Origin of the sequence: Micromonospora sp. NPDC047187 (assembly GCF_040643355.1) — a bacterium.
Classification (GTDB): domain Bacteria; phylum Actinomycetota; class Actinomycetes; order Mycobacteriales; family Micromonosporaceae; genus Micromonospora; species Micromonospora salmantinae.
In genome coordinates this window covers 1-55,592 of sequence record NZ_JBEYUF010000034.1, presented here as the reverse complement: position 1 = coordinate 55,592, position 55,592 = coordinate 1, and the positions used below count along the sequence as shown (strand labels likewise).

The 55,592-nt window shown below is 71.3% G+C and carries 53 protein-coding genes and 2 pseudogenes; 25 read left to right on the top strand and 30 right to left on the bottom strand.

The genetic code is table 11. The features are described 5' to 3' along the window. Positions 1-18: 18 nt before the first annotated feature. Positions 19-237: pseudogene (locus ABZ794_RS31465) on the top strand (serine hydrolase); the annotation flags it as partial. 4 nt (positions 238-241) lie between these two features. On the opposite strand, the gene ABZ794_RS31460 reads toward ABZ794_RS31465, so the two are convergent. Continuing rightward, the gene (locus ABZ794_RS31460; RefSeq protein WP_210784269.1) at positions 242-808 is read right to left on the bottom strand and encodes a dihydrofolate reductase family protein; all 567 of its coding nucleotides are present in this window, start codon (positions 806-808) and stop codon (positions 242-244) included. Positions 809-949: 141 nt separating this feature from the next. Here ABZ794_RS31460 and ABZ794_RS31455 point away from each other — a divergent pair, with 141 nt between their 5' ends. Next, on the top strand, positions 950-1,624 hold the full coding sequence (locus tag ABZ794_RS31455) for a helix-turn-helix domain-containing protein (RefSeq protein ID WP_357518992.1): 675 nt from the start codon (positions 950-952) through the stop codon (positions 1,622-1,624). A 105-nt stretch (positions 1,625-1,729) separates the two neighbouring features. Here ABZ794_RS31455 and ABZ794_RS31450 read toward each other — a convergent pair whose 3' ends face one another. Next, on the bottom strand, positions 1,730-2,644 hold the full coding sequence (locus ABZ794_RS31450; RefSeq protein ID WP_357518990.1) for an SDR family NAD(P)-dependent oxidoreductase: 915 nt from the start codon (positions 2,642-2,644) through the stop codon (positions 1,730-1,732). A 100-nt stretch (positions 2,645-2,744) separates the two neighbouring features. On the opposite strand from ABZ794_RS31450, the gene ABZ794_RS31445 reads away from it, so the two are divergent. Next, on the top strand, positions 2,745-3,410 hold the full coding sequence (locus ABZ794_RS31445; protein WP_210784263.1) for a TetR/AcrR family transcriptional regulator: 666 nt from the start codon (positions 2,745-2,747) through the stop codon (positions 3,408-3,410). Positions 3,411-3,487: 77 nt separating this feature from the next. On the opposite strand, the gene ABZ794_RS31440 is transcribed toward ABZ794_RS31445, so the two are convergent. Continuing rightward, complete coding sequence (locus ABZ794_RS31440; protein ID WP_357518988.1) at positions 3,488-4,492, bottom strand: hypothetical protein; 1,005 nt, start codon at positions 4,490-4,492, stop codon at positions 3,488-3,490. Positions 4,493-4,608: 116 nt separating this feature from the next. After that, positions 4,609-4,743, bottom strand: a complete 135-nt coding sequence (locus tag ABZ794_RS31435) for a hypothetical protein (RefSeq protein ID WP_357518986.1) — start codon at positions 4,741-4,743, stop codon at positions 4,609-4,611. 21 nt (positions 4,744-4,764) lie between these two features. Here ABZ794_RS31435 and ABZ794_RS31430 point away from each other — a divergent pair, with 21 nt between their 5' ends. Next, on the top strand, positions 4,765-5,838 hold the full coding sequence (locus ABZ794_RS31430) for a glycoside hydrolase family 43 protein (RefSeq protein WP_357518984.1): 1,074 nt from the start codon (positions 4,765-4,767) through the stop codon (positions 5,836-5,838). Positions 5,839-5,940: 102 nt separating this feature from the next. Here the strand turns inward: ABZ794_RS31430 and ABZ794_RS31425 are convergent, their stop codons facing one another. Continuing rightward, entirely contained in the window at positions 5,941-6,273 is a 333-nt protein-coding gene (locus ABZ794_RS31425; protein WP_210784257.1) for a hypothetical protein, read from the bottom strand. Between the two features lie 155 nt (positions 6,274-6,428). Here ABZ794_RS31425 and ABZ794_RS31420 point away from each other — a divergent pair, with 155 nt between their 5' ends. The 5 genes from ABZ794_RS31420 to ABZ794_RS31400 all read left to right on the top strand — a co-directional run bounded on the left by ABZ794_RS31420 (position 6,429) and on the right by ABZ794_RS31400 (position 9,306). Next, positions 6,429-6,806 carry a DUF2089 domain-containing protein gene (locus tag ABZ794_RS31420; RefSeq protein WP_357518981.1) on the top strand — a complete coding sequence of 126 codons (378 nt, stop codon included), beginning with the start codon at positions 6,429-6,431 and terminating at the stop codon, positions 6,804-6,806. A 74-nt stretch (positions 6,807-6,880) separates the two neighbouring features. After that, a complete protein-coding gene (locus ABZ794_RS31415; RefSeq protein WP_238689683.1) occupies positions 6,881-7,063 on the top strand; it encodes a hypothetical protein in 183 nt (60 codons plus the stop codon). Positions 7,064-7,074: 11 nt separating this feature from the next. Continuing rightward, complete coding sequence (locus tag ABZ794_RS31410; protein ID WP_210784252.1) at positions 7,075-7,497, top strand: hypothetical protein; 423 nt, start codon at positions 7,075-7,077, stop codon at positions 7,495-7,497. Positions 7,498-7,888: 391 nt separating this feature from the next. Beyond that, on the top strand, positions 7,889-8,356 hold the full coding sequence (locus ABZ794_RS31405; protein WP_357518979.1) for a peptidase inhibitor family I36 protein: 468 nt from the start codon (positions 7,889-7,891) through the stop codon (positions 8,354-8,356). Positions 8,357-8,553: 197 nt separating this feature from the next. Next, entirely contained in the window at positions 8,554-9,306 is a 753-nt protein-coding gene (locus ABZ794_RS31400; protein WP_357518977.1) for a hypothetical protein, read from the top strand. Between the two features lie 78 nt (positions 9,307-9,384). Here ABZ794_RS31400 and ABZ794_RS31395 read toward each other — a convergent pair whose 3' ends face one another. Then, complete coding sequence (locus ABZ794_RS31395; protein WP_357518975.1) at positions 9,385-9,726, bottom strand: GlsB/YeaQ/YmgE family stress response membrane protein; 342 nt, start codon at positions 9,724-9,726, stop codon at positions 9,385-9,387. A gap of 419 nt (positions 9,727-10,145) precedes the next feature. Between ABZ794_RS31395 and ABZ794_RS31390 the strand changes: the two genes are divergently transcribed. Further along, complete coding sequence (locus ABZ794_RS31390; RefSeq protein ID WP_357518973.1) at positions 10,146-10,517, top strand: hypothetical protein; 372 nt, start codon at positions 10,146-10,148, stop codon at positions 10,515-10,517. Between the two features lie 172 nt (positions 10,518-10,689). Here ABZ794_RS31390 and ABZ794_RS31385 read toward each other — a convergent pair. Continuing rightward, a pseudogene (locus tag ABZ794_RS31385) lies at positions 10,690-11,019 on the bottom strand (2-thiouracil desulfurase family protein). Between the two features lie 190 nt (positions 11,020-11,209). Here ABZ794_RS31385 and ABZ794_RS31380 point away from each other — a divergent pair. Then, complete coding sequence (locus ABZ794_RS31380; protein WP_357518971.1) at positions 11,210-11,839, top strand: VOC family protein; 630 nt, start codon at positions 11,210-11,212, stop codon at positions 11,837-11,839. Positions 11,840-12,337: 498 nt separating this feature from the next. After that, complete coding sequence (locus ABZ794_RS31375) at positions 12,338-13,129, top strand: SDR family oxidoreductase (protein WP_357518969.1); 792 nt, start codon at positions 12,338-12,340, stop codon at positions 13,127-13,129. A gap of 465 nt (positions 13,130-13,594) precedes the next feature. Here the strand turns inward: ABZ794_RS31375 and ABZ794_RS31370 are convergent, their stop codons facing one another. The 7 genes from ABZ794_RS31370 to glgX form a co-directional block, all read right to left on the bottom strand. After that, positions 13,595-14,680 carry a helix-turn-helix transcriptional regulator gene (locus ABZ794_RS31370; protein ID WP_357518967.1) on the bottom strand — a complete coding sequence of 362 codons (1,086 nt, stop codon included), beginning with the start codon at positions 14,678-14,680 and terminating at the stop codon, positions 13,595-13,597. Beyond that, positions 14,667-14,828: a hypothetical protein gene (locus ABZ794_RS31365; protein ID WP_210784242.1), complete on the bottom strand. Its 162-nt coding sequence runs from the start codon at positions 14,826-14,828 to the stop codon at positions 14,667-14,669. The genes ABZ794_RS31370 and ABZ794_RS31365 overlap by 14 nt, the downstream gene beginning before the upstream one ends. A gap of 126 nt (positions 14,829-14,954) precedes the next feature. Further along, on the bottom strand, positions 14,955-16,139 hold the full coding sequence (locus ABZ794_RS31360) for a helix-turn-helix domain-containing protein (protein WP_357519004.1): 1,185 nt from the start codon (positions 16,137-16,139) through the stop codon (positions 14,955-14,957). A gap of 558 nt (positions 16,140-16,697) precedes the next feature. Continuing rightward, positions 16,698-17,879, bottom strand: a complete 1,182-nt coding sequence (locus ABZ794_RS31355) for a helix-turn-helix domain-containing protein (protein ID WP_357518964.1) — start codon at positions 17,877-17,879, stop codon at positions 16,698-16,700. A gap of 476 nt (positions 17,880-18,355) precedes the next feature. Next, a complete protein-coding gene (gene treZ, locus ABZ794_RS31350) occupies positions 18,356-20,080 on the bottom strand; it encodes a malto-oligosyltrehalose trehalohydrolase (RefSeq protein ID WP_357518962.1) in 1,725 nt (574 codons plus the stop codon). After that, positions 20,080-22,383 carry a malto-oligosyltrehalose synthase gene (gene treY, locus ABZ794_RS31345; protein WP_357518960.1) on the bottom strand — a complete coding sequence of 768 codons (2,304 nt, stop codon included), beginning with the start codon at positions 22,381-22,383 and terminating at the stop codon, positions 20,080-20,082. The genes treZ and treY overlap by 1 nt, the downstream gene beginning before the upstream one ends. Before the next feature lies 1 nt (position 22,384). Beyond that, on the bottom strand, positions 22,385-24,502 hold the full coding sequence (gene glgX, locus ABZ794_RS31340) for a glycogen debranching protein GlgX (RefSeq protein ID WP_357518958.1): 2,118 nt from the start codon (positions 24,500-24,502) through the stop codon (positions 22,385-22,387). Positions 24,503-24,982: 480 nt separating this feature from the next. Here glgX and ABZ794_RS31335 point away from each other — a divergent pair, with 480 nt between their 5' ends. Together ABZ794_RS31335 and ABZ794_RS31330 are read left to right on the top strand one after the other, a co-directional pair. Then, positions 24,983-26,254: a glycosyltransferase family 4 protein gene (locus tag ABZ794_RS31335; protein ID WP_357519002.1), complete on the top strand. Its 1,272-nt coding sequence runs from the start codon at positions 24,983-24,985 to the stop codon at positions 26,252-26,254. A gap of 135 nt (positions 26,255-26,389) precedes the next feature. Continuing rightward, positions 26,390-27,034, top strand: a complete 645-nt coding sequence (locus tag ABZ794_RS31330; RefSeq protein ID WP_210784227.1) for a maleylpyruvate isomerase N-terminal domain-containing protein — start codon at positions 26,390-26,392, stop codon at positions 27,032-27,034. A 115-nt stretch (positions 27,035-27,149) separates the two neighbouring features. Here the strand turns inward: ABZ794_RS31330 and ABZ794_RS31325 are convergent, their stop codons facing one another. The 4 genes from ABZ794_RS31325 to ABZ794_RS31310 form a co-directional block, all read right to left on the bottom strand. Beyond that, positions 27,150-28,433 (bottom strand): citrate synthase, encoded by a 1,284-nt coding sequence (locus ABZ794_RS31325; RefSeq protein WP_357518956.1) that lies wholly within the window; start codon positions 28,431-28,433, stop codon positions 27,150-27,152. A gap of 186 nt (positions 28,434-28,619) precedes the next feature. Further along, positions 28,620-30,611 carry a sulfatase-like hydrolase/transferase gene (locus ABZ794_RS31320; protein ID WP_247669486.1) on the bottom strand — a complete coding sequence of 664 codons (1,992 nt, stop codon included), beginning with the start codon at positions 30,609-30,611 and terminating at the stop codon, positions 28,620-28,622. 55 nt (positions 30,612-30,666) lie between these two features. Continuing rightward, positions 30,667-32,097, bottom strand: a complete 1,431-nt coding sequence (locus ABZ794_RS31315) for a methyltransferase domain-containing protein (protein ID WP_210784223.1) — start codon at positions 32,095-32,097, stop codon at positions 30,667-30,669. Between the two features lie 17 nt (positions 32,098-32,114). Next, on the bottom strand, positions 32,115-32,264 hold the full coding sequence (locus ABZ794_RS31310) for a hypothetical protein (RefSeq protein WP_165947858.1): 150 nt from the start codon (positions 32,262-32,264) through the stop codon (positions 32,115-32,117). Between the two features lie 201 nt (positions 32,265-32,465). Between ABZ794_RS31310 and ABZ794_RS31305 the strand changes: the two genes are divergently transcribed. Beyond that, positions 32,466-33,314 (top strand): arginase family protein, encoded by an 849-nt coding sequence (locus ABZ794_RS31305; RefSeq protein ID WP_238689728.1) that lies wholly within the window; start codon positions 32,466-32,468, stop codon positions 33,312-33,314. 4 nt (positions 33,315-33,318) lie between these two features. On the opposite strand, the gene ABZ794_RS31300 is transcribed toward ABZ794_RS31305, so the two are convergent. Then, positions 33,319-35,160: a glycoside hydrolase family 15 protein gene (locus ABZ794_RS31300; RefSeq protein ID WP_210787432.1), complete on the bottom strand. Its 1,842-nt coding sequence runs from the start codon at positions 35,158-35,160 to the stop codon at positions 33,319-33,321. Positions 35,161-35,228: 68 nt separating this feature from the next. Between ABZ794_RS31300 and ABZ794_RS31295 the strand changes: the two genes are divergently transcribed. Genes ABZ794_RS31295 through ABZ794_RS31285 form a run of 3 tightly spaced genes read left to right on the top strand, consistent with a single transcriptional unit; the run spans position 35,229 to position 38,001 of the window. Then, positions 35,229-36,446, top strand: a complete 1,218-nt coding sequence (locus ABZ794_RS31295) for a D-arabinono-1,4-lactone oxidase (protein ID WP_210787431.1) — start codon at positions 35,229-35,231, stop codon at positions 36,444-36,446. Then, on the top strand, positions 36,443-36,817 hold the full coding sequence (locus tag ABZ794_RS31290; RefSeq protein ID WP_112680675.1) for a sensory rhodopsin transducer: 375 nt from the start codon (positions 36,443-36,445) through the stop codon (positions 36,815-36,817). The genes ABZ794_RS31295 and ABZ794_RS31290 overlap by 4 nt, the downstream gene beginning before the upstream one ends. A 47-nt stretch (positions 36,818-36,864) precedes the next feature. Next, positions 36,865-38,001, top strand: a complete 1,137-nt coding sequence (locus ABZ794_RS31285; RefSeq protein ID WP_210787430.1) for an FUSC family protein — start codon at positions 36,865-36,867, stop codon at positions 37,999-38,001. Positions 38,002-38,013: 12 nt separating this feature from the next. On the opposite strand, the gene ABZ794_RS31280 is transcribed toward ABZ794_RS31285, so the two are convergent. The 5 genes from ABZ794_RS31280 to ABZ794_RS31260 form a co-directional block, all read right to left on the bottom strand. Next, positions 38,014-39,276 (bottom strand): dolichyl-phosphate beta-glucosyltransferase, encoded by a 1,263-nt coding sequence (locus ABZ794_RS31280; RefSeq protein WP_210787429.1) that lies wholly within the window; start codon positions 39,274-39,276, stop codon positions 38,014-38,016. Further along, complete coding sequence (locus ABZ794_RS31275; protein WP_357518952.1) at positions 39,273-41,501, bottom strand: glycosyltransferase family 39 protein; 2,229 nt, start codon at positions 41,499-41,501, stop codon at positions 39,273-39,275. Before ABZ794_RS31275 ends, ABZ794_RS31280 begins: the two co-directional genes overlap by 4 nt. A gap of 44 nt (positions 41,502-41,545) precedes the next feature. Further along, positions 41,546-43,051, bottom strand: a complete 1,506-nt coding sequence (locus ABZ794_RS31270; RefSeq protein ID WP_357518950.1) for a HAMP domain-containing sensor histidine kinase — start codon at positions 43,049-43,051, stop codon at positions 41,546-41,548. Further along, positions 43,029-43,775: a response regulator transcription factor gene (locus tag ABZ794_RS31265; RefSeq protein WP_112587604.1), complete on the bottom strand. Its 747-nt coding sequence runs from the start codon at positions 43,773-43,775 to the stop codon at positions 43,029-43,031. Before ABZ794_RS31265 ends, ABZ794_RS31270 begins: the two co-directional genes overlap by 23 nt. Before the next feature lie 113 nt (positions 43,776-43,888). Beyond that, positions 43,889-44,119, bottom strand: a complete 231-nt coding sequence (locus tag ABZ794_RS31260) for a hypothetical protein (RefSeq protein WP_091408172.1) — start codon at positions 44,117-44,119, stop codon at positions 43,889-43,891. A 200-nt stretch (positions 44,120-44,319) separates the two neighbouring features. Between ABZ794_RS31260 and ABZ794_RS31255 the strand changes: the two genes are divergently transcribed. From ABZ794_RS31255 to ABZ794_RS31245, 3 genes are all read left to right on the top strand, one after another. Next, complete coding sequence (locus ABZ794_RS31255) at positions 44,320-45,267, top strand: serine/threonine-protein kinase (protein WP_357518947.1); 948 nt, start codon at positions 44,320-44,322, stop codon at positions 45,265-45,267. Positions 45,268-45,337: 70 nt separating this feature from the next. After that, on the top strand, positions 45,338-45,763 hold the full coding sequence (locus ABZ794_RS31250) for an OsmC family protein (RefSeq protein ID WP_357518945.1): 426 nt from the start codon (positions 45,338-45,340) through the stop codon (positions 45,761-45,763). 405 nt (positions 45,764-46,168) lie between these two features. Continuing rightward, on the top strand, positions 46,169-47,017 hold the full coding sequence (locus tag ABZ794_RS31245) for a hypothetical protein (RefSeq protein ID WP_357518944.1): 849 nt from the start codon (positions 46,169-46,171) through the stop codon (positions 47,015-47,017). A gap of 24 nt (positions 47,018-47,041) precedes the next feature. On the opposite strand, the gene ABZ794_RS31240 is transcribed toward ABZ794_RS31245, so the two are convergent. The 5 genes from ABZ794_RS31240 to ABZ794_RS31220 form a co-directional block, all read right to left on the bottom strand. Beyond that, positions 47,042-47,569 carry an ATPase gene (locus ABZ794_RS31240; protein WP_357518942.1) on the bottom strand — a complete coding sequence of 176 codons (528 nt, stop codon included), beginning with the start codon at positions 47,567-47,569 and terminating at the stop codon, positions 47,042-47,044. A 114-nt stretch (positions 47,570-47,683) separates the two neighbouring features. Next, positions 47,684-48,130: a response regulator gene (locus tag ABZ794_RS31235; protein WP_357518940.1), complete on the bottom strand. Its 447-nt coding sequence runs from the start codon at positions 48,128-48,130 to the stop codon at positions 47,684-47,686. Between the two features lie 84 nt (positions 48,131-48,214). After that, a complete protein-coding gene (locus ABZ794_RS31230) occupies positions 48,215-48,562 on the bottom strand; it encodes an STAS domain-containing protein (RefSeq protein ID WP_238689659.1) in 348 nt (115 codons plus the stop codon). Between the two features lie 117 nt (positions 48,563-48,679). Continuing rightward, positions 48,680-49,717 carry a cobalamin-dependent protein gene (locus ABZ794_RS31225; protein ID WP_357518938.1) on the bottom strand — a complete coding sequence of 346 codons (1,038 nt, stop codon included), beginning with the start codon at positions 49,715-49,717 and terminating at the stop codon, positions 48,680-48,682. Continuing rightward, entirely contained in the window at positions 49,714-51,471 is a 1,758-nt protein-coding gene (locus tag ABZ794_RS31220) for a PP2C family protein-serine/threonine phosphatase (protein WP_357518936.1), read from the bottom strand. Before ABZ794_RS31220 ends, ABZ794_RS31225 begins: the two co-directional genes overlap by 4 nt. A gap of 213 nt (positions 51,472-51,684) precedes the next feature. Between ABZ794_RS31220 and ABZ794_RS31215 the strand changes: the two genes are divergently transcribed. Then, positions 51,685-52,020 (top strand): STAS domain-containing protein, encoded by a 336-nt coding sequence (locus ABZ794_RS31215; RefSeq protein ID WP_357518934.1) that lies wholly within the window; start codon positions 51,685-51,687, stop codon positions 52,018-52,020. A 76-nt stretch (positions 52,021-52,096) separates the two neighbouring features. On the opposite strand, the gene ABZ794_RS31210 is transcribed toward ABZ794_RS31215, so the two are convergent. Beyond that, the gene (locus ABZ794_RS31210) at positions 52,097-52,411 is read right to left on the bottom strand and encodes a hypothetical protein (RefSeq protein WP_091408152.1); all 315 of its coding nucleotides are present in this window, start codon (positions 52,409-52,411) and stop codon (positions 52,097-52,099) included. A 201-nt stretch (positions 52,412-52,612) separates the two neighbouring features. On the opposite strand from ABZ794_RS31210, the gene ABZ794_RS31205 reads away from it, so the two are divergent. The 3 genes from ABZ794_RS31205 to ABZ794_RS31195 form a co-directional block, all read left to right on the top strand. Further along, a complete protein-coding gene (locus ABZ794_RS31205; protein ID WP_210785143.1) occupies positions 52,613-53,590 on the top strand; it encodes a DUF2267 domain-containing protein in 978 nt (325 codons plus the stop codon). Positions 53,591-53,693: 103 nt separating this feature from the next. After that, on the top strand, positions 53,694-54,488 hold the full coding sequence (locus tag ABZ794_RS31200) for a fused MFS/spermidine synthase (RefSeq protein WP_357518932.1): 795 nt from the start codon (positions 53,694-53,696) through the stop codon (positions 54,486-54,488). A gap of 58 nt (positions 54,489-54,546) precedes the next feature. Then, a partial coding sequence (locus ABZ794_RS31195; protein ID WP_357518930.1) for an AI-2E family transporter occupies positions 54,547-55,592 on the top strand: 1,046 nt, incomplete at its 3' end.

Below are 55,592 nucleotides of genomic sequence, written 5' to 3'. Positions count from 1 at the left end.
TTCGGTCCGACGGCTGCCGGCGCGGCGCTGGTCCACGCCGGGGTGCCGGCCGGCTGGGTGGTCGGGGACAAGACCGGGACCGGCGGGTACGGCACCCGCAACGACATCGCGGTGATCTGGCCGCCCGACCGGGCCCCGATCGTGCTCGCCGTGCTGTCCAGCCGCGACACGAAGGACGTCACCCCCGACGACGCCCTCATCGCCCAGGCCACCCGGGTGGTCGTCGCCCACCTGTGAGCACCTAGGCGGGGTGGTATTTCACCAGGACGACTCCGGAGGCGAAGGGTTCGGCGGACACCAGCTCCAGTCGTGCCGGCGGCTGACCACCGTCGAACAGCGCCCTGCCTCGACGAAGGAACACGGGGTGCACCAAGAGGTGCAGCTCGTCGATGAGCCGGAGATCGGCGAGGGATCGGATCACTGTGAGACTGCCGTAGACCACGATGTCGCCACCGGGCTCACGCTTGAGGTCGGTGATCCCGTCGGCGTCGAGGCGAGAGAGTCGCCGGGTGTTCGCCCAGGTGGCGGTGTTTCCCGAGGCGGAAACGACGATCTTCTCCAACGTGTCGAGGCGTTGGGCGTACCCCCGCACGGCGTCCGGCTGGTCGGGGTTCTGCGCGGTCGACGGCCAGTGGCCGGCGAAGTCGGCGTGCGTGATCCGGCCCAGCATCAGGCTGCCGGCGTTGTCCACCAGGGCCCGCTCGTATTTTTGCAGGTGGTCGTCGACCAGCAGCCAGTCCATCTCGTCGTCGGGGCCGGCGACGAACCCGTCCACCGTGATCCACATCGACACGACAATCTTGCGCAAGTCGTCCTCGCCCTCATGGTGTGGTGAGCCCCGGGGTCCAGCTTCACGTCACTTCGGCAGGCTCATGTGAGCCACGCTAGGGGTCCAACTCCTAAAGAACAAGTGATACTCCTAAATGAGGATCCAGGTAGGGTGGACGCCATGAGCGGCATGCGCAGTTACGGAGATCCGTGCGGTGTCGCGCGTGGACTGGACATCATCGGGGAACGATGGGCGCTGCTGGTGGTACGCGACCTTCTGCTCGGCCCCCGGCGGTTCAACGACCTGCTCGGCGGCCTACCCGGGGTGAGCCCCAACGTGCTGAGCCAGCGACTGCGCCAGTTGACCGAGCACGGCGTGGTGCGGCGGCGGGACCTGGGCCCGCCGACGCGGGTCCACCTTTACGAGCTGACCGAATGGGGCCGCGACCTGGAGCCGGTCCTCCTTCAGTTCGGACGCTGGGGAAGCCAGTCCCCCCAACTTCCCGACGGCCCCCTCGGCGTCGACTCCCTGCTGCTCAGCATCAAGGCCGCGTTCGACCCGGCGCGCGCGCCGGCACTCGCCGGCAGCTACGCGTTCCACATCGACTCCAACACGTACCTCGCCGACGTCGCCGGCGGGACGGTGCAGCTCCGGCGCGGCACGGCGTCCGACCCCGATGCGGCGCTCACCACCGACATCGACACCCTTCGGGCCGTCTGCGGGCAGGAGATCACCATGGCGGCGGCGACGGAGTCGGGCGCCCTGCGGTTCAGCGGCGGCGAGGAGGCCAGGCGGCGCCTCACCGACCTGCTCCTGGCCCCGTTCACACCCGCACCCCAGCCCGCCACGCCCTGACTCCCACCCGCCCAGCCCGCCACGCCTCGGTGCCCAACCGCCCCGGCCGAGTCGATCATGGAGTTGTGATGGGCCACAAAAGCCGCGGTCCCGCCCTTGGCACGGTCACGCCGTGGCGGCTACCCGGCCCACCGGGAACCGCACGCCAGTGAGGTCCTCCGAGACGGCCCAGAGGCGTTGCTGCACGCTCACGTCGTACGAGTCGGGGCTGGAAGTGACAAGCCTCGGGTAGCCGCGCGCCTCGGCCAGGCCGTCGGGGCCGTAGTACTGCCCGCCGAGGACGGACGGGTCGGTGGCGGCCCGCAGGGTGGGCAGCGCGCCCGCCGTCGCGGGCTGGGTGATCACCGGGGCGATCCAGGTGAGCGGTCGGCGGACGACCGCCGGGACGTTGCGGGGCAGTTCGGTGTTGGAGATGCCGGGGTGTGCGGCCACCGCGACGGTGGTGCCGTGCGCGGCGAGCCGGCGCTGCAGCTCGTAGGTGAACATCAGGTTGGCGAGCTTCGACTGGCCGTAGGCGGCGACCCGGCCGTAGGAACGGTCCCACTGCAGGTCGTCGAAGTGGATGGCGCCGCGGATGCGGTGGCCGTTGCTGCTGACAATGACCACCCGGGAGCCGGGCACGGGCAGCAGCAGGTCGAGCAGCAGGCCGGTGAGCGCGAAGTGGCCCAGGTGGTTGGTGCCGAACTGCAGCTCGAAGCCGTCGCGGGTGGTCTGCCTCGGGACGTACATCACGCCGGCGTTGTTGATCAGCAGGTCGATCCGTGGGTGGGTGGCGCGCAGGCCGGCCGCGGCGGCGCGCACCGATTCCAGCGAGGCCAGATCCAGTTCCCGTACGGAGAGGTCGCCGTTGATCCGGGCGGCGGCCAGCCTGCCCTTCTCCGTGTCGCGCACGGCCAGCACTACCGATGCCCCGCGTTCGGCGAGTCGCCGTGCCGTCTCGAAGCCCAGCCCGGTGTTGGCGCCGGTGACCACTGCGACCCGGCCGTCCTGGCGCGGAATCTGCTGCTCGGTCCACTTCATGCCATGCTCCTTATGTACCGCCGGTAACTTATGCCAGAACGGTAAGGTACCGCCGGTACACTGTCAAGGGACCGCCGGTACCTAAGCTAGGGTTGGCGTCATGACGTTCCAGCGGGCGCGCAGCGAGGAGCAGCGTGAGGTCCGGCGCCGGGCCATCCTGGAGACGACCTCGGCGATGCTCGACGAGATGCCGGTGGCCGAGGTGACCCTGAACGAGCTGAGCCGGCGGGTCGGCCTGGCAAAGACGGCGGTGCTGCGCTATTTCGAGTCCCGCGAGGCGATCCTGCTCGACCTGCTGGACGACCGGACGACGACCTGGCTGGCCGAGCTGGAGCAGGAGCTGGCCCACGGTGTCGACCTGAGCGGGCCGGCGATGGAACGGGCGGAGCAGGTGGCGGACGTGCTCAGCCGGTCGCTCGCCGCCCAGACGGTGCTCTGTGATCTCTTCGGCGCGCAGGGCGGCGTGCTCGAGCACAACGTCTCGGTCGAGGTGGCCCGCCGGCACAAGCGGGCCGCACTGGGCAAGCTCGCGGTGATGGCCGACCTCGTCCGGCGGCACCTGCCCGAGGTCGGCGACAACGCCGAACTGTTCTGCCTGAACACCTTGATCATGGGTGGCGCACTGTCCGCCTACACCTCGCCGCCGCCGAGCCTGCTCGCCGTCTACGAATCCGAGCCGGCGCTCGCGGTCCACCACGTCGACCTACGCACAGCCCTGCGGCTCGCCATCGTCACATCGCTCGTGGGCATCCTGCCGCGCTCCTAGCCTTTATCGAGCATGACCGTCACGCCTTGCCCGGCCTCGATTCCGGACGCGGCTGCGTGCCGAACGGCGACACCGTGTCAGGCCGTTGTCATTCCTCGGGTGGCCAGCTCGCTGAGCGACGCGACGCCGTTGTCGCCGAGCGCCGCCCGAGCCGCTGCGGGCTTGCCCAGCTCGAACACCTCGACGAGGAGCGTCGGCGATCCGGACCGGCGGCGGATCCCGTCGACCTCCTGCCGGTCAGGGTTGAACGGCAACGTCGGCCACTGGTTGGCGGTCACCTGCCAGTCGGACGAGACGGCCGCCACCAGGCCGTCCAGCAGGGTCGCGTAATCCTGCGGGCTGATCGCCCGACCCAACCCGTACCGTTCGCGCAGAGCGAGAATCTGGGGCGTGGGCTTCTTGGAGGAGTAGCTGTCGTTGATTCCGAGCCACCAGTGGGCGAAGTACGTGCCCTGGTAGCCCTGGGCAAGGTAGCGCGACCCGTCGTGGTGCACCTCGATGATGAAGTTGTGCACCTGCGGGAACTGGCAGTCGAGCAGCAGGACGGTAGCGGTGCTGACCGGCTTGACGAACAGCGCCTTCTTGAGCGCGTCGCCGCCGCCAGTCCCGTAGGTCTCGCTGGACACGCGGGCCAGCTTTCCGCCTGCGGCGTGCAACTTCTCGCGAATCTGGAACGCCGCCATCCCGCAGTTCGCCCACCTGCGGCTCTCGTCGCGCAACGCGATCTGCGGGTCGCCGGTCTTGCCCGTACTCCCCACCGCCGCCTTGAGCTTGACCAACTCGTCGTCGTCGACGGCCTGCTCACGACGCCGCTGGCTGTTGTCGGTGGTGAGCGCGGCCTCGCGCTGCGCGTAACTGGTCGCGGCGGTGATGGCTTCGGCCCACGTACCGAAGCTCTGGCCTGGCTTGAGCGCGCTCTCCGACCAGTTCACCAGGGCACCGACCACCTCTCCCCGACGGTCGGTGGGCAGGAGGGGTTCGATCCTGGTCAGGATGTCGCCGCACGCCTTCTCGTCGGTTTCCAGGTTGGGGATCTGACCGTTCGGTGGGTAGGCGTCCTTCTCCTCCGCGATGACCAGCATCCGCGCCCCTCCATTGTCCTCTGTGTACCGGTCGCCCTCATGGCGAACCGGCTTCCAGATTGGACCCTGCGTGAGCGGACGGACACCCAACGTCGGACTTCCGTCGGATCGCGGTTTCACCGCTCGCCACAGGCATGCATCACGCCCAGCAGGCGTGGACGGGGCTGTTGGCGGCCGAAGATCCGGGCGCGGCAGCGCCCCCACAGCTCCTGCTCTAATCTATGGGTGTCGATTTTTTCCTCCAGCTCCATTCGAGGAGAGGACTCCCGATCGTGAATGTCGGTAGCCGAACCCTTCCGCGACTCCTCTCCGTCCTGCTGGCCGTCGTGCTCGCCACCGGCCTGTCCCCGCTCGGCGCCGGGCCGGCGGCGGCCGGGCAGACCGGCCTGCGAGCCGCCGATCCCAGCGTGATCCGCGTCGGCGGCACCTACATCTCCGTCCAGTCGGTCAACGGCGGGATCGCCGTTCGGCAGGCGGCCTCTCCCGACGCGCTGGCCGCCGCACCCGCGCGGCAGGTCTGGACGGACAGCCGCAACCTCGGTGAGGTCTGGGCCCCGGAGATCGTCACCGATGGCGGCCGCTACTACATCTACTTCTCGGCCGGGCGCGGCACCGCCCACCGCATGTACGCGATCCACTCGGCGTCACCGGCCAGCGGCTACACGGCCGAGCGGCAGCTCGCGCTGCCCGACGGCAGGTGGGCCATCGACGGCAGCCTGTTCACCTTCAACGGGCAGCGGTGGTTCGTCTGGTCGGGCTGGGCCGGGGACACCAACGTCGAGCAGAACATCTACCTCAGCCGGATGAGCGACCCGCTCACCCCGACCGGTGGCCGGCACGTCATCTCCCAGCCCCGCGAGAGCTGGGAGCGCGTGGTCGGCAACCCGTTCATCAACGAGTCCCCCGAGGCGATCAGGGACCCCAACGGGCAGCTCCACATCGTCTACTCCGCCAACGGCAGTTGGAGCGACCAGTACTGCCTCGCCGACCTGCGGCTGCGCGCCGGCGGCGACCCGACGTACGTGTGGGACTGGTACAAGTCGAACGGCTGCCTGTTCGGCTCGAACCGGGCCACCATGATGGCCGGCTGGGATCCGACCCTGCACGTGAACGGGCCTGGCCACCACAGCTTCGTGCTGCTCAACGGTGACATCGCCACCAGCCCACCCGCCGGGCCGAGGTTCCCACTGATGTACCACGGGGTGCCCAAGGGCACCGCGTACTCCTGGGCGAACCGCTACTGGTACACCGGCACCTTCTGCTGGTGGGGCAACACCACCTACCGCCGCGCCAACGTGCCCGGCCCGACGGCCGACACCGGGTTCAGCATCAAGTTCTTCGAGTGATCCGGACGTGCATCCTGTCCCTACGTCAGTGACGTCGGCGTGTCCAAAAGCAGGGACACCGCGACGTCCGTAAAGGCGAGTGGATCGTGGGCGGCGCGCGTGTCAGCTGGGCGGCGGCGGACACTCCAGGACGGCGATCGAGTTCCCCGCGAACAGCCCCAGGTGCGGGTGCCCGGAGAAGATCTGGACCGCCTCGTCGTGCGAGCCCGCTTCCACGACGGCGTAGGCGATCAGGGCGTCGGTGAAGTCCTCGACACCTCGCGCCGTGACCCGCTTCTTGGCGTGCAAGGGAGCGCCGGGGTCGACGATGGCGTTCGCGTTGGCCTGCGCCCATGACGCCCACGCGTTCATGAACTCGGTCTGCTGCTGCTCGGTGAGGTCGGCCTTGTCGGCCTCGTCAGCCGCGCCGTTGAAGAGCGCCAAAAACCTACCCATCCCGGCATCTTAGTGGCGGCCCGCGCAGGCAGCCGGGTCACGATCACGATCCCGCTGGGCGCCCGGCGAGCAGCACCCTTCGACCGCAGCGCGACCTTAAGAAAGTTAAGGTCAACTTCTTGGAACTTGAGGATTCTTAAGGTACAACTTTAGGTATGACAGAACAGGCGATGGACTGGCAGGACCTGACCAGCCTGACGCGGGGGCAGCCGTTCGTCGTCGAGCGGGTGCGCCTGGCGAGCAACGGCGTGGCGATCGAGGGCGAGTTCGAGCCGCCGCAACTGGCTCAGCTCAACGTCGATGATCAGGTCTTCGTCACGGCGTTCGTGCGCTGCCACGGTTCGATCAAGGAGATGGAACGCATCTTCGGGGTGAGCTACCCGACGATCAAGTCACGACTCAACCGGATCACCCAGATGCTCGACTTCGTCGAGATCGACCCTGCGCCCTCGCGAGCCGACATCATCGACCGGTTGCGCCGCGGTGAGATCACCGCGCAGGAGGCGCTGGCCGAGCTGGAGGGCCGGACGTGATGCCGCAGTTGGTGACCGTCAAGGTAAACCGCCCGGACCGCCGGCCCGTCCGCGTCTGGGTTCCGGTGCTCCCCGTGGCGCTCGTGCTCTTCCCGGTCGTGGTCCTGGTCGTGTTGGCGGCGATCGTGGCCTGCGTCGTGTTCCGCATCGGTGTGGTGCGGGCACTCGGCGCCGCTTGGCGTGTCATCTCGGCGCTGCCCGGCGCCCGCTTCGACATCGAGCAGGGCCGCACGGCCGTGTTCGTGGCTATCCGATAGGAGAGGTTCGAATGACCGAACAACGCAAGGATATCCTCGACATGCTGGCCGCCGGCAAGATCACCGCCGAGGAGGCGGAGCAGCTCATCGCCGCACTCGAACGGGACCAGGCACCGGCGACGGTGAGTCACGACGCCCGACCGAAGGGCAAGGTGAAGTACCTGCGGGTGGTGGTGGACGCCACCGACAACGGCGAGCCGTCGCGGGTCAACGTGCGGGTGCCACTGCAACTGCTGCGCGCTGGTGTACGGCTGGCGGCGCTGATCCCGCCGCAGGCCCTGGTCAAGGCCAACGCCTCACTCAGCGAGTCGGGTGTGCCGATCGACCTGACGCAGCTCAAGCCCGAGCAGTTGGAGGCGCTCGTGGAGCACCTCGACGAGGTGACAGTGGAGGTGGACTCCCCCGATGCCACAGTGCGGGTCTTCTGCGAGTAGGCGCCGTCCGACGGGACGGGCCCTCGAGAGGGTGCTGGAACACCCTCCCGAGGCTGCGCCCGCCGCAGCAGAGCACAGGTGAACTGCCAGCCTGAAGTTTAGCTACTCACCAGCGAACCAGCGGAGGGACCACTCGGACGGGTGGTCCCTCCGCGCCGTCCCCAACGCCCGCCCACCGACCATCCCCGCGCGGGCGCACCTGGGCGCCCCTCACCGAACCCGGGCGGCCCCTCAGTGGCAACCCGGAAAGCGCCGGACAGGGTCGAGATTCGAGCTGGTTCGAATGTCTCGGCTGCGCCGCTATCCCCGGGGTTGACTGACGCCGTCCACACCGGTGCCACCAGCACAAATCACTCAGCTCCGGCGGAAGATCCCCCAGCTAAGGAGACTCATGAAGCGACAAATCCTGGCGTTCTTCGGTGCGTTGGCGCTGGCGGCCGGCGGGCTCCTGGCCGTGGCCAGCCCGGCCCAGGCGGCGACGTCGCGCAACGGCGTGTGCGAGAGCGGCGAACTGTGCATGTGGCAGCACCCCGACCTACGCGGCGGTCGCTACGACACCCTCTCGACCACTGCGGACTTCAAGCAATGGTCGTTCGTGGCTGCCTGCACCTCGGACTGCCTGCTGCACGACAACGTCAGCTCGCTGCGCAACTACGACCCGGTGAATGCCGTCCGCCTCTTCGAGCACGAGAACTACCGGGGCCTCTACTTCTGGCGTCAGAAGGCCAACAGCGGCCAGTCGGACGAGGCCCTGAACCTCACGCTGGACCGGGACCAGAGCGGGAACCACTGGGACGACCGATTCAGCTCGTTCTGCTTTGTCTGGGCCGGCCAGCCGCAGACCCGCTGCCGCCCATAGGACCGCATCGAGGGGCTCGCGTCGGCCGCGAAACAGCGGGCAACGCGGGCCCCTCCAGCCTGAGCGAGGTCTCCATGCCCATGATCCGTAGCCAATTCGCGGCCCTGGTCCTGGCCTGCCTGAGCGTCGCTGCCGGGGCCGCCTGTGAACCGAGCGGGCCCGCGCAGCGGCCCGCAGGGCCATCACCCGTGGCGACCATGAGCCTTCCGTTGGATCGGCTGTTCCCGTCCGGGGACGAGGACCTGCTTCTCCAGCGGGCCGAGGCGAAGCTGGTCGTGGCCTGCATGCGTCGGCTCGGCATCTCCTACCGGCCGCCGGAACCGCACCACACCGACCCGGCCGCCACGCGCGACGGGTTGTACGGGCTGGTGGAGCACGACCAGGCGCAGCGCCTCGGCTACCGCCCCGCACCTGGCGGTGAGGTGGCTGAGGGCAAGCCTGCACCGCCTCCGGAAAGGACGGCGTTGGCGCTGAGCGGCACCCGGTTCGGCGCCGACGGACCCGAGCCGGCCGGCGGCCGGATCCCTGCGGGCGGCTGCCTCGGCGAGGCGAACCGGCGATTGACCGAGGGCGCGCCACCGGTCGGCGAGACGCTCCTGTACGACCTGGCCCTGCGGGCCGGCCAACAGGCAGAGCAGGACGCGCGCGTTCAGGCCGGGTTCCGGGCCTGGTCGACGTGCATGGCCGGCAAGGGGTTCGCCTACGCCGACCCGTGGCAGGCCAACGACGACCCACGGTGGAGCACCGACCATCCCAGCGACGTGGAGCGCCGGACCGCGGTGGCCGACGTAGCGTGCAAGGACCGCACGGATCTCGTGACGATCTGGCAAGCCACGATGGTCGAGCACCAGCGGCGCACGATCGCGAGCCGCTCAGGCGACATCGAACGCTACGAACAGGCCAAGAGCGCCCGGCTCGCCAACGGCCGACGCGCGCTGGCGACGAGTTGAGACAAGCCGCGACCGGCGGGTAGGTCGGTCAGAGCGCACGTTGCGGCCCACCTGGATGGCTCGCCCACTCCCGCCCGTTCAGCTCTTGGCCTGGCTGCGGCGGGCCCGCCGACGGGGCTTCTCGTCGCCGCCGGCAAGCCGGGTGAAGGTAAGCATGTTCGCCAGCGCCACGGCGATGATCGCGACGCCGACCTGGATCGCGAGCACGACCCAGTCCCAGCGCAGCACCCACACCTTCACCCCGGCTCCGTCGTCGATATCAAGCGCCCTGGCGACCACGGTGCCCAGCACCGCCGAGCCGACGCCGATGACGAACGTGGCGAAGAAACCGATCCGCTGTCTCCCCGGCAGGATGAGTCGGCCGAGCAGGCCCACGAGGGCACCGATGAGCACCGCGCCGAGATAACCAGTTACCAGCATCGCCGAATCTCCCCTCCAGCAGTGCCCAGGTACATGCCCGAATCTCACGTTCCCGGAAACCCCGCTCGATCGCGGTTTGATTCAGGGCTTGCGGGCGGCTGGTCGCTCGCGCGGGGCCAGCGCGCACAGCACGCCTCTGATCAGGGCTGCGGACATGTCCCCTCGATCCACTTCGCTGGCGGATCTGTCACACGTGAATGAAGGACGTACATGGCCCGCCCCTACAGTCCCGGACCGAAGCAGTTCGTCTTCGCTGTCGGTGATGGCAACGATCAACACGTCTCGGTGGGCGACCCCAGGAGGCCTACGTAGCGTTCTCTGCGCTCTTCCGGGGTGTGATCTCCCGGATCAAGGATGCGGACCAACCTCGGTCGGAACACCTCCGGGTCGACAGGGCCAACCACTACCTTCCGAGCGCGATGCTGTTCTTCGAGAACGGATATGCCGGCCTCGACCACTCCGGACAGTGGTTCTCCGACCTCTCCGACCTCTCCGACCTCGACGCATCGCCGGAGGCCCGCGGTGCCGCCCGCGCCGCCACGATCACGGCGGAGGCAGCGGCGATCGAAGAAGTCGGCCGGATCTGGGCAGATTCGGGCAGCGTCGACCTGAGCGACAAGCACTACGTCTTCTTCGCCTCGCACGATGTCGACGTTGACCGAGCCGAACTTCTCCAGTTGATCGAATTCCTCGGCCTCGAACGGGTCGACGCCCCGGCCGAGGCCGCCGGGGGCGAAGTCTGGGTACGCACCGACCCACGCCTCGACGTCGAATGTGCACGGTGGTCGTGAAAGATGAGAGACAGCTTCCGGACCTGTGGCCGACTTACCGACCGCTGACGGCGCTGGACTCGCTACCCGGTGCAGCGCTCCGACTTCTCCAGGCCAGCGAGCATCGCCGCGGCTTGCGCAAGCTGCCCCTCGTGGAACACCGGTATGCCGTGACGTAGCAGTTCCTCTGTGGCTACTCCCGTCCGGGTACGGTACGGCCGGTGAACGAGCCGTCGTAGATCACGCTACTGCCGCAGGTTGGGCTGCCGTAGACAAGGATCGCGAGCGCGACGCCTGCCTCTACCAACCGATCCAGTGCTCGTCGAGCGGCGAGCCTAAACAGGTTGGCTACGTCTGCGCCGGTGGCTTATTCAACCCGCGCGGAACCCGCGAGAACGCCCCCCGCACTCCCGCCTATTATCTCGGCGGGCGGGCGAGGAATGGGAAATCCCACCGCGACCTCCGGACAGAACCGCACGAGGCGTCCTTCGGCCGACCAGCGGTCCCAGATCAGCGAGTTCACCGGCACATATGTCGCGTTGTAACGCAGCGCCCGCCCCTGCAAGCATCCGCTGACAAGCACCTGCAGCACGGGCCGAACCGTAACCTGCTGAGAAGCTGACTCACTATGAGTGCGTTACGCCGATGGCGGGGGCGCAGGGGACGCGAGCGGGCGCAGGCCATCGCGCGCCGCCGATGTTAGGTTCGCTGCCATGACTGGGCAGATCACGGCCGCGCAGTTCCACGCGGCCGACGGTGTCGAGGACTGGCGCTGCCTCTACCATCTGGTCTCGGCCTACTTCCCGACCGACTCGCTGTCCACGGCCGTCGCGCTCGTCGATGAGGTTGGCCGACTAACCGACGAGGCCCAGCAGCAACACCTCATCGTCGACCTGCGCGGCACCGGCGTCACGGTGAGCCTGACTCGGCGCGACATCGCGTTGGCCCGGCGCATCTCGGCCGCCGCCAAGGAGCTGGGCCTCTCCGCCGACCCGACCGCCGTACAACTCATCAACGTCACCCTTGACGCACTCGCCGGCGCGGACGTGCTGCCGTTCTGGCAGGCGCTGCTCGGCTATCGGCAGATCGGCGACGACTACCTGTTCGATCCGTCGCGCCGCGGCCCGGGCTTCGGTTTGCAACCGTCGGACGAGGCGCGCCCACAGCGCAACCGCATGCACCTCGACATAGCCGTCCCGCACGATCAGGCAGAGGCCCGCATCGCCGCCGCCCTGGCCGCCGGCGGCCACCTGGTCTCCGACGCGCACGCACCCATGTGGTGGGTCCTGGCCGACGCCGAGGGCAACGAGGCGTGCGTCGCCACCTGGGTCGGCCGCGCATAGCAGGGACGGCGACCTTTCAGCTCGTGAGCCCGACCAGCGTGGCGAGTCGCGCCACGCCGGCCGGCGGCGGCCATCGCCCGGTCGGCGGCCAGCCAGGCTAGGTCGGCCTCGCCGAGCTTCACCAGCAGCGACGAGGTGATCCTGGGCGATGGCGGAGGAGCGGATGATCGATCCGGCCAAACCAGCGTCGTTCACAACGGCTCCGACCCACAATGTGGAGTGCGGAGGCGGTATCCGTGGCCGCCATGCGGAGCGCCCGGTTGTGGGTGGGTCATCACCGCGGACCGGTACGAAAGACCCAGGAACCCCGAGGCGGGACGTTCCTCGCAGGTGGATCAATTGGCCGTGGCCGCGGGTACCAACGGTCCGACCACACCAGCGTCAGCCACTCATGCGGTGCTGATCAGATGCTCATCGGTCTGCGGCAAGGTCGAGAGGAGCGCCTGCCGACTTGCGGCAGGTGCACCGGTCGACGACCACTCACTAGGAGAACAGCACGTGGACCTGCAGCTCAGCGGCAAGACCGCATTCATCAGCGGATCCAGTCAAGGCATCGGTTACGCAACCGCGAAGGCCCTGGCCGGCGAGGGCGTCGACGTGGTCCTCAACGGCCGCGACCCGGCAAAGCTGGCCGAGGCAGTCGAAGTGTTGCGCCAGGAGGCGCCCCGCGTATCCGTCACTGGTATCCAAGCCGACTTCTCGATTGCCGATGACGTCGACAGGCTGTGCGACGAACTGCCCAGCGTTGACATTCTCATCAACAACGTCGGGCTCTTTGAGCTCAAACCTTTCGAACTCATTTCCGACGAGGAATGGCGGCTCTACTTCGAGGTGAACGTGCTCAGCGGGGTCCGGCTTGCGCGGCACCTCATGCCGGCAATGCTCGATCGGGGGTGGGGCCGGATCGTGTTCGTGAGCAGCGAGTCGGGCGTCAACATCCCCGCCGATATGCTCCACTACGGCACGTCCAAGACGGCGATGCTCGCAGTGGGTAACGGCCTGGCGAAGCTTACGAAGGGCACTGCGGTGACCGTTAACTCGGTGCTGGGCGGCCCCACATATTCCGCCGGCGTCGCCGAAACGGTCAAGTCGCTGGCCGATGCCCAATCCCTGCTGGAGGACGACCTGAAAGTGGCGATCATCGGCGCCAACCAGACCTCCCTGCTGGGGCGCTTCATCGAACCAAGTGAGATCGCAAACACCGTGACCTTCCTCGCCAGTCCCGCCGCGTCCGCAATCAACGGATCGGCGGTACGCGTCGATGGGGGCGTGCTGACAACGATTCTGTGAGTCCGCGGCGGGATTAACCCGCCGAGGCCTGTACCGGTGGCAGGTCGTGGGATCACCGGGGCGGGCCCGCAGTAGGCGAGGTGGCCGGGGCGGCGAAGCTGCTTCCATCGCCGGTGGAGCAGGACCCGGGCTGTGGTCCTGACCGCGATGTCGGGCATCGGGGTCAGGACCGCGCATCAGCGCATCATCAGGATCCGCCTTCCGGTAAGAGGATGCGCATCAAGCATGGTGATGGCCTCGGTGCCCGTTGGCGGGATAATCACAAGCACGGCCTGTGAGAGTGCGGTCGCGCAGCCGTCCAGTCAGCGGGTGAGGCCGACCAACGTCGCCAGTCGCACCACGCCGGCCGGCGCCGGCTGCGCGCGGGCAACATCGGCGATCACGGTACGCGCCAGAGGCCGACACCGGACCTCGGCCGGCGCGACACTGTCCGCGTCCACCAGGGCCCGCGCGGCCCCGCACAGGTCACCCACCTGCAGGTGCGCCCGAGCGACGTCCACCAGGTACGCGCCCCGACACTCGGCCGGCAACCGCCGCCACGCCTCCCGCCGCACCACTGTCGAATGCCTTTGGAGTGCCTCGACGGCTTGACCCCGTTGCGCCGCCACCAGCACCCGCGCCATCTCGACGGCGATTAGCCCGAAGCTGGTCCGGTGCACATCGTCGTACCCCCTCAGCCCGGCGGCGACCCCCGCGTGCCCGATCGATCAGCTCGTCGGCGCGGCGGGTGTCGCCGCAGCCGGCGGCGGCGAGGGCGGCCTGGAGCAGCAGCGCCCCACCCACGGCCCACTCCCCCGCCGACCGCTGCCGGGCCGGCTCACCCTCGCTTCGTTGATCATGAGGTTGACGGGCGCTTTGATCTCCCCGAACCCCGCCAACCCCATGATCAGCCAGGTGGGAAGGGGCCGGGAGAATGCGGTTCGCGGCGGGGAGCAGCGCGGCCAGGGCCAGGTGGTTGCGGTCCTGTGCGCGGAGCGCTTGGCCTACCGAGATGGCCGCCGTTGCCGCCAGGATCGGGTCGTCGCCGGCGGCGGACATCGCCCGGTCGGCGGCCAGCCAGCCGAGGTCGGCCTCGCCGAGCTTCACCAGCAGCGACGAAGTGATCCAGTACGCCTGCATCAGCAGCTCTGGTGTCTGCACACCCTGGACGGCGTCCAGTAGGCCCGGCAAGATTCGCACCAACTGCCCGTAGTGCGCGTGCTGGTAGCTCAACCAGGCGTAGCCGACCTGCCTCCTTACTTCTGCTTTCGTCTGCTCTTGGGCCTGCGGGGTGTCGTAGCGGGCGAGCGCGGCTCGGATGTCGTCCACCCCGTCCGGGGTGCCCGCCCGGGTGCTGGGCTGCTGGCCGAGCAGCACCTCCGGGTCGACGCGCAGGACGTGGGCCAACTCCTGGATCACCGAGTACCGGTCCAGGGCGCGCACGCCCCGCTCCACCTTGTCCACCCAACTCTTCGACCTGCGCAGCCGGTCCGCAAGCATCTGCTGCGTCATCGACCGCCGCACCCGCCAGCGGGCCACCCGGCGGCCGATCGGGACGTCATCGTTGGTCACGCCGCCACCGCCGGTCCGGGACCGCGCGGGTCGTGTCCTCCACGGGTACGCGCTCCGCCTCGGCCTGGACCAGGAGGCGCTGTTTGGCGGCCTCCCGCTCGGCCGCCTCACCCGTGTTCTCCGGAGCGTTGTCGTCCTGACCGCTCATCCCCGCCTCCTCCGGTCGAGGCCCGGGAGGCTCACTATCAACCGCTACCGTCCCAGGCCATCAGGACGTGCTCACGCCCCAAAACCGGACACTAGGGCAGATTGGTGACGGGGCGATTACTGGCAGTTATGCGGCCAGGGTGATACCGATACGGCTGGCGAGCAGGCGCAGGTCGTCGGGGATAGCTCGGCGCTGGGCGCGCTGCGCCAGGGTCACCACGGCATCGCGGGCCAGCGGGTTGATGGCAAACGGGATCGGCGCGGCCCGCTCGGCACGGATGAATGCGGCGAGGGCCTCGGAGTCCCGACGACCGCCGTCCGCCAGCGCTCGCCCGATGTCGAGCCAGTACGACAGTTGGCGATTCGACGCCTTGAGCACCTGCGGGCGGATCGTCTGGGACAGCTCGATTATCTTGCCGTACTCGCCCTGCTCAGCCGCGATGGACATCTTCCAGAGACCCACATTGGTTGGCCCGAAGCAGCAGCCGTTGAAGCCCCCACCGTCCGCCGGATCTCCCAGACTCGCAGCCTCCCGTGCCGCCTCGGCGAGGTGGTCGCGGGAAATGTCCGGGCGAGCGTCCACGGTCGAGGCGAGCGCTGCCATGAGGTGGAGCTGACCAAGCATCTGCCGCACCCGAACATCGGCGGCGTCTCCCTGAAGCTCCACCAGCGAGCGGTCACTGACTCTGGCTGCCAAGCGCGCGGACTCGATCGGCAGGCTCTGCGCGTAGATGAACCGGGATGCGCCGATCCACGCTCGATCTTCGACGTCCTCAGCAGCCGATACGGATATCCGGGAGGCGTTGAGGGCCAGGTGGCGATAGCCGAGGTGCCGAAGACAGGTGGAGGCTAGGTAAGCAACCTGAGCGAGCGCGGCCCCGCCCACGGCAGCGGCTTCGAGAAGCAGGTTCGGGAGCATGCGAGCCATCGCCGGGTAGTTGCACGCATTGCGGAGCTGATCAGCGCGGGAGATCTCGGCGGCCAGGCGTTCCGTTGTGTAGGTCGACGCACGGCGCTCGCCGTCCTCGATCTCGATCAGGGCCGACCAGATCGCCGGGACACACTCGGCGGCGCTCTCGCGGGCCGGATCGCCGGACTCGGTGCCCTGGCCGAGCAGGTCGGCCACCGTGACCTGGAGCGCGGCAGCAAGAGCGACCAGTGTGGAGCGGCGGTCGACTGTCTTACGACCCGATTCGACTTGCGACACGTACGACTGGGTGACGCCCGCGAGGCCAGCGAGAACGGCCTGCGTCATCCCGCCCCGGCGCATCCGCCAGTACCGAATCCTGGCACCAATGGTGTCCGGCTTCATCACCATGCCTACGCCCACCCTCAGGTAGAGGACTGGATTGCGGCGTCGGAGTGCTGCGCCCGCATGGTTGGACGCTACACCCCGCAGAGCGCCACATCAGTGAAGCTCGACGTCGTCCGGGCGGGTCTGGCACCTTCCGTGGTCAGCGCGCTTCCGAGCCTCGATCGGCAATGATGGGCGGCATCGCCGGGCGGATGAAAGTGAAGACGCGCAACGACCCACCTGGGGAGGCAAGGTGACTCAGCGCTCGCAGCACCTGCGGGGCCGGTGCCCCGTCTGTAAACGCACCGTAGCCCTCACCGCTGACGGAAGAGTTGCGCGGCACAACGGCACCATTCGTGCCTACGCCCCGCCTGAGGAGTGCCCCGGGGGTGGACAGCGTGCGGAAGCCGCGAGGTCATGAGCACAAGCACGGCCCGGCGTAGATGCCAAGTCAATCTGGACATGCGCCTCGCTGGTGCAATTAAGCATGACGGCGACCACGTCCGTCCGGACGGGACATTCAGCTCCGAAGCCGAATGTCAGGGCAGAACCGCTCGAAGGCTCGACAACTTCCAGTCATGCGGCCAGGTTGATGCCGATGCGGCCGGCGAACAGACGCAGCTCGTCGGGGATGGCTCGGCGCTGGGCGCGCTGGGCCAGGGTCACCACGGCATCGCGGGCGAGAGGATTGATCGCGAACGGTACCGGCGCGGCCCGTTCGGCTCGGACGAATGCGGCCAGCGCCTCAACGTCTCGGCGACCGCCGTCCGCAAGGGCTCGACCTAGGTCGAGCCAGTAGGACTGCTGGCGGATCGACGCTGCAAGCACCTGCGGTCGGACCGTCCGGGACAGCTCAATGACCCGACCGGAATCGCCCTGCTCGGCCGCAATGGACATCTCCCAAAGCCCGACGTTGGTTGGGCCGAACCCACAGCCGTTGAAGCCGGCCCCGTCGACGGGATCCCCGAGTGTTGCCGCCTCGCGCGCTGCCTCGGCAAGGTGATCGCGAGCCACATCCAATCGTCCGCTGACCGTCGATGTCAGTGCGGCCGAGAGGTGGAGCTGTCCGAGCATCTGTCGCACCCGTTCGTCGGCGGCGTCAGCTTGCAGCTCGGTCAGTGACCGGTCGGCGGCACGGGCCGCGACCGGTGCGGATTCGATCGGCAGGCTTTGCGCATAGGCGAAGCGGGAGGCCGCGATCCATGCTGGGTCTTCGGCGACCGACCCGGCGAACCGGGCGGCGTTGAGGGCCAAGTGGCGGTAGCCGAGGTTCCGCAGGCAGGTGGCGGCTTGGTAGGCGACCTGGACGAGCAGGCTGCCGCCCACGGCGGCGGCTTCGAGCAGGAGGCTGGGCAGCATACGAGCCATCGCCGGGTAGTTGCAGGAGGTGCGAAGCTGCTCGGCGCGGGCGATCTCGGCCGTCAGGCGTTCCGTTGTGTAGGTCGACGCACGGCGCTCGCCGTCCTCGATCTCGATCAGGGCCGACCAGATCGCCGGGACACACTCGGCGGCGCTCTCGCGGGCCGGATCGCCGGACTCGGTGCCCTGGCCGAGCAGGTCGGCCACCGTGACCTGGAGCGCGGCAGCGAGAGCCACCAGAGTCGAGCGACGGTCGATGGTCTTGCGACCCGACTCGATCTGCGACACGTAGGACTGAGTGACGCCAGCGAGCCCAGCAAGGACGGCTTGAGTCATACCGCCACGGTGCATCCGCCAGTACCGGATCCTGGCACCGATGGTGTCCGGCTTCGTCACCATGCCTTCGCCACCCTCCAGGTGAGGACCAGGACAGCGGCGACGCCGTGCTGCCCCGCAGGTTTGGACGGTACACCGAAAGAGCGCGTCCTAGTGACGACGCTGAGTGCCCCGAGAACCGTCGCGACGGGTCTGGCCGTTCATCGACGCCCGTTCGAAGCACGCACGCTGGAAGATGCGCCGCCCGTCATCCGTCAATATGTCGACGGCCATGATTTCCCGACGGCACGCGAGAGTGCCGGCCAAGCAGGCGGCCATCGCGCCGTCCGCTGCAAGAGTCTATGCGGCGGCGCCGGCTCGGAACTGACGACGTCGGCACACCTTGCCGGAGGGCGGCCGTGCACCTATCCCGCTTCCCGCCAAGCGGTGAGCACGTTGAAAGGCGCCGGTCGTCACCTTCGCTCATCGACGGATCCCACCGCGGGCCACCACACCGCGCGCCTGGACGCGACCGAGATGGCTGTTGAGCACCCGCTCCCTCAGAGCGCCACGATCGCCGCAGTCTCTGCCGGCAACTGGATGCGGTCCCGCATCACGGTGACGCCCTCCCCCGTAGCCAGCAGCACCCGCCGAGCCACCCCAGGCAGCGACACCCCTTGCCCCCGCCCAGCCAAGTTCGCCACCACAAGCGTGTCCCCCCGCCGCATCACCAGGAACTGGTCCCCATGCTGCACAGAGACAGCGTTCAACCGAGGATCCGAGAGATCAGGAAGAGACCGACGCAAGGAGATCAACCGCTGGTAAAACGCCAGCATCGAAGCATGCTCAGGCTTGTCCAGCTCCGCCCAGTCCAACCGCGACCGCACGAACGTCTCCGGGTCCTGCGGATCGGGCACGTCCCCTTCCGGCCACCCGTGCGCGGCGAACTCCCGCCGCCGTCCCGTCCGCACCGCGGAGGCCAACTCCGGCTCCGGATGCGAGGTGAAGAACTGCCACGGCGTAGAGGCAGCCCACTCCTCCCCCATGAACAGCATGGGAGTGAACGGCGCCGTCAACAGCAACGTAGCCCCAACGCGGAGCAGCGACGGCGACAGAGAAGCAGAGATCCGATCCCCGGTAGCCCGGTTCCCAATCTGGTCATGGTTCTGCAGGTAGGCCACGAACCGGTGCCCCGGCACCCGAGGATCAACAGGCCGCCCGTGATGACGGTTCCGGAAGCTCGACCAGGTCCCCGCGTGGAAGAACCCGCCGGTCAGCACATCAGACAACGTCTCCAGGGAACCGAAGTCCCCGTAGTACCCCTGCCGCTCCCCCGTCAGCAGCGTGTGCAGCGCGTGGTGGGCGTCGTCGTTCCACTGGGCGTGCAGACCGAACCCGCCAGCCTCGCGCGGGGTGATGACCCGCGGGTCGTTGAGGTCGGATTCGGCGATGAGCGACAACGGCCGACCCAGGTGCGTCGACAGCGACTCGACGGAAACCGCCAGCTCTTCCAGGATGGGAACGGCCCGCGAGTCGTGCAGGGCGTGCACGGCGTCCAGGCGCAGCCCGTCGACGTGGTAGTCGCGCAGCCACATGAGCACGCTGTCGATGATGTAGCGGCGTACCTCGTCGGAGTGCGGGCCGTCCAGGTTGATCGAGCGACCCCAACTGTTGCTCTGCTCGGCGAGGTAGGGCCCGAACCGCGGCGCGTAGGCCCCGGAGGGCCCGAAATGGTTGTAGACAACGTCGAGGATCACCCCCAGACCGCGAGCGTGGGCGGCGTCGACGAACCGTTTCAGGCCGTCGGGGCCGCCGTAGGGCTCGTGTGGGGCGTACCAGCAGACGCCGTCGTACCCCCAGTTGTGTTCGCCGTTGAAGGCGTTGACCGGGAGCAGCTCGATCAGGTCGACGCCCAGGGACACCAAGTGGTCGAGGCGGTCGATGGCCGCGTCGAAGGTGCCTTCCGGGGTGAAGGTGCCGATGTGCAGCTCGTAGAGGATGCTTCCGGGCAGTTGCCGGCCGGTCCACGCGCTGTCGGACCACGCGAAGTCGGCGTGGTCGTAGCGGCGGCTCGGCCCGTGCACTCCCGCAGGCTGCCACGGTGACCGGGGGTCGGGCAGTGGGGTTTCGTCGTCGTTCAGCAGAAAGGAGTAGTCGAGGCCGGCGTCGGGCACCTCGACCCGCCACCACCCGTCGGTGGAGGCGCGCATCTCGTGGTCGGTGTCGTCGGCCAGGCGCAGCCGCACCCGCTCGGCGTCTGGCGCCCACACGCTGAATTCGGTCATCACGCAGCCTCCACGGAAGCGGTGGAAGGAGTGAGCAGAGCCACGGGATAGTCGGCCAGAAGGTCGTCCAGGGGGGTCTCCCCGCCACTGTAGACCCGGCCGGTGAACAGGTCCTTCATCTCGTGAACGGGAAGTGACAGAGCTGTGTCACACCACCCACCGGCGCGCGCCAGGCCCAGCGGCAGCCGGGTCGCCACGGCGATCGCGCCGCCCCTGTCGAAGGCCACCACGTGCCGGCCCACCCGCCCGTGCGCGGGCACCGGTCGGTAGGTGGTGAACAGCTCCGGGTGCGCCCGCCGCAGCCGCAGGGTCCGCGAGACGACGAGCAGCTTCGCCGCTCCGTCGGTGTCGATCGGGGGACGCCAGCCGCCGTCGATGCGTGCCAGCAGCTCTCGGCGTACGTCGAAGTCGACCGGGCGGCGGTTGTCCGGGTCGACGAGGGAGTTGTCCCACAGCTCGGTGCCCTGGTAGGTGTCCGGCACCCCGGGCATGGTGAGTTGGATCAGCTTCTGCCCGAGCGAGTTGCACCAGCCGGCCGGGGCGATGGCGGCGGCGAGTTCGGTCAGCTCGTCGTGCAGGCTCGGGTCGTCGTACATCTGGTCGACCACCGCGTGCACTGCCTGCTCGAAGGCCGGGTCGGGGTCCGCCCAACTGGTCGAGGCCCCGGCCTCCCTGGCGGCCTTCTCGACGTACGCGTGCAGCCGTTCCCGCTCGATCGGCCACGCGCCGACGGCGGTCTGCCAGAGCAGGTGGGCGAAGGCCGGGTCGGGCAGCGGCGCGTACTCCATCCAGGTCTTGACCTGCTCGGCCCAGCGGCCCGGCAGTTCGCTGAGCACGGCGAGGCGGGCGCGGACGTCCTCGCCGCGTTTGGTGTCGTGGGTGGAGAGGGTGGTCATGCTGGCCGGCCAACGGACCTGTTGGGCGGCGGCGAAGCGGTGGAACTCCGCCGGCGGCACCCCGAAGTGGGCGGGGTTGTCGCCGACCTCGTTGAGCGCCACGAACCGGGTCCAGCGGTAGAACGCGGTGTCCTCCACGCCCTTGGCCATCACCGCGCCGGTGAGCTGCGGAAACCGTTGGGCCAGCTCGTCGTCGGGGTTGCGCAGTCGGCGGGTGATCGCGTCCAGGGCCCCCGCCAGGTCGGGGCGGCGGCGGCCGGCCTCGGAGCGGGCGGCGGCGAGGTGCCGGGCGCCGTGCGGCGGGTAGCCCCGGTAGACGGCGAACGCTGCGGCCAGCTCGGCGAGCGCTGCGCGGGCCTGCTCGGTGGGCACCTCGGGGGCGAGGGCGGCCAGCCGGGTCAGCTCGGCGGCGAGCAGTTGGGTGGCGGCGGCCAGTTTGGTGGTGTGGGTCAGGTCCTCCCAGGACGTGTGCTGCCCGGTGAGGCGGTTGTCCAGCGCGGTGAAGTCACCCTCGGCGTCGGTGTCGACGAAGAGCCCACCGACAGCGGCCAGGGCGTCGTAGCCGGTGGTGCCGTCCACCGGCCAGTCCGGCAGCTCCTCGCCGTACTCCAGGATCTTCTCCACCACGAGCCAGGCGTCGGGCGCGGCGGCCCGCAACCGGGCCAGGTAGCCGGCCGGGTCGCGCAGGCCGTCCGGGTGGTCGACGCGGATGCCGTCGACCTCCCCGGCGGCGGCCCAGCGCAGGATCAGCTCGTGGGTGGCGGCGAAGACCGCCGGGTCCTCCACCCGCAGACCCGCCAGGCCCGCGATGGCGAAGAACCGGCGGTACGTCAGCTCGGCGTCGCCGCGCCGCCAGGAGACCAGCTCGTAGTCCTGCCGGTCGTGCACCTCGCGGGCGCTGCCGTCGCCGGTGCCGTCGGCGATCGGAAAGCGGTGCTCGTGGTAGCGCAGCTCCCCGCCGACCACCTTGAGGTCGTCGAGGGCGGCCTCATCGTCGCCCAGCACCGGCAGCAGCAGGCGGCCCCGGTCCCAGTCGATGTCGAACCAGTCGGCGTACGCCGAGTCGCGCCCCCGGCGCAGCACGTCCCACCAGGCGGGGTTGGCGGCCGGGACGGCCACCCCGGCGTGGTTGGGCACGATGTCGACGACCAGGCCGAGTTGCTTGTCGCGCAGGGCGGTCAGCAGCCGCTGGCGGGCGGCCTCCCCGCCCAGCTCCGGGTTGACGGCCCGGTGGTCGACAACGTCGTAGCCGTGCTGGGAGCCGGGGGTGGCGGTCAGCAGCGGGGCGCTGTAGAGGTGGCTGACGCCGAGGTCGTCCAGATAGTCGACGATCGCGGCGGTGGCGTCCAGGTCGAAGCCGGGGCGGACCTGGACGCGGTAGGTGGCAGTGGGAGGGGTGGCCGGCATGTCAGTTCGTCCTCTCCAGCACGACGAGGGAGCGGTCCGGCACCCGGATGGTGCCGCCCGCGCTGATCACCGTGGCGTCGCCGGGCTCGGGTTCGGCGGTGCTGATCACCCGTTCCCACTTCTGGCCGTAGTCGCTGCCGGGCATGGTGAAGTCCAGCGGCGCGTCGTGGGCGTTGAAGCAGAGCAGGAACGACGCGTCGTGGTGCTTCTGGCCGTACTGGCCGCGTTCGCGGATGCCCTCGCCGTTGACGAAGAGCGCCACCGAGCGGCCGAAGTCGTTGCCCCAGTCCTCGCCGGTCATCTCCCGCCCGTCGGGGGTGTACCAGGCCAGGTCGGGCAGCGGCTCGTCGATGCCGCGTCCGTTCACCGGCAGCCCGGTGAAGAACCGGCGACGGCGGAACACCTGGTGTCGTTTGCGGAACGCGGTGAGCGTGCGGACGAAGTCCAGCAGTTGCTCGTCGGCGTTGTCCCAGTCGACCCAGGCCAGCTCGCTGTCCTGGCAGTAGACGTTGTTGTTGCCGTGCTGGGTGCGGCCCAACTCGTCACCGTGGCCGATCATCGGCACGCCCTGCGACAGCATCAGGGTGGCCAGGAAGTTGCGCCGCTGCTTGGCCCGCAGGGCGAGGACCGCCTCGTCGTCGGTGTCGCCCTCGACCCCGCAGTTCCAGGACCGGTTGTGGCTCTCGCCGTCGCGATTTTCCTCGCCGTTGGCCTCGTTGTGTTTGTCGTTGTAGGACACCAGGTCGTTGAGGGTGAAGCCGTCGTGCACGGTGACGAAGTTGATGCTGTGGAACGGTCGGCGGCCGTCGTCCTGGTAGAGGTCGGCGGAGCCGGAGATCCTTGACGCGAACTCGGCGAGGGTGGCCGGCTCGCCGCGCCAGAAGTCCCGCACGGTGTCGCGGTACTTGCCGTTCCACTCCGTCCACAGCGGCGGGAAGTTGCCGACCTGGTAGCCGCCGGGGCCGACGTCCCACGGTTCGGCGATCAGCTTGACCTGGCTGACCACCGGGTCCTGCTGCACCACCTCGAAGAAGGTGGAGAGCCGGTCCACCTCGTAGAACTCGCGGGCCAGGGTGGCCGCCAGGTCGAACCGGAAGCCGTCGACGTGCATCTCGGTCACCCAGTACCGCAGCGAATCCATGATCAGTTGCAGCGAGTGCGGGCTGCGCACGTTGAGGCTGTTGCCGGTGCCGGTGTAGTCGACGAAGTAGCGGGGGTCCTCCTCGCTGAGCCGGTAGTAGCTCGGGGCGTCCACGCCCTTGAAGCTCAGCGTCGGCCCGAGGTGGTTGCCCTCGGCGGTGTGGTTGTAGACCACGTCGAGGATGACCTCGATGCCGGCCGCGTGCAGCGCCTTGACCATGCCCCGGAACTCCTGCACCTGCTGGCCGGTCCGGCCCAGCGCGGAGTAGCCGTGGTGCGGGGCGAAGAAGCCGATGGTGTTGTAGCCCCAGTAGTTGCGCAGCCCCAGGTCGACGAGGCGGTTGTCGTGGATGAACTGGTGCACCGGCATCAGCTCGATCGCCGTCACCCCGAGCCGGGTCAGATAGTCGATCATCGGCGGGGAGGCGATGCCCGCGTACGTGCCGCGCAGCTCCTCCGGGATGTCCGGGTGGCGCATGGTCAGCCCGCGCACGTGCGCCTCGTAGATCACCGAGTGGTGGTAAGGGGTGCGCGGCGGCCTGTCGTTGCCCCAGTCGAAGTACGGGTTGACCACCACCGACTTCGGCATGAACGGCGCCGAGTCGGTCTCAGACATGCGCTCCGGCTCGTTGAGGTCGTAGTCGTAGACCGCCGGGTCCCAGTCCACGTCACCGTCGATGGCCTTGGCGTACGGGTCGATCAGCAGCTTGTGCGGGTTGCAGCGCAACCCGTTCGCCTGGTCGTACGGGCCGTGCACCCGGTAGCCGTAGCGCTGGCCCGGCTCGATGCCCGGCAGGTACGCGTGCCACACGTAGGCGTCCACCTCGCGCAGCTCGACGCGGCGCTCCGCACCGGTGTCCCACTCGTCGAAGAGGCACAGCTCGATCCGCTCGGCCACCTCGGAGAAGATGGCGAAGTTGGTGCCCATTCCGTCGTAGGTGGCGCCCAGGGGGTACCGCTCGCCCGGCCAGACCTGCATGTCGCTCCTTAGACCATGGTTATGTGCGCACCGGCCGAGATCGCCCGCGCGCACGCAGGTAGTGCCCCCGGCCCGGGCGCGCCAATCCATCCTTTCAGGCGACGGGCGAAAACCGCCCGTCTGATGCGCGCTACACCGATCGGGTGTCCTCCGTCACGATGGCCCTTTTCGAGGTGCGTTCTCGGGTCCTATGCACTTTCCTTGACCGGGGACAAGCGTTCGCGCGTGCCCGCCTGGCCATCCGCCACCCCTTACACCTCTCGCTCCGCCGCCACTGACGTCGGCGCGCCTCACCATGCATGGACGGAGACTGATGTGACAGTGCGGGTCGACGAGCAGCTCGCTGCCACCAAGGACCGGGCCCACCGGCCCACCCTGACCTCCCGGCCCCCCGCGCAGCCCGGTCCGACCGCGCAGCCCGGCACGCCCGTGCCGGCGCAGTCCGGCCCCGGGGTGCCCCCGCAGACCCGCCGCATCCTCATGCTGTCCTGGGAGTACCCGCCGGTGCTCGTCGGCGGTCTCGGTCGACACGTGCACGCCCTCTCCGTCGCCCTCGCCGCCGCCGGCCACGAGGTCACCGTCGTCACCCGCCACTCCGACGGCGCACCCCTGGAGGAATACGCCGACGGCGTACGCATCCTGCGCGCCCCCGAAGACCCGGTCACCTTCCCCCTCGCCACCGGCTCCCTGCTGGCCTGGACCATGGCCTTCAACCACACCCTCACCCGCACCGCCCTGCGCGCCACCCAGGCCGGTACCTACGACGTCATCCACGCCCACGACTGGCTCGTCGCGCACACCGCGATGACGTTGCGCGACCACCTGGACATCCCGCTGGTCAGCACGATCCACGCCACCGAGGCCGGCCGGCACCAGGGCTGGCTGCCGGAGGAGATGAACCGCACCATCCACGGTGTCGAGCAGTGGCTCAGCAGCGAGTCCAACCGGGTGATCGTCTGCTCCGGGTACATGCGCGACGAGGTGAACGCGCTGTTCGGCGTACCGGCCGGACGGGTCGACGTGGTCGCCAACGGCGTGGAGCCGCACCGCTGGCGGGTGCCCGCGCGTGCCGTGGCCGCCGCCCGCGCCCGCTTCGCCGGCAACGGCCCGCTGGTCACCTTCGCCGGCCGCCTGGTGTACGAGAAGGGCGTCCAGCACCTGATCGCCGCGCTCCCCCGGCTGCGCGAGCGGCACCCCGGCCTGCGTGCCGTGATCGCCGGTGACGGCCCGTACCGCGCCGAGTTGGAGGCCGAGGTGCACCGCCGCGGCCTCGGCGGCATGGTCACCATGCCGGGCTTCCTCGGCGGCACCGACCTGCCGGCGCTGATGGCCGCGTCCGACTGCTTCGCCGTGCCGAGCATCTACGAGCCGTTCGGCATGGTGGCACTGGAGGGCGCCGCGGCCGGCGCTCCCCTGGCCGTCGCCGCCACCGGTGGCCTCGGCGAGATCGTCGAGCCGGGCGTCACCGGGATGACCTTCCGTCCGCACGACCCGGGCAGCCTCACCGACGCCGTGGACGCGCTGCTGTCGGACGCCGACCGTTCCCGCGTCATGGCCCGCCGCGCCCGCCGGATGGTCCACGACCAGTACGGCTGGGCCGCGATCGCCCAGCGCACCGCCGCCAGCTACGCCGCAGCCATCCACCACGACGCCGCGTTCACCGCCGAGCGCGCCGAGCAGCGGATGTCGCAGGGTAGCGCCCTCCCGGCGCTCCCCGAGGGCAACCTGCTCGCCGCCGCCGGCCTGCGCTGACCCCTCCCCGAGCCAGGCCCGATTCCGGTTCAGCCGGGACTCGGGCCTGGCTCGGGCTCGGGCGGGGTCGATCCTGTTGTGGCGAGCGCTCCGCGCTGCCCGGCGGCTGTCGGTCGGGGCTGCCAGAATGTGCGGATGTCTCGTCCTGTCGACGCCCTGGATGCCAGCTTTCCGGTCGCCGCCTCGATCGCGTTGGACCTGATTCGACGCCCCGAGGTGACCGAGCGGTGGTCGAGCCCGAGCGCCCTGCCACACCTGTCCGTGGGTGGGCTGGCGTGCCACCTGGGACGTCAGGCGGTCCGTGCGGCGGAGCTACTGCCAATGCCGACGGACCTGCCGGTCCTGGAGTCGGCCGACAACCACTACGAGCGGGCCGCCTGGGTCTCCGAGGGGTCCCCGGACAAGAACACAGTCGCGTCCGGCCCCGACGAGGCCGACGCCGTACGCGGGCCGGCCGATCTGCACGCCCGTTCCGCCCAGGCGCTGACGGAGGTCGGCGACCTGCTCTCGCGGGGTGCCGCTCGTGACGTCGTGCCGATCCCGTGGCAGGGCTGGGCCCTTCCGCGCGGAGAGTTCCTGCTCACCCGCCAGTTGGAGATCGTGGTCCATTCCGACGACCTCGCGGTGAGCGTCGGCCTGCCCACGCCGGAGTTCCCGGCGGACGTCTTCGACCCCGTACGCGACCTGCTGGTCCGGCTGGCCGTGCGCCGCCGTGGCCAGTCCGCGCTGATCAGCGCGCTGAGTCGCAGCGAGCGGGCCCAGGACATCTCCGCCTTCTGAGCCCCGGCGTCACCCGTTCGTGATCGACTCATGCCGGGGACAGCTCGGGGCGCGGAAACGCGGCAGGCCGTCGACCCGGAGGGGTCGACGGCCTGCTCGTTTAGCGAGGAGCGGGTCAGCGCTCGCCGAAGGGGACGTAGTCCCGCTCGGCGGAGCCGACGTAGACCTGCCGCGGACGGCCGATCTTGGTCTCCGGGTCGTTGATCATCTCGCGCCACTGGGCGATCCAGCCGGGAAGCCGGCCGAGCGCGAAGAGCACCGTGAACATCTTGGTCGGGAAACCCATGGCCTTGTAGATCAGGCCGGTGTAGAAGTCCACGTTCGGGTAGAGCCGACGGGAGACGAAGAAGTCGTCGGCGAGGGCGATCTCCTCCAGCTCCATGGCGATGTCCAGCAGCGGGTCGGGCTTGGCCATCCGGCCCAGCACGTCCTGCGCGGCCCTCTTGACGATCGCCGCCCGCGGGTCGTAGTTCTTGTAGACCCGGTGGCCGAAGCCCATCAGCTTGACGCCGTCCTGCTTGTCCTTGACCTTGCGGACGAAGGACCGCACGTCGCCGTCGCCGGCGTGGATCTGCTGCAGCATCTCCAGCACCGCCTGGTTGGCGCCACCGTGCAGCGGGCCGAACAGCGCGTTCACGCCGGCCGAGACCGAGGCGAACAGGTTGGCGTTGCTGGAGCCGACCAGGCGGACGGTCGACGTGGAGCAGTTCTGCTCGTGGTCGGCGTGCAGGACGAAGAGCATGTCCAGCACCTTCGACATCACCGGGTCGACCTCGTACGGCTCAGCCGGCACGCCGAACGTCATCCGCAGCAGGTTGTCCACGTACCCCAGCGAGTTGTCCGGGTACAGCAGCGGCTGACCGATGGACTTCTTGTACGCGTACGAGGCGATGGTGGGGACCTTCGCCATCAGCCGGACCGTGGAGATCTCCACGTGCTCGGAGTCGAACGGGTCCAGGCTGTCCTGGTAGAAGGTGGACAGGGCGCTCACCGCGGACGAGAGCACCGCCATCGGGTGGGCGTCCCGGGGGAAGCCGTCGAAGAAGCGGCGCATCTCCTCGTGCAGCAGCGAGTGCCGCCGAATCCACTCGGTGAACTCGGTCAGCTGCTGCTCGGTCGGCAGCTCACCGTAGATGAGCAGGTAGGAGACCTCCAGGAAGGAGGACTTCTCGGCCAGCTGCTCGATCGGGTACCCCCGGTAACGCAGGATGCCCGCGTCGCCGTCGATGTAGGTGATCGCGGATGAGGCAGCGGCGGTGTTGACGAAACCGGGGTCGTACGTGGTCATCCCGGTTTCCTTCAGCAGCTTGCTCACCCCGACACCGGCGGGGCCCTCGACCGCAGGATGCACCGGCATCGACAGCTGCCCACCGGGGTGATCGAGCTTGACTTCCGTCATGTGGTTCCTCGCTTCGCCGGCAGATCTACGTTGAATTGCCTTCGCTTCTACCGTAATTGCGGCTCGGGGGACAACGTCCGCCGTGGTTCGGCGGTGAGGTATGCGTCACCCGATTCCCGACCGGGCGGCCGGGAAACCCGGCATCCCGCCAGACGGGACCGGACCGGACCGAACCCGCAAGCCAGGTCACGACAGGTTGAGGCGTCGCAGCGTACCGTCCGTCGCGACCTGGAAGACGTCGAGCTGGTTGGTGCCGGCGTGGAACAGCTTGTCGTCGGCGAGCAGCGCGGCGAACCGGCGTCCGCCGAGGTCGGCCGGCACCACCGGGACGACGGCCCCGATGCGGCCGTTGACGGCGACGGCGAGGAGTGTGCCGTCCGGGATCCGGTCCGGGACGTCGCCCCAGACCAGTGCCGGGAGGGTGCCGGTGTCCGGGTCCGTGGCGGTGAACGCGGCCAGGTCGGCGACCCGGGCGCTGCCGGCGGCGGGGCCGGCGCGGACCTCGGTGCCGACCAGGGGGTGGGGTGTCGGCAGGGGTGGCGGGGCGGGCACGCCACCGGCGAAGGTGACCGGTTCGCCGGGGCGGTCGTAGAAGTGTTTCGTGCCGTCGGTGCGGGGGGCCTGGCGGGCGGAGCGCCCGTCGACCCGCCAGGGCAGCCGGACGCCGGCCTCGTCGGCCACTGTCGGAAGCAGGTCGACGTGTTCCCAGTTGCGGTCGTCCACCCGGCCGGCCTGCTGCCGGGGTTCCTTGACAAACGTCGGCACCCAGGCGACCTCGCCGGCGGCGGCCTTGATGGCGTCCATGCCCCGGCCCTGCGCGCCGGGGCGGAAGCTGACCCCGTGGTCGGCGGTCACCACGACGAGGGCCTGGTCGTAGAGGCCGCTGGCGCGCAGCGTCCGCAGCGTCTCGCCGATGAGCCGGTCGGTGTAGCCGAGCTGGGCGAGGTGCCGCTGCCGGGCCAGGTCGACCCACCCGGCACCGTCGTTGGGCAGGTCCTCGGGGGCGTCGTAGCGCGCCCCGGACGGCAGGTACGCCCACGGTGAGTGCGGCATCAGCAGGTGCAGGAAGTGCAGGGTGGGCCGGGTCGTCGGCTTCAGCCCAGCGAGGAAGCTGGTGAACCGGGCCGGTTGGTTGTCGTCCAGGCTGTCCCAGCGGAACTTCGGGTCGGCCGGCACCGGTTCGGCGGCGTCCAGGCCGGCTTCGGCGCGAGTCTGCTCGCGGTAGGAGTCCTCCGGGTCGACAGCGCTCTCCGTGGGCCCGGCGACCCGGCCGAGCAGCTTGCCGGTCTCCCGGACCAGCACGCCGAGCCCCTGCTCGGGGGTGACCGGCTGCTCGCAGCGACTGGGCGGGCAGAGCCGGGTGATGCTCTCCTCGGCGCGGATGTCGTACAGGCCGCCGAAGGCGGTGAAGATGTTGTCCGGGTACTGCGAGTAGTGCGGGGCGACCGGCTTGGCCGGGTAGCGGCCGGTGAGCATCGCCGGCAGCGCGTTGGGCGTCCATCCGCTGACCCCGGTGGAGTTGCGGTACCAGGTGGAGGCGCCGGCCAGCTCGGCGAAGTGCGGGTACCGCCCGGCGTCGATCTTCCCGTCCGCGCCGAGCAGGCTGACCAGTGGCAGCTCGTCGAGGATCAGCATGACCACCGGCGGGTGCACGGCCGAGCCCTGCGCGGTGCCGGCCGCGCCGCCGTCGCCGCGCGGCAGGACCACCGCCGAGGTGGGCGAGGCGAGCAGGAAGAGCGCCACGAAGGCCACCGGGCCGGCGGCGGCCACTCGCAGCACCCGGCCCGGCGCCCGCCACCGCCGGTGCGCGGCCGCGCCGGCGGCTCCGACCAGCACGGCCACCAACAGCAGCGGTACGCCCCGAAGTGGCGCGACGTGTCGGCCCACCTGCACGGCGAGGGCGGCGACCAGCAGCCCGACCAGCCCGGTGTGGGCGAGGGCGCGGGCGGTCCGGCCGGCCACTCGGCTGAGCGCGCCGAGCACCGCCACCGCAGCCGTGGGGAGCACCGTCACCAGGGCGAGCAGCAGCAGGATCTGGGCCGGGTCGGTGCGGTGGAAGAGGAAGAAGTCGGGGCTGCGGCCGAGCACGTCCAGCAGTGGCTGGGTGACCACCAGACCGACCAGCGCGACGATCTCCAGCAGCCGGCCCAGCTCACCTCGCCAGCCCCGGTCCCACAGTGCGGGGGCCGGCGGCGGCCGGTGGTCCGCGGCCGGCGGGTCGACGGAAGCCGGTTCAGCCACCCATCACCGTCCGGTACAGCGTGCGGGTTCCCGAGGGCAGTTCCAGCCGATCGGTGATCCGTCCGCGGGCGGCGAGCAACGTCTCGAAGGCGTCGCGTCGGTAGTCCGGGAAGAGACCGGCGGGCTTGTTGGCCAGCAGCCGGGTCGCCATCGGGTCCTCCGGGTGCACGAACTCCACCACCACCGCGCCGCCCGGCGCGGTCAGCCCGGCCAGCCAGTCGATGACCTCCGGCAGCGGCACGTTGCGCCCGATCGCCAGGTGGTGCACCACGGCCAGGGCGAGCACCACGTCGGCGGACGCCCGCTCGGCGAAGCCGGCCCGCTCGACGCCCCGCCAGCCGCCACCCGGTGAGGGGTCGGCCAGGTCCAGCACCAGCGGCAGGATGCGGCGCTGCCCCTCGGAGCGCAGCTGCCGGTACAGCTCGTCGACGACCGTGGGGTCCTGCTCGACGGCGACCACGTAGTCGGCGTGCCCGGCCGCCAGCCGGGAGTACCGGCCGTCGTTGGCGCCGAGGTCGAGCACCAGGCGGGGGCGGGTGCCGGCGGCGACAGCGACGGCCACGAACTGCTCCTTCGCCACCCGGTCGCGGGCCGAGTAGCCGCAGGTGCGTTGGTAGTCCGACCAGTGGCTCTCGGGCGGGCGGCGGTCCAGCTTGCCGACCAGCTTCTCGATGCCGCGTACCGTGGCGAGCAGCAGCTCCCGGGAGAAGCCGGCGGCCCGCAGTTGGTCGCGTACCTCAGTGGTGCTGGCGGCGGCGTTGCGGTGCTGCATGGCCCCGTGCAGGTGCAGGTGGGTCAGCACGCCGGGGCGCAGCCGGCGGGCCCCGTTGAACAGTGGCCGTAGCTCGTCGGCCTCGATGCCGTCGACCCGGGCACGCAGCCACGGTTGGAAGTCGACGCCCAGGTGGGCGGTGAGCATCAGCGGGTAGAGCACGGTCTGGCAGAACTGCCGGTAGCCTGCCCACGGTTCGCCGTCACGCATCGGCTCGAAGGAGCCGATGTCGATGAAGACCGGTTGGGCGCCGCGCCACTGGAGGTTGTACGCCGAGCCGTCCTTCGTGGTGAAACCCTCGCCGAGCGCGGCGGTCAGGATCTCCAGGTGCAGCAGGGCGGCGTCGCGCAGCATGCTGAACGACCACTCGTACGGGTGGGAGACGAACGGGATGCGCTCGTGGCGCAGCACGGCCGCCCACGGTGTCCCGGTCGCGGCCGGCACCAGGGTGGGCGGAGCGTCCTCGGTGGCGCAGACCTTGCGCGCGGCGACCAGCGCCGGGAAGAACGTGCTGCCGGTCAGCGCCCGCCAGTGCGCGGCAGCCTGGGGGTCCAGCCCGCGCAGCACCTCGTCGCCGACGTGGAAGACCCGGTTGGCGGGGTCGCGGAAGGAGGCCGGCTCGGGCCGTACCTCGGTGGGTGAGATCGCCATCGTCGGGGCTGGCCCGCTCAGCGCTGGTCGGTGGGTTGCCGGCGGAACCGGTCGACCAGCCGTCGCCAGTAGAGTTTCGCGGCGACCGCGGCGCCAGCCACCCCACCGACGACAGCCTGCACGATCAGGCTGCCGGACCCCGCGTCCAGGTAGGCCAGATGTTCCACCGATCGCTCCTTGCCCTCGCCGCCTCGATACCGGCGTCCCAGGGCGTACACCGATGAGGCTTTTGACCCATAAAGCCGGACTTGTCCCTCACCGTACGCCGGTCGTCGTCGCCGTCGCGGGCACATCGGCGTACTCCCAGCCACACCACAGAATGCGGCCGGGACGGCCGGCCGCGCCGGTACGCTGCGGACGTGCGCTGGATGATCGTGGACGCGCCGCTGGACTCCTCCGGAGCCGGGCGCGGCGAGGAGCGGGCCCCGGCCGCGCTGCGCCGCGCCGGCCTGCGCGAGGCCCTGGCCGCCGACGACGACGGGCGGATCGACGAGGCGCGGTTGCGCGACCCGAACCGCGACCCGGCCAGCGGGGTGATCGGCGCGGCGGGCCTGGTCCGGGCCGGCGGCGCCATCGCCGCGCGCATCGGCGCACTGATCGCGGACGGCCACCGACCACTGGTGCTCGGCGGCGACTGCGCCATCCTGCCCGGCGTCTGCCGGGCCCTACCCCCGGCGACCGACCTGTGGTTCGTCGACGCCCACCCGGACTTCCTCGACGGCACGACCTCACCGACGGGTGAGGCCGCCGACATGGACCTCTCGGTTGTCACCGGGTGCGGCCCCGCCGCCGCCGTCGGTCCCGGCGGCACGCTGATCGAGCCCGGCCGCGTCCACCTGCTCGGGCACCGCCCGGCCACCGACGAGAGCAGCCGGGTCGAGGCGGCCCGGATCGACCCGGCGATCCACCAGATCAACGCCGCCGAGCTGCGGCGCCGGGGCGCCGCGACGGTCGGCGCGAGCCTCGCCGCCGACGGGGACGGCCCGGCCTGGCTGCACCTCGACCTGGACGTGGTGGACCCGCGCGACCTGCCCGCGGTGACCTACCCCGAACCGGACGGCCCGCGCTGGGCAGACCTGATCGCGCTGGTCACGCCGCTGGCCCGCGCCGACCGGCTGCTCGGGATGAGCGTGACCGACCTGAACACCGACGAGGACCCCGACGGGCGGCACACCCGACGCGTCGTCGAGGTCCTCACCGAGATGCTGGTCGGCTGACCGGTCAGCCGTCGGCCGTTCCCGGTCGCGCGGTGCGCTCCGCCCACGCGTGCAGCGCGTCGCGGTCGCCGGCGCCATCGAGGTTCAGCGCCGCCTCGATCAACGCGAGGTGGGTGAAGGCCTGCGGGTAGTTGCCCAGAGCGGTGCCATCGGCGTCGAGCTGCTCGGCGTACAGGCCGAGCGGCCCGGCGTACGCGCAGAGCCGGTCGAACAGCTCGGCGGCCTGCTCGCGTCGCCCCGCCAGGACCAGTGCGGAGACCAGCTCGAAGGAGCAGAGCAGGAACGCGCCCTCCTCGCCGGGCAACCCGTCGTCGGCCGTGTACCGGCGGATGAGCGCCGGGGCGACGGCGAGATCCCGCCGGATGCGGTCGACGGTGGCCACCACCAGCGGGTCGCCACCGGCAAGGAACCCGACCAGGGGCATCCGGAGCAACGACGCGTCGAGTTCGGTCGAGTCGTACGCCAGCACGAAGCTGCCGACGCCACTGTCGAAACCCCGCTCGATGACGTCGGCGTGCACGGCGTCGCGTGCCCCGCTCCACCGCTGCACTGGTGCGTCGTGGTCCCCGACCAGGCCGGCGAGGCGGATACCCCGGTCGAGGCAGACCCAGGCCATCATCTTCGAGTTGACGTAGTGCCGCAGCGGCCCCCGGATCTCCCAGATGCCGTGGTCCGGCTCCCGCCACCGGGTGGCCATGGTGTCGACGTGCCGGCGCAGCACCTGCCACTGAGCGCCGGTCAACTCCCCGGTGAGCTGCTGGTACGACAGCGCGGCGTCGAGCACGTGCCCGTACGTGTCGAACTGGAGCTGCTCGGCGGCCTCGTTGCCGATGCGCACCGGCCGCGAGCCGGCGTACCCGTCGAGGTGATCGAGGATCTCCTCCTCGCGGGTCACCCCGTGGATCCCGACGAGTGGGCTGAGGACGTCGCCCGCCCCGCCGCACGTGGTGAGCAGGAAGTGCAGGTAGCGACGACCCTCCTCGGCGTGGCCCAACCGGAACAGGGCGAGCAGCAGCAACGCGGCGTCGCGGTGCCAGGTGTAGCGGTAGTCCCAGTTGCGGACCCCGCCGATCTCCTCGGGCAGCGAGGCGGTGGGCGCGGCGAGCAACGCCCCGGTCTCGTCGAACGACAGGCCCCGCAGGACGGCGGCGCTGTGCCGCACCTGCTCGCTGCCCTGGCCGGTGTAGTCGGCGCGGTCCGACCACTCCCGCCAGGTGCGGCAGGTCTGCTCCAGCAGGTCGGCCGGGTCGACCTCGTCGATGCGGCCCGGGCCGTAGCCGAGCAGCACGTCGATCGTCTGCCCCGCGCGCAGCACCACCTCGGTACGTACCGTCGCGCCGTTGACCCGAAACGGCAGCGCCGAGCGGAGCCGCAGCCCCGCCTCGGCGGCCACCCACTGGTCGTCGTCCCGGTGCCAGTCGACCGCGCGGGCGCCGTACCCGGGGCGTGGCGTCACCTCGGCACGCACCCGCATCGACCCGGCACGCACGTGCAGGCGGCGCACCAACAGCTTGTCCGCGCGGAACGGCTGTGCGGCATCACCGGCCCGTACGGCGAGGAAGTCCTGACCGACGGCGCTGCCACCGGCGGCGCGGTACGCGCTCTCCACGACCAGGGTGCCGGGCAGGTACCGGCGGACCGGCGCGGCGTCAGCGGCGACGGAGAGGGTGAACGCGCCACCGACGCGACGGTCCAGCAGCCGCGCAAAGACCGCGTCACCCTCGAAGTGCGGCACACAGAACCAGTCGACCACGCCGTCCGCGCCGATCAGCGCCCCGGTGTGGGTGTCGGAGAGGAACGCGTACGAGTCGATCGGCGGCGTGTTCGCGGAGCCGAAGGCCGGCACGCGGCTCCTTACCCGGCGGGCCGGCACGGAAACGCGACTACCGGTCGCGCCGACGGGTAGTCGGCCGGATGCGACAGTTCGTCAACTGGTCCGGCAGCCTTTCGTTCACCCCGCTGGAGCTCGCCGAGCCGGCGGACGAGGACGCGGTACGGGAGTTGGTGGTGCGGGCACGCCAGGACGGCAGGACGATCCGCCCGGTGGGCTCCGGCCACTCGTCGAGCCCACTGGCGCGCACCGACGACATCCTGCTCAGCGTGGATCGGCTCGCCGGAGTCATCACCGAGGACGCCGATCGGGCGCGGGTGTGGGCGGGCACCAAGCTCAAGGCCCTCGGTGAGGGGTTGTACGACGCCGGGCTGGCCATGGACAACCTCGGCGACGTGGACTACCAGTCGATCGCCGGCGCGACCGCCACCGGCACGCACGGCACCGGCATCGGTTTCGGCAACCTGTGCACCCAGGTGACCGGCGTTCGCCTGGTCACCGGCACCGGCGAGGTTCTCGACATCTCGGCCGACGACAACGCGGACCTGTTGCCGGCGGCCCGGCTGTCGCTGGGCGCTCTCGGAGTGGTCACCCAGGTCACCCTGGACGTGCAACCGCACTACGAGTTGCACCGCCGGGCGTGGTGCGCGCACATCGACTGGACCCTCGACCACCTGGCCGAATTGCAGCACACCAACCGCAACATGGACTTCTACTGGTACCCGCGCAGCGACGAGACACAGATCCGCACCCTGAACCGCACCGACGGGGGCTCCGACGTGCGGGTGTGGGCCGCGCCGCGGGTGCCGGACTCCGGCCCGTGGGGCGCACCCCACGAGATCCGGTCCGGTCCGATCCACCGCACCATCCCGCAGGAGCGGCACCTGCGGTTCGAGGAGATCGAGTACATGCTGCCGTCGGAGGCGTTCCCCGCCTGCTTCGCCGAGGTCCGGCGGCGGATCCTGCAACGGCACCGCACTGTTGTCGGCTGGCGGGTACTGGTGCGCAGCATCGCCGCCGACGACATCTGGTTGAGCAACGCGTACGGCCGGCCGACCACCACCATCGCCTGCCTCCAGAACACCTCGCTGCCGTACGAGGACTACTTCCGGGACATGGAGGCGGTCTTCCGGCAGTACGGTGGCCGGCCGCACTGGGGCAAGAAGCACTGGTTGACCGCCGGTGACCTGAGGCCCCTCTATCCGCGCTGGGACGACTTCCGGGACGCTCGCCGCCGACTCGACCCGGACGGGGTGTTCCTCAGCCCCGACCTCGCCCGGCTGCTGGAGGAGAGCCGATGACCGAGATCGGCGCCCGCGTGTGGGTCGTGCCGGGCGGGCACATCCCGTTCCCCAGCAACGGCCCCGAGCCGGCCTTCACCAGCTTCGATCAGCTGTGCGTCCTCAACGCCACCGGCACCCGCGCCGACGCCGAGCTGCACCTCTACTACGAGGACACCGAGCCGGTCGGCCCGTACGCCATCACCGTCGACGCCCACCGGGTACGACATGTTCGGCTCAACGACCTGATCGACCCGGAAGCGGTACGGCTCGACCGACCGTACGGCTGTGTGTTGCGCTCCACGGTGCCGGTGGTGGTGCAGTTCCTGCGCCAGGACAGCCGGCTGCCGGGGGTCGTCGCGATCGCTGCGGCCATGGCGTACCCGGCGTAACGGTTCGGCGCAGGTTCGCTCGTGGGCCGGGCCGGGTACCCCCGGCCATGAAACCAACGGCCGCGGCGACCGGGGCGCGAACGGCGGCGGGCAACCTGCGGGCTCGCGTCGCGCGGGCCGGCCGGCAGAGCGGCCAGCGGATCCGGCTCTACCTGATCGTGGCGCTCCAGGCCGGCCTGGCCGCCGCCCTGGCCTGGCTGGTGGCCAGCGAGCTGTTCGGTAACCCGGAGCCGACGTTCGCGCCGGCCGCGGCGGTCGGCGTCATCGCGGCGTCGCTGGGCAAACGTGCTCACCGCGCCCCGGAGTTGGTCGCCGGGGTGGTGCTCGGCATCGGCGTGGGTGACCTGTTGATCAGCCTGTTCGGCACCGGCCCGTGGCAGACCGGTGTGATCGTCTTCCTGGCGATCGCGGCGTCGGTGCTGGTACGCGGCACCGGCGCGCTGATGACCCAGGCCGGTGGTACCGCCGTCCTCGTCGCCACGCTGACCCCGACCGCGCCGGACCTGGAACTGCCCCGCACTGTCAACGCGCTGGTCGGCGGAGCGGCCGGACTGTTCGTGATGCTCGTCCTGCTGCCCCTCAACCCGATGCGGATGGTGCGCCGCTCCGCCGAGCCCGCCCTGGACCTGTTCGCCCGGGAGATGACGGCCTCCGCGCAGGCGCTGGCCGAGGCGGACTGGGACGGAGCGCGGGCGGTGTTGGACCGGATGCGCGACGCCGACCCGCAACTGCGACAGCTCGTCGCCGTGACGACCGCCGCCGACGAGGTGGTTCGGCTCTCCCCGGTGCGCTGGCGACGACGCCGGGCGATCGCCGCGTACCGGCGCGGGGTGACGCACATGGAACGGGCCTTCCGCAACAGCCGGGGTCTGGTGCGCCGGATCGGCACCGCCCTGCGCGACGAGGAACCGGTGCCGGCGGCCCTGCCCGCGGCGGTGGAGCACCTCGGCGAATCGGTCCGGCTGCTGCACCGGGAGTTCGTCGCCGGGCAGGAACCGGTGCAGGCCCGGGAGCGGGTGCTGCGCGCGGTCCGGGAGGCGGGCGTGGCGTGCCGGCAGGACCTGGGATTCTCCGGGACGATAGTGGTCTCCCAGCTGCGCACCGCCGCCAACGACCTCCTGCGGGCCACCGGCGTGCCCCGGGACGAGGCACGCCGGTTGGTCCGCGAAGCCGCCGCCGGCTGACCGGTCGACGCCTCAGGTACGCCGATGGTGCATGCCGAGGCGCAGCAGCACGAACCGCAGCACCGTGGCGGCCAGGTTCGCGGCCACCAGCACGGCCAGCTCCACCGGCCGGGCCGGTACGGTGGAGACGACGTGCAGCACCGCCAACGCGCCACTGGTCAACGCCAGACCGAGGGCGAAGGCCAGCAACCCCTGCGCGTGGTGCCGGGCGGCGTGCCGGCGTCCGCTGATGCCGAACGTGAGCCGCCGGTTCGCGGCCGTGTTCGCCACGGCGGTCGCCAGCAGCGCCACCAGGTTCGCCGGTTGCGCGCCGAGCAGACCCCGGGTGGCCACGAACAGCAGCAGGTACGCGAGCGTGCTCGCCACCCCGACCGCCGCGAACCGGACCAGCTGCCGGGGCAACCCGACCGGCACCTGCCCCGACAGCGCCTGCCCCGGCAGCGCTTGGGCGGGCTGTGCAGGCGGCGCGGTGAGCGGCGCCCGGCCGAGTTGTGCGCGCAGGTCGGCCAGGGGCAGCGCGCCGGTCAGCAGCGCCCTGCCCAGCCGGCCCACGCCACGCAGATCGGCCAGGGCGGTGGCCACGATGTCGACGCGGCTGTCCGGGTCGTCGACCCAGTCCACCGGCACCTCGTGGATGCGCAGCCCGGCCCGCTGGGCCAGCACCAGCAGCTCGGTGTCGAAGAACCAGCCGGTGTCCCGCACCAACGGCAGCAGTTCCACGGCCACGTCGGCGCGGATCGCCTTGAACCCGCACTGCGCGTCGGAGAACCGCGCCGCCAACGCCCCGCGCAGCAGCAGGTTGTAGGCCCGCGAGATCACCTCCCGCTTGGCGCCACGCACCACCCGGGAGGTACGCGCCAACCGGGTGCCGATAGCCAGGTCGGAGTGGCCGGAGATGAGCGGCGCGACCAGTGGCAGCAACGCCGCAAGATCGGTGGAGAGGTCCACGTCCATGTATGCCAGCACCGGCGCGGACGACGCCGACCACGCTGCGGAGAGCGCCCTCCCCCGCCCCTTGGCGTCCAGGTGCAGCACCTCGACGCCGGGCAGCTCACCGGCGAGGCCGTCGGCCACCTTCAGAGTGTCGTCGACGCTGGCGTTGTCGGCGATGGTGATCTGGAACGGGTACGGGAAGTTCGCGCTCAGGTGGGCGTGCAGCCGCCGTACGCACGGCCCGAGGTCGACCTCCTCGTTGTAGACCGGGATCACCACGTCCAGCACGGCCGCCGTCGGTCGGGCCTGGACGGCGGCCCGTGGTCCGCCCAGCGCGGTCACGACGCCTCCGCACCGGCGCTGAGGTCGTAGACGGTGACCCCGTCGACGGTCTGCGCCGTGAACGTCTCCGCGACCCAGGCGGCGATCTCCTGGGAGGCCGAGCTGCCGCCGTTGGCCCGGAAGCCACCACCACCGACGAAGTAGTGGATCTTCTTGTCGGCCACGTAGCGCTGGAACTGCGCGAGGGTCGGTGAGGGGTCGCTGCCGTTGAACCCGCCGATCGGCATCACCGGTTCGCCGGTGGCGAGCTGATAGCCGGACGCGTTGTTCGAGCCGATGGTCGCCGCCACCCAGGTGTAGTCGGCACTGTCGTTCTGCAGCAGCTCGCGTAGCGCGGCGCTGGGCTCACGGGCGTCGAGCAGCCCGCCCATTCCCCCACCGGCCGAGCGCCCCTGGCCGCCGGTGGCACCGGGCCCGCCGTTGCGACCACCGCCGGGGAAGCCCGGCAGCTGACCGCCGTTCTGGCCGCCACCGTTCTGGCCCCCGCCAGGGAAGCCACCGGGGAACTGGCCCCCGCCAGGGAAGCCACCGGGGAACTGGCCGCCGGCCGGCACCTCCATGCCACCAGGGGGTCGCCCACCGGGGAAGCCGCCCCGGCCGAACCCGCCCGCCACGGACGGGCCGGCGCTCGGGATCGACCCGGTGTGCGGGGTCGCGGCGGTCTGCACCGCGTACGCCACCGGGCCGGCGAGGGCCGCCGCCGCGCCGAGGCCCAGCACCACCGGCACCACCCGGCGGGGCAGCCGGGTGACCAGCAGGAGCAACACCGCCCCGACCAGGCCGGCGACGAGCACAGTGGTCCGCAGCCACGGGTACCAGTCGGGGCTGCGTCCGAGCAGCACCCACGCCCACCACACGGTCACCACGAGAGTGCCGGCGAGCGTCGCCGTGGCGGCGAGCGGGCGCAGGCGTTGCCACCGCGTGCCCCCCACGACGTCGTCGGCGGACGCGGGCAGCGAACCACCCGCTGACGTTTCGGCGACCGCAGCGACAGCCGAAGCTTGTCGCCGCTCGCGCCAGAGCAGCGTCACGCCGATGCCGACCAGCGCGCCGATCGCCGGTGCGAGCGCCACCGTGTAGTAGGCGTGGAAGATCCCGGACATGAAGCTGAAGATCAGACCGGTGACCAGCAGCCAGCCGCCCCAGAGCAGCAGCCCGGCCCGGGTGCGGTCGGTGCGGGTCGCCCTTCCGGCCAGCAGCAGGCCGACCACCAGCAGGATCAGCGCGGCCGGCAGCAGCCAGGAGACCTGACCACCGATCTCGCCGCCGAACATCCGCAGCACGCCGTTCTGCCCGGAGAACGGGCCACCGCCGCCACCCGGCCGCGCGCCACCGCCGCCGACGCTGCCGACCTCCTCGCCGGTGATCCGGCCGAGGCCGTTGTAGCCGAGGGTCAACTCCAGGATGCTGTTGCCCTGCGAGCCGCCGATGTACGGGCGGGCGCTGGCCGGCACCAGCTCGACCAGCGCCACCCACCAGCCGGCGGAGACCACCACCGCCAACCCGGCCAGCAGCAACTGCCGGACCCGCCGCCAGAGCCCGGTCGGCGCGGCCAGCAGGTAGACGCCGGCGAAGACCGGCACCACCAGGAACGCCTGCAACATCTTGGTGAGGAAGCCGAAGCCGACCAGCACACCGACCAGCACGATCCACCGGGTGCTGGCCGTCTCCAGCGCGCGCACCGTGGCGTACGCCCCGGCGACCAGCAGCAGGACCAGCAGCGCGTCGGGGTTGTTGAACCGGAACATCAGCGTCGCCACCGGGGTGACCGCGAGGACCGCGCCGGCGATCAGACCGGCGGCCGGCCCGTACCAGCGCTTCACGGTCGCGTGGAGCACGCCGACCGAGGCGACGCCGCAGAGCGCCTGCGGCACGAGCATCGCCCAGCTGTTCAGGCCGAAGACGCGTACGGACAGGGCCATCAGCCACAGCGACGCGGGCGTCTTGTCGACGGTGATCGAGTTGGCGGCGTCCGACGAGCCGTAGAGGAACGCCTTCCAGCTCACCGAGCCGGCCTGCACGGCCGCGGCGTAGAACGAGTTCGCCCAGCCGGACGCGTCCAGGCCCCACAGGTAGAGCAGGCCGGTGGCGAGCAGCAGGATCGCCAGCGCGGGCCGGGCCCAGGCCGGCGAGCGGCGCGTCGGCGGCGAGTGCTCGTCGGGGCGTGCGGCAGTTGGCGGCTCGGGTTCGGCGGGTGCCGGCACCAGGGTCTCGGTTCTGTCCATGCGGCCAGCCTTGAGGGCTCGCCTGGCGCGACCCCGTGTGCGAACTATGCGTCAGCTGTGGGATTCGGCAGCCGGACGGTGAACACGCTCCGACCTGGACGGCTGTCCACCCCGACCGTGCCGTGGTGGGCCTCCACCACCGCCGCGACGATCGCGAGACCGAGGCCGGTGCTGCCGTGCGCGCGGGATCGGGAGCTGTCGCCCCTGGCGAACCGCTCGAACATCTCCGGTTGCAGCTTCACCGGCACCCCCGGCCCGTCGTCGGCGACGGTGAGCACGGCACTGGCGGCGTCGACGGCCAGCGTGGTGGTGACAGTGCTGCCGGGCGGGGTGTGCACCCGGGCGTTGGTGAGCAGGTTCGCCACCACCTGGTGCAGCCGGGCGGCGTCGCCGGGCACCCGGATCGCCACCTCGGGCAGTTCGAGCTGCCAGCGGTGCTCGGGGCCGGCGACGTGCGCGTCACTGACCGCGTCCACCACCAGGGCGGTCAGGTCCACCGGCTCCACAGCGAGCGGCCGGCCGGTGTCGAGGCGGGCCAGCAGCAGCAGGTCGTCGACGAGGCTGGTCATCCGGGTGCTCTCCGACTCCACCCGGCGCAGCGCGTGCGCCACGTCGGCGGGAACCTCGTCGCGGCCACGCCGGGCCACCTCGGCGTAGCCGCGGATCGCCGCGAGAGGCGTCCGCAGTTCGTGGCTGGCGTCGGCGACGAACTGGCGTACCCGGGTCTCGCTGGCCTGCCGGGCGGAGAGCGCGTCGGCGACGTGGCCCAGCATCCGGTTCAGCGCCGCGCCGACCTGGCCGACCTCGGTGCGTGGGTCGGTGTCGGCGGCCGGGACCCGGACGGCGAGCGCCACCTCTCCCCGGTCCAGGGGCAGCTCGGTGACGCGGGTGGCGGTGGCGGCCACCCGGTTGAGCGGTCGCAGGGTCGCCCGCACGATCAGCGCGCCCGCCACACCGGCGAGCAGCAGTCCGATCGCGGCCACCCCGGCCTGTGCGGCGACCAGCGCCCAGACGGTCTCCTGGACGCCGGAGAGGGGGATCGCGACGACACGTACCCGGCCGTCCCAGTACTGGCGGGCCACGGCCCGGTAGTCACCGCGATCGCCGAGGTCGACGGTGTGCGGTCTGGCGTCGACAGGTAGGTCCGCCAGCACGGCGACCTCCCCCACCGCGACGGGCTGCTCGTCGGGGAACGGATCGGCGCTGGAGGCGCTGTTGGTCAGGGTCCGTGCGCTGGTCACGCGGCCGTCGCTGATCTCGGCGACCACCGTGCCGGACGGCAGCCCGGGTGGAATGCCCGGTCCGTTGCCCGGAAATGCCGGCCGCCCCGGCCGGTCGCCCCGCATGGCCGGCGCGGGGACCAGCTGAGCGTCGAGCCGGTCGATCAAAAAGTGCCGCAGCGCCACAGTGGTCAGGCCACCGATCGCGACGCTGACCAACGCCAGCAGCGCGAGCAGGGCGAACACCAGTCGGGTACGCAGGGAGCGCCCGGCCAGCCACCCCCGGGCGGCGCGCAGCGGGCGGCGCCTACTCGGCGGGTTTGAGGACATAGCCCGCACCGCGCAGCGTGTGGATCATCGGCGCGCGGCCGGCGTCGATCTTCTTGCGCAGGTACGAGATGTACAGCTCCACCACGTTGGCCTGGCCACCGAAGTCGTAGTTCCACACCCGGTCGAGGATCTGCGCCTTGCTGAGCACCCGGCGCGGGTTGCGCATCAGGTAACGCAGCAGCTCGAACTCGGTCGCGGTGAGGGTGACGAGCTGGCCGGCTCGCCGGACCTCGTGGCTGTCCTCGTCGAGGCTGAGGTCACCGACGGTCAGCACCGCCTCCTCCCGGGCGGCGATCGCCAGCCCGGAGCGGCGCAGCAGCGCGCGCAGCCGGGCGATCACCTCCTCCAGGCTGAACGGTTTGGTGACGTAGTCGTCGCCGCCGACGGTCAACCCGGCGATGCGTTCCTCGACCGCGTCGCGGGCGGTCAGGAAGAGCACCGGCACTGTGGGGGCGTGCTCGCGCAGCCGGCGCAGCACCTGGAAGCCGTCCAGGTCGGGCAGCATCACGTCGAGCACCACGGCGTCCGGCTGGAACTGTCGGGCGGTGCCCAGCGCCGCCATGCCATTGCCTGCGGTGCGGACCTGCCAACCCTCGTAGCGCAGGGCCATCGACAGCAGGTCGGTGAGCGTGGGTTCGTCGTCGACCACCAACACCCGGACGGGTTCACCGTCGGGGCGACGCAACTCGATCCGGCTCGGCGCGGCCTGCCCGTTCATGACCATGGGCCCCATGGTGGCCGCCGCGCCTGTGCCGCGCCCCTGCGGAAGCTGTGCGCGAGCTGTACGGCCGGGCGGACGCGACGCCGGCGACACCACCGGTCAGCCCCGCCTCGTGGTCACTCGGACACCCCGTACGCGTCGGTGCGCACGAACCGCATGCTCCATCCGCCGGCCTCGTCGGGCCGGTCGCGCTCGTAGAGGTGGTCGGGGCCGGGCTGCACCGGGCCCGTGCCGTCCGGGTGCCGCATGATCCAACGTTGGGGCGGGGCGCCGTCCGACCCGGCCGGCAGCAGCCGGACCAGGCCGTCCGCTGGCCCACCGACGAAGCGTACGGTGACCTCGCTCATCGCGGCGTCCCCTCGGGTGACCGTGCCGGCACAATCGGTGACACCGGCTCTGGCTCGCAAGCTACCGCACCCATCCCCCGTGGCGCAGCGAGGTGCGCGGGGCCGTCCGCCCCGAATCGGGCTCCGGTTTGCCCAGCTCGGCGCTCGGGTACCGGCACCTGAGCACCCGCCGTCGGCGGGGCGAGGGCGAGGAGCTGTCGATGCGGATGCTGGACGGGCGGTACCGGCTCGAACAGCGCATCGGTGTGGGCGGGATGTCCGAGGTGTGGCGGGCCTACGACCAGGTGCTGGACCGGCCGGTCGCGGTGAAGCTCATCTCGCCCGGCCGCGACGATCGGGACGGCCCGGTGGACCGGATCCGGGCGGAGGCCCGGTCGGCGGCCCGTCTGGAACATCCCAACGTGGCCAGCGTGCACGACTTCGGCACCTCCTCGACGTGGCCCGGCCGCCCGGTGCCCTACATCGTCATGGAGCTGGCCGAGGGTGAGACGCTCGCCGTGCACCTGCGTGCCGGGCCGCTGGACTGGCAGATCGCGGTGCGGGTCTGCGCGGAGGTCGCCGCCGCGCTGGCAGCCGCGCACGCCGAGGGCATCGTGCACCGGGACGTCAAGCCGGCAAACGTCATGCTCACCCCGACCGGGGTGAAGGTGCTCGACTTCGGCATCGCCATCGCCGCCGGTACGGCGGACCCGATGCCGACCGGGATGGTGCTGGGCACCCCGGCGTACCTGGCGCCCGAACAACTGGACGAGGCTCCGGCCACCCCCGCTGCCGACATGTACGCCCTCGGCGTGCTGCTCTACTACAGCCTCACCGCCCGCCTGCCCTACCGCGCGGCGACCGCCAGCGAACTGTTGCTCGTCCGCCGCCGTCGGCCACCGGAGCCGCTGCCCGACATCGCCGGACTGCCGCCGGAGGTCGCCGAGCTGTGCCACTCCTGCCTCGCCGACGACCCCGAGCAGCGCCCGAGCAGCCTGGTCGCCGCGTTGCTGCTGGCCGAGGCGGTCGACGCCCGGGTGTACGTGCCGATGATGATCCCGACGACCCGCCGGCCGGCCCCCACGTCGCCGTGGACCGAACGGGCCGCCGCCGAGGCCACCGAGGCGGTGGCTGTGGTGGACGAGCCGAACCTGCCCGCCGGGCGCTGACCCGACGCCGCACGGCGTTTCGCCGGGCGGCGAAGGGGTAGCCGGCCTGGTGAGCGACGGGAGAAACGCGATGCCGGATCAGAGTTCCTGGCTGCGTGAGGCCACAGCGACCGCCGAGGGCGGTCACGTACGCACCGACGATGGCGGGCTCTCCACCGCGCTGGCCTCACCGCTGGCGCCGCACTGCACCGGGCTGACTCCGGAACAGTTGCTGGCAGCGGCCTTCGCCTCCTGCCTGCACCACGCGGCGGTGGAGGTGGCCGGGGAGATCACCGACGAGGCGCACACGGTGCAGGTCCGGGCGGAGGCGAAGCTCGGGCGGGACACCGACGGCCGATACCGGGCCGACGTCCACGCGGAGATCTCCTCAGCCGGGCTGAGCCGAGATCAACTGGCCGACCTGGTCGAGTACGCCGACCGGCTCTGGCCGTTCTCCAGCGGCGACGCCAGCCGACACCGCCTGACCGTAACCCCAGCCGAGAACGGCCGCCACTAACTCCATTCTCTACCTCACCCACCCACTCACCCCACCGTGCCCCACACGCCCCACACGCCCCCACCGCGCCGATCTTGCACTTTCGGTCGTCGATATGAGGGGGATGCCCCTCTATGTCGCCACAGCAAGTGCAAGATCGCCGAGGTGGGGGCCTGGGGGCCGGTTGGTGGAGGGGTGCCTCGGTTGTTCGGGTTAGTCGTGAAGGTGGGCGGAGGTGCAGCCGGCGGAGCTGCGGGGCGACCGCATTCCCCCGGCAAGTCGGGAATAACCGTCTGGAGTGATCCGCGAGGTTGATCAGCTTCGCGGTAGGTTTGCCCGCTAAAGTCAGCATGATCAGGGCAAATTGTGGCGCATGCCACCGTACGGGCTGATGGCATCGGGCATTCAGCTCTTTAGCCTCGTCAGGTGCATCCCGACGACCCCTCCGCCCAGAAGCTGACCGACGCGCGCCCGACCACCCCCTCGGACGACGCCGCATCAACCGAACGGACGATCGGCCGTCACCGCGCTTCCGAACCGTCGCGGCGGGCCCTGCTGGGCTCGACCCCGGTGCGGGTGGCGCTGGCCACCGGTGTCACCTGCTGCCTCAGCCTCGTCGCGGTCGCCACCGCGCGAGGCAACGACGACGCCCCCCGTACGGTCGAGCCGCTCGCCGAGGCGGTGGCCGACCGCGCCGCCATCGCCGATGAGCGCGCCTCCCGGTCGCTGGACCGCGACGCCGCCCCCGCCCGGGTCCTGCCCAGCCCGACGGCGAAGCCCACTCCCACTCCCACCGCCGTCCGCAAGGTGCCCAAGAAGCCGGTCAAGCCCCGCCGCCCCCGGCCGGTCGCCGGCCTCGACCAGGCACAGATGGACAACGCGAAGATCATCGTGGACGTCGGCCTGGAGATGAAGATGCCGCGTCGCGCCCTGGTGGTGGCACTGTCCACTGCGATGCAGGAGAGCAACCTCTACAACCTGGCCAGCGACGTCCTCCCGGAGTCGGCGGAGTACCCGAACCAGGGCAGCGGCTCCGACCACGACTCGGTCGGGCTGTTCCAGCAGCGGCCCAGCAGCGGCTGGGGCACTGTGGCCCAGCTGATGCGCCCGTCGTACGCCGCGCGGGCCTTCTACACGGCGCTCAACGAGATCCCCGGCTGGCAGGACCTGAGCGTCACCGCCGCCGCCCAGTCCGTGCAGATCTCCGCGTATCCCGACGCGTACGCCCAGCACGAGGACCGGGCGAGCACTGTCGCGGCGGCGCTCACCGCCTGAGCGGGGCACGCACGCCCGCACGTCTCAGCGACGGCCCGACGGTGACTCCGCGCCCGCGTCCGCGTCCGGGCCGCCGACCCCGACCCGGCTGCCCGGCACCCCGGCGGCTGCGGTGGGGGTGTCGGCGGGCACCTGGTCGACAGTCACCTGGCTGAGGATCTCGTCCACCCGCACCTCGCGCCGTCGACGGGCGTCCAGCGCCGCCTCGAAGTCACGTCGGGCCTGCACAGCCTCCGCGTACGCCCGCTCCCGCACCCGCCGTGCCTCCTCGCGGGCCTCGTCCAGCTCGGCGCGAGCCTCGGCCAGGATCTCGGCGGCCTCGCGACGCACCGCGCCACCGAAGTGCCGGGGGGCGGTGGCGTCGCCCAGGTCGAGTCGTTGCAGCAGCCCGCTGAGCGAGGCTGCCTCCTGGCGGATCTCGTCCCACTCCCGGGCCGCCCCGGCCGCGCCCTCGGCCCGCGCCGCCAGCCGGGACAACCGGATCCCCAACTCGTCCAGGCAGTAATCCACCTGCCGCTGGTCGTAACCGGTCTCAACGACGGAGAACCTCATACTGTCGCCCCCCAGGCAGCTGCTGTTACTTCCCCACCTGGATCCTCGGCCGCGACCGCTCGCGCCGAGGGTGTTCGGGAAAAATGTTCAGCATGCGCGCAGGTGGCGCGGGCCTCAGATGCGCTTGGGCAGCACGACGACCCGGCCGAAGAACTCGTCGATGCGGCGAACCACGTCGTTGAAGTCGTCCAGGTCGATCGGCTTGGTGACGTACGCGTTGGCCTGCAACGTGTAGCTGCCGACGATGTCGGTGTCGGCGTTGGAGGTGGTCAGCACGACGATCGGGATGGTCCGCAGATCCTCGTCCTGCTTGACCGCCCCGAGCACCTGCCGGCCGTCCATCCGCGGCATGTTCAGATCCAGCAGGATCACGTCCGGTCGGCGGGCCTGCTCGTGCCGGCCCTCGGCGCGGAGAAACTCCATCGCCTCCTCGCCGTCACTCACCACGTCGATGACCTTCTCGACGTCGGAGTCCGCCAGCGCCTCCTCGATCATCAGCACATCACCCGGATCGTCGTCGACCACCAGGATGCGTACCGGCTGCGGGCTGTCTACGCCCATCACTACCTGCCTCGGAGTCGGCGGAGACGGGACCCTGACGGTCACCGCGTTGGCGGGAAAATGCTGGCGGGGAAATCTAGCCCATCAGGAAGCACTGCGGGACGCGGGGTCGACCGACTCCGGTTCGTAGCGCAACACGTCGGCGAGCCCGGTCACGCCCAGCACCCGCTCGACCCGCCCGTGGGCGCCGGTGAGCCGGAGCCACCCACCGTCGGCCGCCGCCTGATTGTCGCCCCGGACGAACACGGCCATACCGGTGGAGTCGCAGAACGTGAGGTCGGTCAGATCGAGCAGCACCCGGGTCTTGCCCGCCGCGGTGAGCCGGTCGATCGCGGCGCTCAGCTCGGGGGCGGTGCTCAGGTCCAGCTCGCCCACGAGCCGCAGGCAGGCGCCACCACCGTCGCGCTCGACGTAGTTGACGCTGAACGTCACCGTTCTCCCCCTCGCTCCACCCTCGGGTGGGACGTTTGCAGTCCGGCAAGTATACGCAGAGGTGACTCGTCCGCCGCCGAGCGCGGTGATCGATCCGGATGCCACCGGCGGGTCGGGTCAGCGCGCGGTGCCGGGCAGCGCCGCGCATCCCAGCGCCAACGCCCGCGCCGCCCGGGGGAAGTCCCGCAACGCGGCGGCGTAGTGCTCCAGCGGCAGGACGACCGCCCCGGCGGGCACCCCACGACTGCCCAGAATCCCCAACAGCCACTCCACGAACTCCGTGAACAACAAGGGGTCGTCGACGTAGACCGCCGCCGCCAGGAAATCCACTATGTGGCCCAGATCGCTCACTGTCGCGTCGAGCTGCGCGGCGGTGTACGCCCGCGCCGCCGGCACCCGCTGCCGCAGCTCCGCCAATGCGCTGTCGATCAGCTCGCCGCGACGGCGCACCAGGCTGGCGTACTCGTCGTCGGCCAGGTGGGCCAGCCGGGCCGGCGGCGCCCCGCGCAACGCCCGCTCGTCGGCGATCAACTCGGCTGCCGAGGGCGCGTCCGGCGCCCAGGCCACCCCGAGCCGACGCGCCCACCGGCCATCAGTGCCGAACCCACGCCCGCCGACCACCACCGGCACGTCCGAGCGGCGGCAGGCCTCGATCATCCGGTGGGCGTACGGCAGGCGCATCGGCAGCGCGCACGCCAGCGCGACCGCGTGCGCGTCGTAGCGGTGCAGGTACGACACGAGGTGCGCCGCAGGGACGCTGGCGCCCAGGAAGGTCACCTGCCACCCGCGTAACCGCAGTATCTCGGCCACCAGCCGGGGCGGCAGCGCGTGCCACTCGCCGTCCATGCAGGCGACCACGACCCGGCCACCGGTCGGCCGCGCTTTGACGTGCGCGGAGACCGCCGCCACCACCTGCTCGCTGATGTGGGTGGCCGCGTGCTCCTGGGCGACGCTCCACTCGTTTCGCGCCCATCGCTCGCCCACCTCGGCCTGGGCGGGCGCGACCAGGTCGAGCAGCACCCGCTCCGCCGGGACGCCCGCGTCGAGCAGGCCGATCGCCAGGTCGGTAGCGGCGTACTCATCCGCGTCGGCAAGGTGGTCCAGGTACCCGGAGTACGCCTCGCCGAGGTCGGTGGTGGCCGTGGCGGCGGTCACGCGTCAGTCCCCTCCGTCTGGTCGATGCCGGCGGGCACCGAGTGCAGGTGCCGTGCACCGCGACCGCCCAGGCCGGCCGCCCGCAGCGCCAACACGGCGATGTCGTCGTGGTCGCCCTGTGCCAGCCAGTCGCAGGTGAGCTGCTCGACCCGTTCGGCCAGGGCAGGCGCGGGCATCCGGTGGCAGTCGGTCAGCGCGCTGACCAGCCGCTCCGCGCCGAACTGCTCGTCGCCGCGCCGGCCGCCCCGGGCCTCGGTCACCCCGTCGCTGTAGAGCAGGCAGGTCTCGCCCGGCGCCAGCCGCACCGTCACCTCCCCGACGCGGGGGTCGGGGACCACTCCGATCAGCATGCCGCGCAACGGCACCGTCTCCACCTCGCCGGAGGCGCGCAGCACCAGTGGTGGCAGGTGCCCGCCGCCGGCCATGGTGACGGTGAGGCCGCCGTCGCGCTCCGGGCGGGCCACGCCGAGCACGATCGTGGCGAAGCGGCCCTGGCCGTGCGCCTGGGTCGTCTCCAGCAACGCGTCGTTGAGCAGCCGCAGCAGCCGCTCCGGGTGAGACTCCAACCGGTGCAGCGCCTGGAGGCACTGGCGCAGTTGGCCGGTGAAGACGGCGGCTTCGACGCCCTTGCCCGACACGTCACCGAGGAAGAACACCGAACCACCGTCGGTGAGCCGGTGCGAACCGTAGAAGTCGCCGCCGATGCGCAGCCCCGCCTGCGCGGGCCGGTACGCGGTGCCCCACTGCACACCGGCGGCCTCGACCGGCTCGACAGGCAGCAGGCTGGCCTGGAGGGTGTCGGCCACCTCGGCCTGGTCGCGGTAGAGCAGCGCGGTGGCCAACGCGGCACCGGCGCGGGCCGCGAACGCGCGGACCAGCTCAACGTCGTCCTCGTCGTACCAGCGGGTGGCGCGACGGGCCACCAGCAGCACCCCGACCGGCGCGTCACGCCCCGGCAGCGGGACGACCCGGGCGGCGCTGTCGGTGCCGGCCAGCCCCGGCAGCCAACCGGCGTCGACCGCCTGCTCGACCAGCCAGTCCACCGCGTGCGGCTCGGCCCCGGTCAACCCGTCGGCGATGGCGCTCGGCAGCTCGCCGCCGACCAGTACGCCGCTGTCCACCGTCGGCACCTCGTCGTCGGTGCGCGACGCCCGCCACCAGCGGGCGCGCCCGGCCCGCGGGGCGAGCACCAGCACCGCCACCTCGGCCAGGGTCGGCACGGCGAGTCGGACGACCGCGGCGGCCGCCCGATCCGGGTGCAGCGGGTTGCCCAGCTTGTCGCCGACCACTGCGAGGAACGCCGAGCGGGCCCGTTCGGCGAGCAGCGCGTCGGCGCGACTGACGCTGTCGGTGACGTCCTCGACGTACCAGCAGCAGCGGTCACCAGAGAGCGGCACCTGGCGCGCGGTGAGCCGGCGCTCGCGGTGGGTGAAGCTTCCGGGGACGCCTTCGCTCAACCCGGGTACACCGGCCGCGCTGAGCAGCTCGCCGGGCGTCACCTCGGGCAGCAACCGCTCAGCCACCGGGCTGACGTGCCGCACGACGCCATCGGCGTCGCAGACCACCAGGCCCTCCCGGAAGTGCTCGACGACCTCTAACCAGTCGGGCGTGGCCTGCCCCCGGTCGGGGGCCAGCGGTGGCAGGGCCACGGTGGGGCGACGAACGTCGGCGGACCACGCCGAGGGTCGTGTCGTGCTCGGCGTGGAGAGCCGTCCGTCGCCCGGGTCCCAGTCCCTGACGTCGGAAGCAGTCACCAGCTGAGCCTCACTCCTTTGTCGTTCACCGAACCCGTGCCGGAACCGGCGTCCACTGTCAAAACTCTCCAGCCACCCTACGCCCGAACCCGGAAAGCGGCATCTCGCGGCAGGTGGCGGGCATCGCCACGGCGGGGGGCGGCGGACGAGGGACACGCGGCCCTATCGCCGCCCCCGCTTTGCGTTCTGTCGGTCGACAAGGAGAATGGTGGGATGCCCGACCAGCTGTTGACCATCGAGACAACCCGGCTCGCCGCCGGGAACGTCCGACTCCGGCTGACCGGCGAACTCGACTACGACAGCGCGCCCGAGCTGGTCGCCGCGGCGGCCGAGCTGCGCGGCGACGACGCCCCGGTTCTCGTCGACCTGACCGGGGTGACCCTCTGCGACTCGTCCGGGCTCAGCGCGCTGCTGGTGGTGCACCGCGCCGCCGGGGCGGTCCGACTGACCGGGGTCAGCCCTCAGCTTCAGCGGATGCTGGACCGCACGGGCCTGAGTGAGTTGCTGGCCGAGGCGTACGCCGACGACGACGTGCGCGCCATCGGTTGACCCGCAGGTCACCCCCGGGAAGCGAGACGGGGTGGCCCCCGACCCTGGGACCTGGGGTCGGGGGCCGGAGGAATGTCTAGGGTGCCGTCATCGGCTGGAGCCGGGGGCCGTCCTCACGCAGCTCGCCGATCGGGGCCGCGTCCACGTCCTCGGGCTCCCCCGAGTCGGGCGTCTGGTACAGGTAGCGGACGAACTGCCCACCCGCCTCGTTGTCGTCCGCGCCGGGCCACTGACCGATGCAGTCCATCCCGATCACCTCGCGGCCCGTTCCGTCGGCCTCCTCGAGCAGCGCCCAGAGGCTCACCGGGTAACACCTGGTGACCTCGGGTGTGAGCTGCCAGCGGGCGTACCAGCCGGGTCGAGCGGGGACGATCTCGACAACTTCCTTCATGACGACCTTCCTTCCGCGTACCTCGGAAGAATCTCCGGTCCTGACCCGATCGTGCGGGCCGTGCGGGTGAGCGCCCCTCACCCCCGCCGGATGAAGCGTGGGGCAGGCCGCTCCGACCCGGCCGGCGGCCTCTGTTTCCTTCTCCGGGACGGCGGGAAGGCGACTGGCGCAGCCACGATCCCCAGCGGAAGGGATGCCAGCATGCGCAAGCAGATGGAGGGCGACAACCAGAGGCGTCGGGCACTGGCCCGGCAGGCCCGGGAGCAGAATCGCCAGCCCAGCGAGATCGGCGCCAGTCTGAGCGCGTCCAAGCAGCTCACGAGCCTTGATGCGGGTAAGCGGGCCGGCCCACCAGCGGCCGGAGCGCACAAGTCGGACACCACGCGCGGCGGGCCGGCACCGCCGCCGGTCGGTAGCGCCGACAACCCGCGACCGCAGCCGTCCCCGCCGAGCGGCGCGTCCGGTGTGAACAGCATGGGTTACCACGACCTGGTCGACGAGGTCCGGCGTCGCGCCGGGGTCGACTTCAAGACCGCCAAGGTGGGCACCGAAGCGACCGTGTTGGTCCTCGCGTTCGCCCTGGAGGCCGCCGAGCGGCAGCGGCTGCTCGCCGCGGTGCCGGCGTCGCTGCACGACGTGCTGCCGGTCGACGGCATCGAACGGCACCAGGACCTGCCCGGCTTCCTGGCCGAGGTGGGCCGGATCAGCGGCAACACCCCGGAGCAGGCCCGGTACCAGGCCGAGGCGACGATCGCCGCGCTCGCCGAGCAGGACGGCGACCTGGTCGAGTCGTTGCACGTACCCGACGGGTTGCGCGACCTGCTGAACCCGCCGGAGGCCGGCGGCGGCCTGGTGGGCGCCTCCACCACCACACCCACCCTGGATGCCGACGAGATCAGCGCGGCGCTGGACGACCTGCCCTACTGGGCCGGCGACAGCCAGGGCCTCTACCGGGTGGTCGCGCTGCCGCCCGACAACCTGGACCGGGTGCTGGCCCGCCTCGACCGGCTGCGCCAGGACAACGGCCGCGGCCCGAGCATCGGGCGTCCGGGCGACACCGCCGCCGTGTTGACGGTACGGACCAGCCAGGCCAACGGGGTCACCGCGCTCGACGTGGACCTCGCCCGCCAGATCGACGACGCGATCGACGAGGTGGGGGCCGGGATGGCCGGCGGCTGACCGCCCACCACGACACCGTCGGGCCGGCGGGCCGGGGGCGACCCCGCTCCGCCGGCCCGTCCGCCGTGCCGGGTGCGCCGTGGGCTCGGCTAGCGTGCCAGTCATGAACCGCGCCGCCGACCGGCTGGAGCTGGTCGCCGACCCGGTCCGCCGGACCGGGCGGACGCTGCTGTCCGCCGGCGTCGAGCAGTCGTACGTGGATGTCGAGGATCCTCGGCACCTGCACTTCGAGTACGTCCGGCGGATCGCCTCGGCGGTGGAGGTGGCGGCCCCGGCCGGCGCCCCGCTCAACGTCGTGCACCTGGGTGGCGGCGCGTTGACGCTGCCCCGCTGGCTGGCCGCCACCCGGCCCGGCTCCCCGCAACGGGTCGTCGAGCGGGACGCGGCGGTGGTCGAGTTGGTTTCCCGGGAGTTGCCGCCGGTGCCGCCGGAGGTGCGGGTGGAGGTCGCCGACGCCCGGGAGGCACTGACCGGCACCCCGGACGGCCGGTACGACCTGGTGATCGCCGACATCTACCGCGCGGCCCGGATGCCCCGGCACGTGCGCACCGTCGAGTTCGCCGCCGAGGTGGCCCGCGTCCTGCGCCCCGACGGGTTGTACCTCGTCAACGTCACCGACCTGCCTCCGCTGGTCGGTACCCGGGCGCAGGTGGCCACCTTGCGGGCGGTCTTCGCCGACGTGTGCGTGGTCGGCGACCGGCGGATGCTGCGTGGCCGCAGGTACGGCAACCTGGTGCTGGCCGCGACCTCCCGCCCCGGCGGGCTGCCGGTGGCCCGGCTGGCGGTGGCCGCCCTGCGCGACCCGGTGCCCGGCGGGCTGCTGCACGCCGCCGCGCTCGACACGTTCGTCGCCGGCGCCCACCCCGTCACCGACGAGGACGACAACTCCCGCCACTGATCGCCGTTGTGCCCGCAATGCCGGGTTTCCGACGGCGCGCGCGGGGAAGGCCCGCCGGATGAGCGACGTCGACGATCGGGCGACCGGCCGCCGAACTCTGATCGTCATCGGTCTGGTGCTGGCGACCGCGCTCGCGCTGGGATTCGTGTACGCGACCCGGCGGGTGCTGGTCTGGGCGGTGGTCGCCGCGTTCTTCGCCGTCGCGCTCAAACCCCTCGTCGACCGGCTGCAACGCCGCTTCGTCCGGCGTCGGGCGCTGGCCACACTGCTGGTGTTCCTCGCCGCGTTCGTGCTCCTGGCGATCCTGGCCGCGCTCATCCTGGTGCCGTTGTTCGGGGAGTTGGGCCGCTTCGCCGACCGGGCACCCGAGCTGCTGCGGGAGGCCCGCGCCGGACGGGGCCCGGTGGGGCAGGCGCTGGAGCGCACCGGGGCACGCCGCTACGTCAGCGAACACTCCGAGCAGTTGCGCGACCTCGGCGGGCGGCTGCGCCAACCCGCGGTCGGTGTGCTGCGCGGCGTCATCGAGTCGGTCGCCGGGCTGGTCACGGTCATCGTGCTCGCGTACCTCATGGTGTTGGAGGCGCCGCGGATCACCCGCGGCCTGCTCGCGGCGGCCGGGGACGGTCAGGGTGAGCGGCTGCGCCGGGTGGGCCGGGAGGTGTCGCGCACCGTCACCGGCTATCTCACCGGGAACCTGCTGATCAGCGTGATCTGCGGGGCGTTGACCTTCGTGGTGCTGACCCTCACCGGGGTGCCCTTCGCGGCGGTGATCGCCCTGCTGGTGGCGGTGGCCGACCTGATACCGCTGGTCGGGGCGACCCTCGGCGCGGTGATCGCGGCCGGTGCCGGTTTCCTGCACTCCCCCACCGCCGGGGTGGTGGTGCTGGTCTTCTTCGTGGTCTACCAACAGGTGGAGAACCACCTGCTCCAGCCGCTCATCCTGTCCCGCGCGGTCCGGCTGAACCCGTTGACGGTGCTGGTCAGTGTGCTGCTCGCGGCGGAGCTGGCCGGTCTGCTCGGCGCGCTGCTGGCCATCCCCGCCGCCGGCATCGTCCAGACCCTGCTGCGCGAGTACGGCCCGCGTCGGCTGCGGCCCGCCCCGCC

Excerpts from the sequence above, each read along its gene's own strand:
- ABZ794_RS31425 (WP_210784257.1), bottom strand. The coding sequence starts at position 6,273 with ATGGGTAGGTTTTTGGCGCTCTTCAACGGCGCGGCTGACGAGGCCGAC.
- ABZ794_RS31255 (WP_357518947.1), top strand. The coding sequence starts at position 44,320 with ATGCGGATGCTGGACGGGCGGTACCGGCTCGAACAGCGCATCGGTGTG.
- ABZ794_RS31265 (WP_112587604.1), bottom strand. The coding sequence starts at position 43,775 with ATGGTCATGAACGGGCAGGCCGCGCCGAGCCGGATCGAGTTGCGTCGC.
- ABZ794_RS31215 (WP_357518934.1), top strand. The coding sequence starts at position 51,685 with ATGCCCGACCAGCTGTTGACCATCGAGACAACCCGGCTCGCCGCCGGG.
- ABZ794_RS31235 (WP_357518940.1), bottom strand. The coding sequence starts at position 48,130 with ATGGGCGTAGACAGCCCGCAGCCGGTACGCATCCTGGTGGTCGACGAC.
- treY (WP_357518960.1), bottom strand. The coding sequence starts at position 22,383 with ATGCCGGCCACCCCTCCCACTGCCACCTACCGCGTCCAGGTCCGCCCC.
- ABZ794_RS31290 (WP_112680675.1), top strand. The coding sequence starts at position 36,443 with ATGACCGAGATCGGCGCCCGCGTGTGGGTCGTGCCGGGCGGGCACATC.
- ABZ794_RS31365 (WP_210784242.1), bottom strand. The coding sequence starts at position 14,828 with ATGAGCGGTCAGGACGACAACGCTCCGGAGAACACGGGTGAGGCGGCC.
- ABZ794_RS31450 (WP_357518990.1), bottom strand. The coding sequence starts at position 2,644 with ATGAAGTGGACCGAGCAGCAGATTCCGCGCCAGGACGGCCGGGTCGCA.
- ABZ794_RS31205 (WP_210785143.1), top strand. The coding sequence starts at position 52,613 with ATGCGCAAGCAGATGGAGGGCGACAACCAGAGGCGTCGGGCACTGGCC.
- ABZ794_RS31420 (WP_357518981.1), top strand. The coding sequence starts at position 6,429 with ATGACAGAACAGGCGATGGACTGGCAGGACCTGACCAGCCTGACGCGG.
- ABZ794_RS31200 (WP_357518932.1), top strand. The coding sequence starts at position 53,694 with ATGAACCGCGCCGCCGACCGGCTGGAGCTGGTCGCCGACCCGGTCCGC.
- ABZ794_RS31360 (WP_357519004.1), bottom strand. The coding sequence starts at position 16,139 with ATGAAGCCGGACACCATTGGTGCCAGGATTCGGTACTGGCGGATGCGC.
- ABZ794_RS31305 (WP_238689728.1), top strand. The coding sequence starts at position 32,466 with ATGATCGTGGACGCGCCGCTGGACTCCTCCGGAGCCGGGCGCGGCGAG.
- ABZ794_RS31335 (WP_357519002.1), top strand. The coding sequence starts at position 24,983 with ATGCTGTCCTGGGAGTACCCGCCGGTGCTCGTCGGCGGTCTCGGTCGA.
- ABZ794_RS31405 (WP_357518979.1), top strand. The coding sequence starts at position 7,889 with ATGAAGCGACAAATCCTGGCGTTCTTCGGTGCGTTGGCGCTGGCGGCC.
- ABZ794_RS31270 (WP_357518950.1), bottom strand. The coding sequence starts at position 43,051 with ATGTCCTCAAACCCGCCGAGTAGGCGCCGCCCGCTGCGCGCCGCCCGG.
- ABZ794_RS31380 (WP_357518971.1), top strand. The coding sequence starts at position 11,210 with ATGACTGGGCAGATCACGGCCGCGCAGTTCCACGCGGCCGACGGTGTC.
- ABZ794_RS31240 (WP_357518942.1), bottom strand. The coding sequence starts at position 47,569 with ATGAGGTTCTCCGTCGTTGAGACCGGTTACGACCAGCGGCAGGTGGAT.
- ABZ794_RS31315 (WP_210784223.1), bottom strand. The coding sequence starts at position 32,097 with ATGGCGATCTCACCCACCGAGGTACGGCCCGAGCCGGCCTCCTTCCGC.
- ABZ794_RS31400 (WP_357518977.1), top strand. The coding sequence starts at position 8,554 with ATGAGCCTTCCGTTGGATCGGCTGTTCCCGTCCGGGGACGAGGACCTG.
- ABZ794_RS31440 (WP_357518988.1), bottom strand. The coding sequence starts at position 4,492 with ATGCTGGTCATCGCGGAGGAGAAGGACGCCTACCCACCGAACGGTCAG.
- ABZ794_RS31390 (WP_357518973.1), top strand. The coding sequence starts at position 10,146 with ATGCTGTTCTTCGAGAACGGATATGCCGGCCTCGACCACTCCGGACAG.
- ABZ794_RS31285 (WP_210787430.1), top strand. The coding sequence starts at position 36,865 with ATGAAACCAACGGCCGCGGCGACCGGGGCGCGAACGGCGGCGGGCAAC.
- ABZ794_RS31250 (WP_357518945.1), top strand. The coding sequence starts at position 45,338 with ATGCCGGATCAGAGTTCCTGGCTGCGTGAGGCCACAGCGACCGCCGAG.
- ABZ794_RS31210 (WP_091408152.1), bottom strand. The coding sequence starts at position 52,411 with ATGAAGGAAGTTGTCGAGATCGTCCCCGCTCGACCCGGCTGGTACGCC.
- ABZ794_RS31330 (WP_210784227.1), top strand. The coding sequence starts at position 26,390 with ATGTCTCGTCCTGTCGACGCCCTGGATGCCAGCTTTCCGGTCGCCGCC.
- ABZ794_RS31260 (WP_091408172.1), bottom strand. The coding sequence starts at position 44,119 with ATGAGCGAGGTCACCGTACGCTTCGTCGGTGGGCCAGCGGACGGCCTG.
- ABZ794_RS31435 (WP_357518986.1), bottom strand. The coding sequence starts at position 4,743 with ATGGAGCTGGAGGAAAAAATCGACACCCATAGATTAGAGCAGGAGCTG.
- ABZ794_RS31275 (WP_357518952.1), bottom strand. The coding sequence starts at position 41,501 with ATGGACAGAACCGAGACCCTGGTGCCGGCACCCGCCGAACCCGAGCCG.
- ABZ794_RS31295 (WP_210787431.1), top strand. The coding sequence starts at position 35,229 with ATGCGACAGTTCGTCAACTGGTCCGGCAGCCTTTCGTTCACCCCGCTG.
- glgX (WP_357518958.1), bottom strand. The coding sequence starts at position 24,502 with ATGCAGGTCTGGCCGGGCGAGCGGTACCCCCTGGGCGCCACCTACGAC.
- ABZ794_RS31410 (WP_210784252.1), top strand. The coding sequence starts at position 7,075 with ATGACCGAACAACGCAAGGATATCCTCGACATGCTGGCCGCCGGCAAG.
- treZ (WP_357518962.1), bottom strand. The coding sequence starts at position 20,080 with ATGACCGAATTCAGCGTGTGGGCGCCAGACGCCGAGCGGGTGCGGCTG.
- ABZ794_RS31325 (WP_357518956.1), bottom strand. The coding sequence starts at position 28,433 with ATGACGGAAGTCAAGCTCGATCACCCCGGTGGGCAGCTGTCGATGCCG.
- ABZ794_RS31395 (WP_357518975.1), bottom strand. The coding sequence starts at position 9,726 with ATGCTGGTAACTGGTTATCTCGGCGCGGTGCTCATCGGTGCCCTCGTG.
- ABZ794_RS31455 (WP_357518992.1), top strand. The coding sequence starts at position 950 with ATGAGCGGCATGCGCAGTTACGGAGATCCGTGCGGTGTCGCGCGTGGA.
- ABZ794_RS31355 (WP_357518964.1), bottom strand. The coding sequence starts at position 17,879 with ATGGTGACGAAGCCGGACACCATCGGTGCCAGGATCCGGTACTGGCGG.
- ABZ794_RS31445 (WP_210784263.1), top strand. The coding sequence starts at position 2,745 with ATGACGTTCCAGCGGGCGCGCAGCGAGGAGCAGCGTGAGGTCCGGCGC.